Source organism: Pyxidicoccus sp. MSG2, assembly GCF_026626705.1.
Taxonomy (GTDB): Bacteria; Myxococcota; Myxococcia; order Myxococcales; family Myxococcaceae; genus Myxococcus.
On sequence record NZ_JAPNKC010000001.1, the window covers coordinates 2,467,270 to 2,524,940 of the forward strand.

Annotated in this window: 43 protein-coding genes, 1 other RNA gene and 1 pseudogene (2 of these 45 only partly in view); 24 read left to right on the forward strand and 21 right to left on the reverse strand. The window is 66.5% G+C overall.

Annotation, left to right across the window (positions count from 1 at the left end):
- Positions 1–394: the start of a Kelch repeat-containing protein gene (locus OV427_RS08780; protein WP_267855663.1), read on the reverse strand. The gene continues 1,766 nt to the left of window position 1, outside the view; only the first 394 of its 2,160 coding nucleotides appear in the window; it begins with the start codon at positions 392–394; the stop codon falls past the left edge of the window.
- A gap of 109 nt (positions 395–503) precedes the next feature.
- Between OV427_RS08780 and OV427_RS08785 the strand changes: the two genes are divergently transcribed.
- Positions 504–2,966 (forward strand): GH25 family lysozyme, encoded by a 2,463-nt coding sequence (locus tag OV427_RS08785; protein WP_267855664.1) that lies wholly within the window; start codon positions 504–506, stop codon positions 2,964–2,966.
- Positions 2,967–3,574: 608 nt separating this feature from the next.
- On the opposite strand, the gene OV427_RS08790 is transcribed toward OV427_RS08785, so the two are convergent.
- Positions 3,575–3,736: a hypothetical protein gene (locus OV427_RS08790; protein WP_267855665.1), complete on the reverse strand. Its 162-nt coding sequence runs from the start codon at positions 3,734–3,736 to the stop codon at positions 3,575–3,577.
- A gap of 337 nt (positions 3,737–4,073) precedes the next feature.
- Here OV427_RS08790 and OV427_RS08795 point away from each other — a divergent pair, with 337 nt between their 5' ends.
- On the forward strand, positions 4,074–4,490 hold the full coding sequence (locus OV427_RS08795) for a hypothetical protein (protein ID WP_267855666.1): 417 nt from the start codon (positions 4,074–4,076) through the stop codon (positions 4,488–4,490).
- An 84-nt stretch (positions 4,491–4,574) separates the two neighbouring features.
- On the opposite strand, the gene OV427_RS08800 is transcribed toward OV427_RS08795, so the two are convergent.
- Positions 4,575–5,123, reverse strand: coding sequence for a hypothetical protein (locus tag OV427_RS08800; RefSeq protein WP_267855667.1), 549 nt, complete (start codon positions 5,121–5,123; stop codon positions 4,575–4,577).
- Between the two features lie 366 nt (positions 5,124–5,489).
- On the opposite strand from OV427_RS08800, the gene OV427_RS08805 reads away from it, so the two are divergent.
- Positions 5,490–5,753, forward strand: coding sequence for a hypothetical protein (locus tag OV427_RS08805; protein ID WP_267855668.1), 264 nt, complete (start codon positions 5,490–5,492; stop codon positions 5,751–5,753).
- Positions 5,754–5,782: 29 nt separating this feature from the next.
- On the opposite strand, the gene OV427_RS08810 is transcribed toward OV427_RS08805, so the two are convergent.
- Positions 5,783–7,444, reverse strand: a complete 1,662-nt coding sequence (locus OV427_RS08810) for an LVIVD repeat-containing protein (RefSeq protein WP_267855669.1) — start codon at positions 7,442–7,444, stop codon at positions 5,783–5,785.
- 773 nt (positions 7,445–8,217) lie between these two features.
- Here OV427_RS08810 and OV427_RS08815 point away from each other — a divergent pair.
- From OV427_RS08815 to OV427_RS50755, 3 genes are all read left to right on the forward strand, one after another.
- A complete protein-coding gene (locus tag OV427_RS08815; RefSeq protein WP_267855670.1) occupies positions 8,218–9,411 on the forward strand; it encodes a helix-turn-helix transcriptional regulator in 1,194 nt (397 codons plus the stop codon).
- A 349-nt stretch (positions 9,412–9,760) separates the two neighbouring features.
- The gene (locus tag OV427_RS08820) at positions 9,761–10,519 is read left to right on the forward strand and encodes a hypothetical protein (protein ID WP_267855671.1); all 759 of its coding nucleotides are present in this window, start codon (positions 9,761–9,763) and stop codon (positions 10,517–10,519) included.
- Complete coding sequence (locus OV427_RS50755; protein ID WP_420718254.1) at positions 10,498–11,331, forward strand: matrixin family metalloprotease; 834 nt, start codon at positions 10,498–10,500, stop codon at positions 11,329–11,331. The genes OV427_RS08820 and OV427_RS50755 overlap by 22 nt, the downstream gene beginning before the upstream one ends.
- 872 nt (positions 11,332–12,203) lie before the next feature.
- Here OV427_RS50755 and OV427_RS08825 read toward each other — a convergent pair.
- Both OV427_RS08825 and OV427_RS08830 read right to left on the reverse strand, forming a co-directional pair.
- On the reverse strand, positions 12,204–12,428 hold the full coding sequence (locus OV427_RS08825) for a transposase domain-containing protein (protein WP_324290054.1): 225 nt from the start codon (positions 12,426–12,428) through the stop codon (positions 12,204–12,206).
- Positions 12,429–12,704: 276 nt separating this feature from the next.
- Positions 12,705–13,457, reverse strand: a complete 753-nt coding sequence (locus OV427_RS08830) for a hypothetical protein (protein WP_267855672.1) — start codon at positions 13,455–13,457, stop codon at positions 12,705–12,707.
- A gap of 160 nt (positions 13,458–13,617) precedes the next feature.
- On the opposite strand from OV427_RS08830, the gene OV427_RS50760 reads away from it, so the two are divergent.
- The 4 genes from OV427_RS50760 to OV427_RS08850 all read left to right on the forward strand — a co-directional run bounded on the left by OV427_RS50760 (position 13,618) and on the right by OV427_RS08850 (position 15,277).
- Positions 13,618–13,944 carry a transposase gene (locus OV427_RS50760; RefSeq protein ID WP_420718352.1) on the forward strand — a complete coding sequence of 109 codons (327 nt, stop codon included), beginning with the start codon at positions 13,618–13,620 and terminating at the stop codon, positions 13,942–13,944.
- 105 nt (positions 13,945–14,049) lie between these two features.
- Positions 14,050–14,193, forward strand: a complete 144-nt coding sequence (locus OV427_RS08840) for a helix-turn-helix domain-containing protein (protein WP_267855673.1) — start codon at positions 14,050–14,052, stop codon at positions 14,191–14,193.
- 118 nt (positions 14,194–14,311) lie between these two features.
- Complete coding sequence (locus OV427_RS08845) at positions 14,312–14,713, forward strand: hypothetical protein (RefSeq protein ID WP_267855674.1); 402 nt, start codon at positions 14,312–14,314, stop codon at positions 14,711–14,713.
- A gap of 24 nt (positions 14,714–14,737) precedes the next feature.
- The gene (locus OV427_RS08850) at positions 14,738–15,277 is read left to right on the forward strand and encodes a hypothetical protein (protein ID WP_267855675.1); all 540 of its coding nucleotides are present in this window, start codon (positions 14,738–14,740) and stop codon (positions 15,275–15,277) included.
- 10 nt (positions 15,278–15,287) lie between these two features.
- On the opposite strand, the gene OV427_RS08855 is transcribed toward OV427_RS08850, so the two are convergent.
- From OV427_RS08855 to OV427_RS08885, 7 genes are all read right to left on the reverse strand, one after another.
- The gene (locus tag OV427_RS08855) at positions 15,288–17,345 is read right to left on the reverse strand and encodes a membrane dipeptidase (RefSeq protein ID WP_267855676.1); all 2,058 of its coding nucleotides are present in this window, start codon (positions 17,343–17,345) and stop codon (positions 15,288–15,290) included.
- 23 nt (positions 17,346–17,368) lie between these two features.
- The gene (locus tag OV427_RS08860) at positions 17,369–19,606 is read right to left on the reverse strand and encodes an RCC1-like domain-containing protein (protein WP_267855677.1); all 2,238 of its coding nucleotides are present in this window, start codon (positions 19,604–19,606) and stop codon (positions 17,369–17,371) included.
- Positions 19,607–19,792: 186 nt separating this feature from the next.
- On the reverse strand, positions 19,793–21,232 hold the full coding sequence (locus OV427_RS08865; RefSeq protein ID WP_267855678.1) for a serine/threonine protein kinase: 1,440 nt from the start codon (positions 21,230–21,232) through the stop codon (positions 19,793–19,795).
- Positions 21,233–21,415: 183 nt separating this feature from the next.
- Positions 21,416–22,174: an ABC transporter ATP-binding protein gene (locus OV427_RS08870; RefSeq protein ID WP_267855679.1), complete on the reverse strand. Its 759-nt coding sequence runs from the start codon at positions 22,172–22,174 to the stop codon at positions 21,416–21,418.
- The gene (locus OV427_RS08875) at positions 22,171–23,145 is read right to left on the reverse strand and encodes an iron chelate uptake ABC transporter family permease subunit (protein ID WP_267855680.1); all 975 of its coding nucleotides are present in this window, start codon (positions 23,143–23,145) and stop codon (positions 22,171–22,173) included. Before OV427_RS08875 ends, OV427_RS08870 begins: the two co-directional genes overlap by 4 nt.
- On the reverse strand, positions 23,135–24,094 hold the full coding sequence (locus tag OV427_RS08880) for an ABC transporter permease (protein WP_267855681.1): 960 nt from the start codon (positions 24,092–24,094) through the stop codon (positions 23,135–23,137). Before OV427_RS08880 ends, OV427_RS08875 begins: the two co-directional genes overlap by 11 nt.
- 15 nt (positions 24,095–24,109) lie before the next feature.
- A complete protein-coding gene (locus tag OV427_RS08885) occupies positions 24,110–25,114 on the reverse strand; it encodes a siderophore ABC transporter substrate-binding protein (RefSeq protein ID WP_267855682.1) in 1,005 nt (334 codons plus the stop codon).
- Between the two features lie 230 nt (positions 25,115–25,344).
- Between OV427_RS08885 and OV427_RS08890 the strand changes: the two genes are divergently transcribed.
- Positions 25,345–26,832 carry a PDZ domain-containing protein gene (locus OV427_RS08890; RefSeq protein WP_267855683.1) on the forward strand — a complete coding sequence of 496 codons (1,488 nt, stop codon included), beginning with the start codon at positions 25,345–25,347 and terminating at the stop codon, positions 26,830–26,832.
- A 103-nt stretch (positions 26,833–26,935) separates the two neighbouring features.
- On the opposite strand, the gene OV427_RS08895 is transcribed toward OV427_RS08890, so the two are convergent.
- Positions 26,936–27,550 carry a glutathione S-transferase family protein gene (locus OV427_RS08895; protein ID WP_267855684.1) on the reverse strand — a complete coding sequence of 205 codons (615 nt, stop codon included), beginning with the start codon at positions 27,548–27,550 and terminating at the stop codon, positions 26,936–26,938.
- A 103-nt stretch (positions 27,551–27,653) separates the two neighbouring features.
- Between OV427_RS08895 and OV427_RS08900 the strand changes: the two genes are divergently transcribed.
- Both OV427_RS08900 and OV427_RS08905 read left to right on the forward strand, forming a co-directional pair.
- Positions 27,654–28,589, forward strand: a complete 936-nt coding sequence (locus OV427_RS08900; protein WP_267855685.1) for a LysR family transcriptional regulator — start codon at positions 27,654–27,656, stop codon at positions 28,587–28,589.
- Between the two features lie 239 nt (positions 28,590–28,828).
- On the forward strand, positions 28,829–31,981 hold the full coding sequence (locus OV427_RS08905; protein ID WP_267855686.1) for a CHAT domain-containing tetratricopeptide repeat protein: 3,153 nt from the start codon (positions 28,829–28,831) through the stop codon (positions 31,979–31,981).
- A gap of 46 nt (positions 31,982–32,027) precedes the next feature.
- On the opposite strand, the gene OV427_RS08910 is transcribed toward OV427_RS08905, so the two are convergent.
- On the reverse strand, positions 32,028–32,933 hold the full coding sequence (locus OV427_RS08910; RefSeq protein WP_267855687.1) for a sigma-70 family RNA polymerase sigma factor: 906 nt from the start codon (positions 32,931–32,933) through the stop codon (positions 32,028–32,030).
- 362 nt (positions 32,934–33,295) lie between these two features.
- On the opposite strand from OV427_RS08910, the gene OV427_RS08915 reads away from it, so the two are divergent.
- The 5 genes and pseudogenes from OV427_RS08915 to OV427_RS08935 all read left to right on the forward strand — a co-directional run bounded on the left by OV427_RS08915 (position 33,296) and on the right by OV427_RS08935 (position 44,982).
- On the forward strand, positions 33,296–37,141 hold the full coding sequence (locus OV427_RS08915) for a bifunctional serine/threonine-protein kinase/formylglycine-generating enzyme family protein (protein ID WP_267855688.1): 3,846 nt from the start codon (positions 33,296–33,298) through the stop codon (positions 37,139–37,141).
- A gap of 151 nt (positions 37,142–37,292) precedes the next feature.
- Entirely contained in the window at positions 37,293–38,330 is a 1,038-nt protein-coding gene (locus OV427_RS08920) for an ADYC domain-containing protein (protein WP_267855689.1), read from the forward strand.
- A 1,054-nt stretch (positions 38,331–39,384) separates the two neighbouring features.
- Positions 39,385–41,148 carry a hypothetical protein gene (locus tag OV427_RS08925; RefSeq protein WP_267855690.1) on the forward strand — a complete coding sequence of 588 codons (1,764 nt, stop codon included), beginning with the start codon at positions 39,385–39,387 and terminating at the stop codon, positions 41,146–41,148.
- A 249-nt stretch (positions 41,149–41,397) separates the two neighbouring features.
- Positions 41,398–41,874: pseudogene (locus tag OV427_RS08930) on the forward strand (integrase core domain-containing protein); the annotation flags it as partial.
- Positions 41,875–41,967: 93 nt separating this feature from the next.
- Positions 41,968–44,982 carry a CHAT domain-containing tetratricopeptide repeat protein gene (locus tag OV427_RS08935; RefSeq protein ID WP_267855691.1) on the forward strand — a complete coding sequence of 1,005 codons (3,015 nt, stop codon included), beginning with the start codon at positions 41,968–41,970 and terminating at the stop codon, positions 44,980–44,982.
- A gap of 128 nt (positions 44,983–45,110) precedes the next feature.
- Here OV427_RS08935 and OV427_RS08940 read toward each other — a convergent pair whose 3' ends face one another.
- Together OV427_RS08940 and ssrA are read right to left on the reverse strand one after the other, a co-directional pair.
- Positions 45,111–46,763, reverse strand: a complete 1,653-nt coding sequence (locus OV427_RS08940) for an ISL3 family transposase (protein ID WP_267855692.1) — start codon at positions 46,761–46,763, stop codon at positions 45,111–45,113.
- A 267-nt stretch (positions 46,764–47,030) separates the two neighbouring features.
- Positions 47,031–47,396: a transfer-messenger RNA gene (gene ssrA / locus OV427_RS08945) on the reverse strand.
- A 216-nt stretch (positions 47,397–47,612) separates the two neighbouring features.
- Between ssrA and OV427_RS08950 the strand changes: the two genes are divergently transcribed.
- The 3 genes from OV427_RS08950 to OV427_RS08960 all read left to right on the forward strand — a co-directional run bounded on the left by OV427_RS08950 (position 47,613) and on the right by OV427_RS08960 (position 52,489).
- Complete coding sequence (locus OV427_RS08950) at positions 47,613–48,965, forward strand: M16 family metallopeptidase (protein WP_267855693.1); 1,353 nt, start codon at positions 47,613–47,615, stop codon at positions 48,963–48,965.
- Complete coding sequence (locus OV427_RS08955; protein ID WP_267855694.1) at positions 48,965–50,590, forward strand: M16 family metallopeptidase; 1,626 nt, start codon at positions 48,965–48,967, stop codon at positions 50,588–50,590. Before OV427_RS08950 ends, OV427_RS08955 begins: the two co-directional genes overlap by 1 nt.
- Before the next feature lie 75 nt (positions 50,591–50,665).
- Positions 50,666–52,489 (forward strand): OmpA family protein, encoded by a 1,824-nt coding sequence (locus tag OV427_RS08960; RefSeq protein WP_267855695.1) that lies wholly within the window; start codon positions 50,666–50,668, stop codon positions 52,487–52,489.
- Positions 52,490–52,530: 41 nt separating this feature from the next.
- On the opposite strand, the gene OV427_RS08965 is transcribed toward OV427_RS08960, so the two are convergent.
- Genes OV427_RS08965 through OV427_RS08975 form a run of 3 tightly spaced genes read right to left on the reverse strand, consistent with a single transcriptional unit; the run spans position 52,531 to position 55,085 of the window.
- Complete coding sequence (locus OV427_RS08965) at positions 52,531–53,391, reverse strand: tetratricopeptide repeat protein (protein ID WP_267855696.1); 861 nt, start codon at positions 53,389–53,391, stop codon at positions 52,531–52,533.
- A gap of 57 nt (positions 53,392–53,448) precedes the next feature.
- Positions 53,449–54,024 carry a TlpA family protein disulfide reductase gene (locus OV427_RS08970; protein ID WP_267855697.1) on the reverse strand — a complete coding sequence of 192 codons (576 nt, stop codon included), beginning with the start codon at positions 54,022–54,024 and terminating at the stop codon, positions 53,449–53,451.
- Positions 54,021–55,085: a CFI-box-CTERM domain-containing protein gene (locus OV427_RS08975; protein ID WP_267855698.1), complete on the reverse strand. Its 1,065-nt coding sequence runs from the start codon at positions 55,083–55,085 to the stop codon at positions 54,021–54,023. Before OV427_RS08975 ends, OV427_RS08970 begins: the two co-directional genes overlap by 4 nt.
- Positions 55,086–55,198: 113 nt before the next feature.
- Here OV427_RS08975 and OV427_RS08980 point away from each other — a divergent pair, with 113 nt between their 5' ends.
- The 3 genes from OV427_RS08980 (at position 55,199) to OV427_RS08990 (ending at position 57,238) form a co-directional block, all read left to right on the forward strand.
- Positions 55,199–55,480, forward strand: a complete 282-nt coding sequence (locus OV427_RS08980) for a hypothetical protein (protein ID WP_267855699.1) — start codon at positions 55,199–55,201, stop codon at positions 55,478–55,480.
- Between the two features lie 80 nt (positions 55,481–55,560).
- Positions 55,561–56,817, forward strand: coding sequence for a S1C family serine protease (locus OV427_RS08985; RefSeq protein ID WP_267855700.1), 1,257 nt, complete (start codon positions 55,561–55,563; stop codon positions 56,815–56,817).
- Positions 56,818–56,971: 154 nt separating this feature from the next.
- Positions 56,972–57,238 carry a vegetative protein gene (locus tag OV427_RS08990; protein ID WP_267855701.1) on the forward strand — a complete coding sequence of 89 codons (267 nt, stop codon included), beginning with the start codon at positions 56,972–56,974 and terminating at the stop codon, positions 57,236–57,238.
- 45 nt (positions 57,239–57,283) lie between these two features.
- On the opposite strand, the gene OV427_RS08995 is transcribed toward OV427_RS08990, so the two are convergent.
- Positions 57,284–57,671 carry the 3' portion of an RNA methyltransferase gene (locus OV427_RS08995; protein ID WP_267855702.1) on the reverse strand. It continues 353 nt past the right edge of the window, so 388 of the gene's 741 nt are visible here — the last part of the coding sequence; its start codon lies beyond the right edge, outside the window — the gene reads right to left on this strand; its stop codon occupies positions 57,284–57,286.

Consider the following 57,671-nt stretch of genomic DNA (forward strand, 5'->3'; position numbering starts at 1 on the left):
CCGCCGTGGCCGAAACGGTGCCCGCGAGGCAGCACGGATGGCCATTGGCCACCAGCACCTTCCCGTTGTTGAGCAGGGTGGCGGTGTGCTCCGAGCGAGTCGCAGTCATCGCGCCGGTGGCCGTCCAGGTTTCCGTCACCGGGTCATACAGCTCCGCGGTCGCTGTCGGCGTCGACGCGCTGCTGCCCGCGACGAGCACCAGTCCGGAGGGCAACACCGTCGCAGTGGCGCCCGAACGGGCGGACAGCAAGCTGCCGGTGGCGCGCCACGCGGGCGTCGCCAGCGCCGCGCGCCAGGTGTCGAGGGTGCCGGCCCCCGTTTCGGGCGCCTCCACGCCACAGGCCGCGCAGGCCAGGAGCAGGAGCATGGAGGGAATCACTGCCAGTCGTTTCATGATGAGTCGCCTTGGATGGAGTTGCGTCGAGCACAAAAAACTGAATTCCAAGATTATAATGATTCTCTGGTTCTCGACGAGAGCGTTGTTTCCATCCCAGAGGAGCCGCATGAACAGCAGATTCCGTCCAAGGCGCATCATCTCGAACACCGTGAAGCTGCTGTTGGGGCTCGTGGTCCTGACTGCCTGCGGAGGCCCGGAGACGGAGGGCTCCGCAAGCCCTGACCCTGTCACCCAGGAAGACCAGGCTCTCGCGCCGGCCAACGTGCAGTCCTTCTACGCGGAGTCACGGTGGGGGACCCGCTTCGGAGTCACCGGCCCCTACTACGGCCCCCTGGGCCACCGGGGGCTCGACATCTACGCGAGCGCCGGCCAGGCGATTCCCGCGCTCCGCTCGGGCATCGTCCGCCGCGTCCAGTACTCCTCCATCGTGGGACACACCATCGCGGTGGAGTCCGCGCCCGGTGACTTCTCCGGGTACGACCACGTCATCCGGACGCGCTTCTCGGTGGGCGACTACGTCCAGCAGGGTGACACCATCGCCTACGTGGCGGGCGCCGGAGATGACCACGGCTCCGCGTGGACCGGGCCGCACCTCCACCTGACCCGAGGCGCCACGGACACCTGCGTGTTTGGCGAGTCTGTCAGCGACCCCGCGCCGCTCATCCGGAACGTGCTCGGCACCGGCACCGGCGGCGGCACCGGCACGGGCGGCGGCACCGGGGGAATCCAGGTCAGCATCGAGGAGGGGAAGACGCTCCAGCGCGTGGCCCAGCGGGGCGGCTACACGGGCCCGGTGGACGGCGTGCCCGGGGTCAACACGTGGAAGGGCGTCCAGACGGTCCTCACGGGCAAGGGCTTCTACTCCGGCCCCATCGACGGCGTTCCGGGTGAGAACACCTGGAAGGGCGTCCAACGGCTCGCCCAGCTCGGCGGGTACACGGGCCCAGTGGATGGCTTCCCGGGGCAGTACACGTACGCGGGCCTCAATAACTGGCTGGCCCAGGACCCCGGGACGCCTCCCCCGTCGGGGATGAGCGGTGTGTATGGGATTGATGTCGGCACGACGCAGCGGAACCTGGACTTCAGCGCCATCCGCAGCGCCGGCTACCAGTTCGCGATTGTCAAAGCCGGAGGCTCCAATGTCTCCCCCATCTACGTCGCGCCGTACTACGCACAGCAGGTCGCCAGGGCTCGCGCGGCCGGGCTCCTCGTGGGGCACTACTGGATGGCGGGCTCGTACAACCCCGCCGGTGACGCCCAGTACTTCATGGACCACCTGTATGACTATCGAGCGGGTGATTTGCTGGTGCTCGACAACGAAGCCATCGACGACGGCATCTTCTGGAACGACTCCCTGACCGCGAGCTTCATGCAGGCGGTCAAGACACGCCTGGGGAAGGCACCGTTCCTGTACACCTACTCGAGTCTGCTCAAGGCCAACTCCTGGCCGCAGACGCAGGCCGTGGGCTCGAAGCTCTGGATTGCGCACTACACGGGCACGCCGGGCAACCCGAGCATCGGGACGGCCTACCCGACGTGGGAAATCCACCAGTACACGTCGTCCGGCAACCAGAACGGGATTCCCCTCGACCTGAACGTCGCGAAGCTGTCCGCGTTCGCCGGACTGTCCCAGCCCCCGTCGGGTGCGACGGCGCCTCCGCCGACGGCCATCCCCGGAGGCAGCTCGGGCGGCGGAACCCCCGTCATCACCGTCCAGCAGGGAACCACCTTGCAGAACCTGGCGCGCCGGGGCGGCTATACCGGCCCCATCGACGGCATTCCGGGGGCCAATACCTGGATGGGAGCCCAGAAGGTCCTGCGCACGCTGGGGTACTACGACGGGCCCGCCGACGGCGTCCCGGGCATCAACACCTACAAGGGATTGCAGCTCCTGGCCCAGGACGGTGGCTACACGGGCCCCATCGATGGCATCCCCGGGCCCAATACGTACAACGGCATCCAGGCGTACCTGGACGGGTCCTCCGGCCCCGTGCCGCCCGTCACCAATGCCCAGGGGGTGACGCTGCAACGGATTGCCCGCGCGGGCGGGTATACCGGTGCGGTGGACGGCGTCCCCGGCGCGAACACGTGGAAGGGCATCCAGCAGGTCCTCGGCGGCTATGGCTACTCGGGGCCCGTGGATGGCGTCATGGGCACCAACTCGTACGCGGCACTCCAGCGCTTCGCCGCGAAGGGCGGCTACACGGGCCCCATCGACGGCGTCATGGGCACCAACTCCTGGAAGGGCGTGCAGACCGTGCTGCGTGGGTTTGGATATACGGGCCCCATTGATGGCGTCATGGGCACCAACTCGTACGCGGCGCTCCAGCGGGTGGCGCGCCTGGGCGGGTACATGGGCCCCTCCGATGGAGCCCTGGGGGTGAATTCGTGGCGGGGCCTCCAGACCTTCCTGAGCGGCGCCGGGTACACGGGCCCCGTGGACGGAGTCCCCGGAACGAACACCTACAAGGTGCTCCAATCCCTGGCGAGCCGCGGCGGCTACACGGGGCCGATTGACGGCATCCCCGGACCCAACACGTACGCGGGCCTGGCGAACCTCCTGGACTGAATTGCCTACACGGTCCCCTGACTTGCGGCCCGGAGCCACACCTCCGGGCCGTGCCAGTCGGGGCAACCGGCCCCTCTACACCAGCCCTCACCTTCAATAGGCCTCTCATCTACCCCATGCTCAAGAGGGGTTGCTGGAATTGACGGAAATGCGGCTTGTGGGGCAAGCTCTGCCCCTGCCAATAGTGGCAGGGTGCGAACAGGGCGGCTCCATGAACATTCAGCGTGTCGTGTGTGTGGTCGGCGTAATCATTGGCATCAGCGGATGCGGCGCTGTTGATTCCGAGCACCGAATCGCACGAGATGGGAACGAATGGTCCGTCACGTCGCCCGAGGGCAACATTGCCCGCGTGCCTTCTTACGAGTTCTCCCGCTCTGAAGTTCGGACGGAGGATGGAGTTTCGCTTTCTCCGCCCGAGGTCAGCAGCGCGGCTATCTGCTGCAAGAATTGCGTTTTCAACTCGGATGGCACGTTCTCCTGCACGGATTGTCATACTTGTGCGGACACTGTTCCCGAGGCTGGAGCGGTGGCTGCGGAGTAGAAAGGGGCAGGAGCCGCGCAAATAGTTTTTCAGGAAAGGGTTCAATCTCGAGAGGGACGATACCTTTTCAATCTCGAAAGCCTCTCTTGCACGGTTTCTTGGTTCCCCTCGCCGTCATCGACTTGAAGACGGGCCAGACCATGGCGTCCACGCGGACATCGCGCGCGTGGCCGCCCTCCTGGCCGGTGAAGCTGGAGAGCTGATCCTCCAGCTTCTCGTGCTTGCCCACCAAGGGCTCCCATGCGCAGTGTGGAGGCAGGCCGCGGTACCCCAAGGGCTGCGCGGCCTCTCCACCGGCCCGGCGCACACCGCCCACACCATGCGGTCGCGCACGACGCGCCATTCGGTCGGGCGCTCCTGCCGCGAAATCATTCCGCCCCTCTTCCGCGCACCTGTCGTGCGCGGCGGGCGAATCACGACCAGGGTCATATTCACCGCATCGAGGGGTGGAACGTCTTCTGTGCGTGGGGACGGTGAGCGTGGCCCTGGGGCCGGGTGGTCCGGCCCGATGCACCCGTGCGCCGTAAGGGCCGCCGCGCCGTCTCCCTCACGTCAGGAGACTCGTCATGCACTCGGTTCACCCGGCAGTTCCTCGCGGTTCGTCTCACGGTGTATGGCTTCGGCGCACGCTGCTCGCCGCGGGCCTGGTTGCCCTGGCGGTAGGTGTCAGCGGTTGTCCCTCGGAGTCCTCCACGTCGGGAAACAAGGCGGCGGAAGGGTCGGCGGCCGACAAGACCCAGGCGGAGGCGCTGGCGAAGAAGGACAAGTGGCAGGAGGGCGAGGCGTGCGTGGCGCACAACGCCCCGGATTGTCCCTCGGACTATCGCGGGGAGTGTCGCTCGGCGCGTGCCAACGGGTGCTCCCACGACAACTGCACCGAGGCGAAGAACCAGGCGCGCGCCAACCTGCGCGCGGTCGTTCCCCAGGAGTGTCACAAGTACATCCAGTCCACGGACCGCTGCATCAACGGGCCCGGCTGCTGAGCGTCACCCGGAACGACGGGGCGTCGCGCCGGGCCGTGCCGCCTCGTCGAGTACACGGGCCAACTGAAAGGCGGGCTCGATGATTCAGGACGGGAAGAGCAGCAGCAGCGTCGTGTAGAGCGAGTACAGCGCCCGGTGCGTCTTCACCGCCGGGTGCGCCGCGGCCTTCGCGTCGGACGGGGGCGGGTCGAGCACGAGGCCCTTCGGCCCGCGCGCGCGATCGCCGTCGAGGTACGCCTCGAGCTTCACCACGCGCGGCTTCCCGTCAGCGCCCTTCGCTGAGAGCGTCGCCAGTCGCACGCGGCCCGCATCCTGCCGGGTCTCTATCTTCACGTCGGTCAGGCCCTTCGTCCCGGCGAACGCCTCGCGGAGTTCCTTCGCCTGCACGGGCGTGAGCTTCACCGACGTCGGGCCCGGCTTCTCTCGTCCCGGCATCGGCGGGGTGTCGTCGCGGCCCCAACTGCGGCTCTCTCGCGTCACCTGGTCGCCCTTCACGGTGAACGTGTACCCACTGCCGCTCGCGTCACGGGAGAACTCGCCTTCTTCCCACGTCAGCGTGAACTCGAGCGGCGCTTCAGCGGCGAGTGCCAGCGAAGACGCGAACAGGGCTACCAGCAGAACAATATGGCGCATGGCCGGCGACGATACACCCGCGAGCCCGCTCTCGTGAGCGTCAGTGGGTGAGACGGCTCAGCGACAACGACTCAGGGGCTGCGCGGCCCGTCCACCCCGCTGGCCTGAGCGTTAACCTTTGAGCCTGGCGGGGGTTAGGCTCTGTATATGACTCCTTCTTCCTCGAAATCGTTCCGAGTCCTGCTTGTCTCCGTGGCGCTGCTGTCTTCGTTGGCCCGAGCCGAGAAGCCCGACGGTCGGGCGGATCGGGCTGAGCGTGCGGCGTGCATCAGCGAGGCCACCCCACTGTTCTCTTCGTCGTGGTCCGGTCGGGCGGACTACGTGGCACGCCTGTGCAAGAAACCTTCCCCCAGCACGATCAGCTGCGTGAAGGACGTGAAGCCCTCGCTCGTCGTCATGTCGGACTGGAGCCGGCACGTCGAGAACCTGTGCAGCCGTGCCACTCCCAGCACCTCCGAGTGTTTCCTCGAGGTGAGGAAGGTGTTGTCCATCCGGTCCGACTGGTTGGACATCGCCGTGACGATGTGCCGGAGAGCGACGCCCGAGACACTCGGCTGCTTCCGTGAGGCATGGAAGCAGCGGTCATTCGACAGTGACGCGACGATCCGCGACTGCGGCGGCGGGAGGTAGCCATTCGACGTCAGGCACGCCGTGCGGCGTCAGGGCTCGTTGAGGATGACGAGGCCCCGGGGGACATTCGCCGTGTACACGTACCCGTCTCCGGGCACGCGGATGCCGTAGGTGCCCTGGAAGATGATGTCCGAGGCTTCGGGGTGGCTCTCCTGGAACGTGTTGAAGTGGGCCACCTGGCGCGGGCGCGTGGGGTTGGAGACGTCCAGCACGCGCACCCCGTCCATGTACCAGGCGACGTACAGCCGCTTGCCCACCAGCAGCATGTTGTGGACGGAGGTGACGGGGCGCATGCGGAACTCGCCAATCTTCACGATGCGTTCGGGGCTGGAGACATCCAGCACGCGGACGTGGGAGGCGTTGAACTCGGTGCCCTCGAAGGCGATGGTGCAGCCCGCGAAGGTGCCCACCGCGCTGTGGTGCGCGTAGGCGCCGTGCACGTAGGTGCCCAGGGTGCGCACGTTGTCCAGGTCGGTGACGTCCAGCACCGCGTAGCCGCCATAGGAGTTGCTGACGTAGAGGCGCCCGCCGTAGGCGAAGGCGTCATGCGGGGAGCTGAGATCGCCGTCGGGCGGCGGCAGGATGCTCTGGCGCAGCACGGGCTCCAGGGGCCGCGAGACGTCGAAGACGAGCAGCATCTGGCCGCCGGACATGGCGTAGAGCCGGTCTCCGTCGACGAGCACGGTGTGCGCGCCGAAGTCACCGCCGCCCGGCAGGCTGCGCACGAACCGGGGAGACGCGGGGTCGGTGATGTCGAAGAGGACGACGCCCGTGGCGGCGCTGGCGACATAGAGGGCATCGCCCTTCGCCCAGACGCCGTTCCAGGAGTTGTCGCCGGGCAGGCTGATGGTCGTCTTGAGGACGGTGTGCGCCCGGTCCTTCACGTCGAAGACGGTGAGCCCGCCGAGCCGCCCGAACTTCGGCAGGGAGACGACGTAGGCGTGCTCCCTGGCCACGTAGACGTCCACGGACTCGCCCAGGGGCACGGGCGCCTCGGAGACGAGCCGCATGCCGCCCGAGGACTCCGCCTCGCCCGCGGGCCACGTCATCCGGTGCGCCTCGAAGGTGCCCGTCTGGGAGAAGCGGCCATCGCGGCAGCGGGCGTAGCAGCCGGTGACGAGGCCCGGCGAGGGCACCTTGCAACCCACCAGCGCGGTGACGGTGGTGACGTTGAGGAAGGTGCGCTCCGTGGAGAGGAAGAAGGCACCGCCGTCGGTGTTGCGCACCCGGAAGGGCGAGTTGTTGAGGGTGCCGCCGCCATCCACCTCCAGCTTGAAGCCGGCGGACAGGCCGCTGATGCGCGTGCCGCCATCCGACAGGCGCGTCTCCGCGCGCAGATCGGCCAGGTAGACGCCAGAGGCCCCCACGCTGGCGAGCGCGTCCGGGTCGCACTGGGACACATCGAAGCGGGCCAGGTCCTCGCACGAGAGGGAAGCGGGTGCGCTCTGCGAGTCGAAGGTGCACGGTGCGAAGCGGCCCCGGTCCAACCAGTCGCCCCGCTCCTCCAGCTCCGTGTAGGTGCCGTCCCAGTCCGGCAGGGAGCCGGCGTCGGTGCCGGAGTCCTCCGTGGGCACGGAGGTACCGGCGTCGGGAACGGGGTCGGGCGCCTTGTCACAGCCGGAGAGGACGGACAATGACAGGACACACGCGGACAGCAGTGGCCGGAGGAAGGGCGGGGCAAGTCTCGTCATGGTGCCTCGTGAGCAGGAGCCCCCTCGCAAGTGGGGGACTGTTCCTCCTACGGAGTGAGGCGCGAGAGTTCCCCCCAGGCGTCCCGATGGTTGCCGCGTGAAGGGGACTTCCGCCCCGGGGCGGGAAAGGCGCCACGGGAGCCTCCACTGGCGCCAGCGTTGCAAGGTGCCAGTGACGGCCTCAGCCGAAAACAAGACTCCGTGGCACCTTGGTGGTGCCACAGAGTTCTTTGCTGCTTGGAGGCGGCGGGAATCGAACCCACGGCAAGGCGATAGAAACCCCAAGCAGGTGCGGAGGAGGCGAGCGCGGGGCTTGAGGCAGCGGCCAGGAAGGGGCGGATGAAGCAGAGGACGCCGGGAATGGACTGGGCCGAGTTTCTGAGGAGGACGTTCGACTTCGACGTGTTCGCCTGCGTGAGGTGTGGAGGCAGGCTTGAGGGTGTTGGCGTACGTGAAGGGAGCACGAGGGGTGCGCGCGATTCTGGAGCACCTGGGCCTGGCCACTGCAGGTGCGAGGCTGGCCCCGGCGCGAGGGCCACCCCAGGCCGCGAGGTGTTGAGGCGCTCAAGACAACCCACAGGCCCAGCCCAGGCTCTTGCCGCGCCCTGATGTGCGGGCGGCCTGGGCTGCAGTGTGCCCTATGGGGGTGCTCGGCCCCCTACACCGGCCTGGCACACAGCTCGGGTAGCCCCGTCCGCGGCCCTCTTTGGCCCCTCCGCTCCAGCCCTCACCTTCAACCGGCCTCCCATTTTTCTTATGCTCCACCATGTGCGATGATGGCAATCCTGTCGTTTGCTTCGGGCCCCGGAGAGACGATGCCTCACCGAACTCTCGAACATCACGAACTGATCGGACTCATCTTCGATTGCGCGGAGTCAGAGACGGGATTGGAGCCTGCGCTTGCCGCCATAGCCGACCAGTTCGGTGCGGACAAGGCGCATACGCTCATCCTACGACGGGGGGAGCTGGTCGACTCACATTTCCACGGCTACGACCACAATGGATTTCGGGATTACGAACGCGACTGGCAAGACAAGGACCCCCGGCTCGCAACGGCAGTCAAATCCCCAGGTCAGATCTTCTCGGATGTCCAGATTATCGAGCCGAGCCTCTTTGAGGCATCAGCCATCTACAACGAACTCCTCAGCAAGGTTGGCGTCCGCTACACACTATTTACAACCACCGAGATCGCTCCAGATTTGCACCTTGGACAGGCCCTCATGAGGCAGAAGCGAGCTGGTGCGTTCGAGCCGGAAGACATCCGCAGGTTCACCATACTCGTGCCTCACCTCCTGCGGGCTGTTCGACTGCGTCGGCTGGTTGCAATCCTTCGAGCCGAGCGCGACGACCTGAACCGTGCACTTGATGCGGTGGCTGGCCCCGTCGCCCTGCTTGACAAATCTGGAAAACTCATCTGCTGCAATAGGGCTGCGGAGCAGTTGCTCACAGTAGGGGACGGCATTCGCCTTGAGCGACAGATAGTCACAGCCATGATCCCACGCGAGTCACAACAGTTGGCAGCGGCATTATTGCGGACGGCAGAGTTGGCAGAAGGCACATCGCAACGGCATCCGCTGAAACCTTCGCCAACGGCCCTTCAGTTGACCCGACACCAAGGCCGCCCCCTCGGAGTGGTGCTTATGCCGCTGCGGCCTTCCAGTAGATTTCGGGAATACGCGCGCCAGACGGCGAAAGTCCTGGCTGTATTTCATGACCCCGATGCAGTCCTACGGCTGGACCCCGAGTTGATTTCGCAGCTCCATGGCCTCACTGCCACTGAAGCGCTTCTGGCGTCAGCACTAGCACAGGGCCACTCACTAGCGCAATTCGCCGCGAGCCGCGGTTGCTCTGAGCAGACTGCCCGGACGCATCTAAAACGCGCGCTCGACAAGACCGACACGCGCCGACAGTCAGATCTGGTGCGCGTACTTCTGGGAAGCGCTGCTCTGCACCTCACCCGCAGTTGAATCTCCCCGGTGCCTACCCCATTTGGGGGATGCGGCAGTCATTGCGACTCTCATAGATTGAATTGCAGCACACGGCGTCCATGTCGTGATGCTCTCTCTGTCGAGAGCTGTTTCTCGTGGACACAGTGGCTGCCAAAGAGAATCGAGAAGTCCACGCCGTCATATCGCACCTTGGATAGGCTCGAATATCCCGACAGGCGCTGTCACTACAGCCTTGGCGCGTAGCACTGCGGCACATTGCTTTGGGGGAACACAAATGAAACACTCTCGGGTTTCGGACGCTGCAGTAGAGGCTATTGCTTGCTTCGCTGCCCGCATGTCTAGACGCAAACTTGCGCGATGGTCGGGCTTGGCGGTAGCCCTCAGCAGTTCTGTGGCGCTGGCAGAAATTGACTACTTCGGTCGTGGCCCATCAGATCCGGCTGATGACACCGCGCTTGAGTTCGTCGCGGATCCTGGCGCGCCTCTGGCCGCCAGAACGCCTAAGAATCTGGAAATAGAAGTCCGAGGCACCGGCGGATATGGGGTGGAATCCACTTCGGTTGGAGCTGATTTCGACGCTTCGGTGACATTCAAATACAAGGCAGTCGAGGCATGGACTCCCATGCTCAGCTTCTCCCTCCGAGGAACCGAACTCCTTGAAGAATCGCGCGGCGGTAGCGGCGACGTCAGCCTGCGGGTGACCCCAAAGCTGTGCGAAGTGAAGAGGGAGGCGTCAAATTTTAACTGCTATGCACAAGTCAAGGCGACAGGACTCGGTGACGATTTTGGCGGCAGTGCGGATTTGGGAGTGAAGTTCCGGCGAGCCACCGCACCTCGATTTGACGTCTCCCTGTCGGCTGGCCCTCGCACTGGAGAAGCTGGGTGGGGGTACGGCACTCGTATTGCCGCAGGCTATGGTTACTTGTTTCCGCGCGGCATGTTGTTGTCGTTGACGGCCTCCATGACTGCTAGCGCAAAAAACCTTATTGCTCCGACCACCAAAGCAGGAGCCGAACTCGTATTTAAGCCCAACACAAGGCTGAATCTTGGGCTGACGGCGCAACAGCCTGTTTTCGCCCCAGAGCGTCCGATCGAGGTGGGCGGATGGCTGGCATACGTTTTCTAGCTTCGCTCTGGGTTGAATTGCGCATTGTCGTATGGATCGCCTGGGTCGCCAGTTGTAGTTGCCGTCAAGAGACTCCTCAGGCGCCCCTGGCAGTGCCGCCTGCCACCTCACAACAAGACTACCTCCCTCCGTTCGGCTATTTTCAGGTGTACGGAGAGTCCACCTCCGTCGCGAAGATTGGGCGGCGCGACGTTCCGACGCAGAAGACGGTCGATCAGGTTCAGTCCTCGCAATACATTCGTCTTACCGAGGAGTTGAACGAGCAAGCCCTTCGCGAATCCGAGGAACCTCGCTGTGGAGTTTCCGACTTCGACCGGCCACATTTCTTGAAATCAAGGCCACGCCGCCCTTTGCGCTGGGCGCAAAACAGCCTGACGTTTTCAGTTGCCCCCGATACGCCAAGTTGGGTTCTGGAAGTAGCACGTCAGGCAATCCTGGACTGGCAATCGCATACGTCATTGTCTTTCGAGTGGGTGGACGCGTTCAATACAGCCGACATTCAGATTTCCTTCAAGCCTGACCACCATGACGATCAATGGGCGCTCCGTCCGCCAACGGTCGCACACGCGTTTCCTCCAGGGACAATACTTCCTGGGCAAGTGCATTTTAGAGCAGCAGCGAACTGGGGCATGGTAGCGACTACGAAATCGCTAGACTTGCGCACCTATATGATTCACGAAATTGGTCACGCAATGGGGCTAAGTCACTCGTCCGATCGACACTCGATCATGAATGAGCATCCACGAAATGGTCAGCGAGAGTTATCTCCGCGAGACGTTGCGACGATCAGGGCGCTGTACCCGAAACCTTGACGGTCCTCCACCCCATTGGTGCGTATTGCAGGTCTGTAAAGCTGAACGGGGCGCGCACGGAGAGAGGAATGGGTCCGCGCCGCCCTATTGCCTCAATGCCTGACATTTCTGACAGAATGCCGCTTCCGCCCAGGAGGCATCCGTGACTGCCCGATTGAAGCTGACTTCTGTCCGTATGGCGTTGAGTCTGTTCATGGTCGTGGGGTGCGCGGAGGCGCCGCCCGGCGCAGCGGAGGTGCCATCCCATCTGAGGCAGCCCCTAAATGATCAACTCGGCCGCATCGGCGGCCTCACGTTGCCCACTCCCGCTCGGATTCCGCAACTCACGGACGTCGTCTCCGTAGCTGTTGCCGCGCACCTTTGTTGATGGTCCGGTGAGCCGACTGGTTGATGGCATCGGGACTACGGTTCCCCAGTCGCGTCAAGGCCTTGGCCGCCTCTGGCGGTGCCCTTCGGGCAGCCTTGACCCGACCGGAGAACCGCAGGATGGGAGCAATCAGTTTCGCTTCTCGCGAAAACTGCTGTCGCGTCAAGGAGTTGGGTCCCATCACGAGCGTGACATCCGGAGGTCCGGCTCCGTGATGGCATTCTCCACGCCTCCAGTTGGGAGTCCATCAGCCAGGGCGCTCGAAACCAGGCGTCCATCCATCAAACAACGTGCGCGGCAACAGTAGCCGCCGGCTGTGACGGGCCGGGGTAATGGATCGCAGTCGGGTCACCCAAGCTGTTCGTAGCGGGGTCGGTCAAGCGGATCGCACCAGGGTCGGCCAAGCTGGTCGGAGTCCGGAGCAGTTGGGGCGTATCCGCTGCACGAGCCCCGTCTTCCGTGAGCCGGACGGTCGCCTCATGCTGACGGCGTGAATGGGACTCTCTCAGCGCGGCGACGACTGCTTTTCGGCCGGGGCCGTGAGCGGCTCCGGGACGGTGAGCTTGCCCACCTCGGCGTCGAGTTCCGCGGCCACCAGGCGAGCGCGCGTGGCAGCCCAGTACTTGGGGGCGAGCTCCAGGTAGCGCTCACGGGGCCAATGGGCCAGCACGCGCAGCAGATCCCGGAGGTACGCCTCGGGGTCGAGGCGGTGCAGCCGCGCGGTGGCGATGAGAGTGAAGAGGTGGCCGGCCCTCTCGGCATGGTCATCGCTGCCGACGAAGAGCCACGCCTTCCTTCCGACGGCAGGTCCCCATTCATTCTGCCCATGTCGGCGAGTCCGCCGTGCCCATGCCGGCCCCGCCGCATCATCCCCCGAGCACGGCATCAGCAGCGCCGCAGGACTCTCGTAACGCGTGGCCCGAAGAACGGGGGCAGATCACCGCTAAAACGGCGCAACTTCGGATAGAAAATGAGGGCGACTTACACTCAACGATGTTGATTTCGCTTACTCATCGTCATCCGCATCATCTTCTTGCTCGGCTACGCGCACACTTGCACTTGCGAATAACTCCTTTACATCGAAATAGTCCTGCCTGCCGTCTTGGTGCCACCATCTCTCGATTTTCCACCCATCGTCTACGTGGCTCAGCTTGTCAGGCCGTAAGCCAGCATGTGTAGCTGGATTGACTCGCAATACTTCCATTCGTGCCGTCATTGTAGCCTTGAGAGATTCCCATGAGATTCTTTCGTCACCACTCGGGTCTCGAAGTAGAAACCAGCGGAGTTGGCTGATTTTATATCCTCTTACGACGACGGTGTGATCCCCAAAGTCACCAGTGTTCCAGCCGATCAGAACAGGAAGTCCTTGGTCTATCGATTCGGCAATGACGTCGAATGTGTTGTCGTGTTTTGTTTCTTGAGCGTGCACGAACCGGGTCTTATGTCCGTCATGTCTCATGATGCGATTAAGTAGGCGTTTGGCGGTGAGTAGGTGAGAGCCTCCGTAGAACCAACTCGCAAGTGCCTTGTCCGAAGTCGTGTTTACCCCATCTCTTGGGAAGTGCTTGATGAGCGGGTCTTCTACGACGAGCCCTGCCTTTCTTCGGCGATCACCGACCCCAAACATTGATTGATATTCTGGGTGGAGTGTTGCGAGTAGCATTGCACACGAATAGTACGTGCATAGTCCGTCGTGCGTGCCCTGCCGATAGTCCGGGATATTGAGAAGCTCTACGCGATCCGCTCGGGATTTTGACATGGTTGCACCTGAGTAGAGGTGTCTCTTGATCGTAGTCTCGTGAGAGCGTACCTCACAGTGAAATGAGCTTTCGCGCCAACGCCACGCCGCTCAAGAGCGCCCCTCCACGCGAGGCCCTCCGCACCAGTCCCCGCAGGCCCCGACTCCCAGCAAGCACCGGCTGCCGGACGGCACCACGCACCTCCTCTTCACCGGGTTGGAGTTGCTGCGTCGTCTGGCGTCCCTGGTGCCTCCGCCTCGGGCAAACCTCACGAGGTTCCACGGCGTCTTCGCTCCAGGCGCCAAACTACGGCCATTTCTGGTCCCTCAAACTGGTGCGGAGGAGGCGCACGCGGGGATTGAGGCAGCGGCCAGGAAGCTGCGGATGCAGGAGAGGACACCGCGAGTAGACCGGGCAGAGTTGCTCAGCAGGTCGTTCGACTTCGACGTGTTCGCCTGCGTGAGGCGCGCGCGCTGCGCAACCTCGTCGAGCGCCTCAACCTGCTGAGAGGCGACGGTCCACTCACGCTCGGGCCGGAGACTGTCCACGGCCCCTCGGCGACGGCAACGCCCCTGCGCCCCACCGCTGGGAGACAAGAGCTACCGCGAGCACGTGGAGGACTTCGAGCGGGACCCCATCCGCGCGGCGCTGCAACAGGGCGAGAGCATCGCGGGGGCCGCGCGGCTGCTCCAGGTGGACCGGGGCAACCTCTACCGGCGAATCAAGGCGCTCGGGCTCTCGGGTCCTGAGTCGTGATGCTACAGCTGAAGGTCCGTGACATTTGACACCTGTCCGGACGCCTGTTCCCATCGAGGAGCTCGGAATGCCCGAGGAGAAGGCCAGCCATCCAGGCTGTCCAGGCGGAGGAAGCCACGTGAAGACGAAGAACCTGCTGGCGGGTTGCGTGCTGGTTGGGCTGATGGCGGGCACTGCGGCATGGGCAGGGCTGAAGGAAACCAACCTCGTCGCGGTCTACAATGACGGTCTCACTGGCACTGCCTATGGGTCCTATGGCTCGGCTCGCGCCAGCGCCGATTCGATGCAATACATCGGCTGCACCCTGAGGGCGTACAGCAATGGCACCAATCGCATCTCCTGCGAGGCACGGGACGCGAATGGCAACGCGGGGTATTGCACGTCCTCCTCGCCTGGGATGGTGAACGCGATCATGTCCCAGTCGGGTGACGCGTACCTCTACTTCCAATGGGACAAGACCGGTACCTGCACGCACCTCTTCGTGAGCACGCTGTCGTCGCAGACTCCGCTCCAGCCGTAGCAACGTCGCCGCCAGGAGCCTTCCTTGCCGCTGACCTCGTTGAAACAGGCGCTGCCGATACTGCTCGCGACGCTCATGCTGGGCGTCGCCCTGGGATGGTTCGCCGGGCGCGCCGCACCTCCTCCCGACCCGCGAACTGACGAGGTGCTGCGCCATCTCGAAGGACAGCAAGCGCTGCTGGAGGCGCTCCCGGCGCGGCTGGCGGCTCAGGCTGCCTCGCAACAGGTGAGGTGCGCGGTGGCCTCCTCCTCCGGTGCCGGAGTGGATGCCGCCGAGCTGCGGGCGGAGCTGGCACGGCTGCGGGAGGAGTCGGGGGGCACGGCTCGGAGCGAGCCACCCCGGAAGCCCGAGCCGTCACCCCAGGCAGTGGCCGCGCAACGGCAGGGTCACCAGCTCATCGAGGACGCCACACGCTCCGGCCAATGGAGGGCCGAGGACGCACAGGCCCTGCGACAGCTGCTCATCGACATGAACGATGCCCAGCGCGACGAAGTCACCCAGCGGCTCGTCGTGCAGCTCAACGAGGGCAAGCTGAAGACCCTGGTTCGGGGCCCCATCTTCTAGCCGCCTGGCACTACGGCACGGTGGCGCCCCTGGCCTCGGCGCGCTCCCAGACCTGGATGTAGCCCTCGGCCGAGTTCATCAGCGGATCCAGGTCCAGGCTCCGGAGGCCCTGGCGGTGCAGGTCCGCGATGAAGTCCGGGAGCATGCCGACGTGCGCCAGGCCATCCTCGTTGATGTCGAAGACCTTGTTGCCCACCACGCTGCGCTCCAGCTTCGTGGGGCTGTTCTCCACCGCGATGCTCAGCGGGTAGCGCGTGCGGGCCACCTGCTGGGCGGAGCTGCCGCCGTGGCACGCCTCGCCGCCGAAGCGCGGGCCCGGCAGGCCGGCCAGGCCGTTGAAGTCCGTGCCGAAGCCCACCGCCATCCCGCTCTGCTGCTGCGTGAGATAGAGGTACGCCTGCGCCCAGCTCTGTGAGGTGTTGCCGCACTGGTGCTCCACCACCGGCTGGCCCGAGCCGCGCCAGGTGGGTACCTCGTCTCGCGAGCCCTGCTCCACGATGAGCGACACCATGCCTCCCACGTTGCGGATGCGCTGGAGCTGCGCGGCCTTGAGGCTGCCCTCGTGACGCTTGCCGCCGCGGGCCGTGTCGAACAGCGTGGTGTGGCCGCTCACCACCGGGTAGCCGTAGGGCTCCACCATCGCCAGCGTGTCGTCGAAGGCCAGCTTCGACATGTGGTCGATGTCGATGAGCATCTTCCGGCGCATCATCCCGCGCACCAGCGTGCGGCCCAGGCTCGTGAGCCCCTGCGCGCCGCAGATGGGAGCCCGGGTGATGTCCCGCTTGTACTCGTAGCCCTCCTGGGAGCAGTCGCGCGAGTCGCCCTCGGTGATGAGGTTGGTGAGCGCCGGTCCGCCGAAGGCGTTCTGCTTGAAGTGGACGGGGAACAGGTGACGCAGGCCCAGCGCCTGGTAGGAGTCCAGCCGCGACTCCACGTACTCGGCCGTGCACGAGCCGCCGCGGCGACAGTCGAAGAGGTAGTCCACCTCCGCGCCCAGCACCACCGCCAGCTTGCCCTGGGCGATGACGGCGCGAGCCTCCGCCGGCGACTTCACGATGCGGTACCAGCCCTGCCCCGCGCCTCCGGCCTTCGAGTCGATGTAGCTCTGCATGGTGTAGGCCTCGGCGACCTGCAGATCCACCGCCTCCATGTCCTCGCCAGTGCGGCCCGGCGCCTTCTCCGCGTAGATGGGGGCGCCGAGCAGGTCCTGGTTGTTGACGGCCAGCATCACCATCAGCCGCAGCCCCCCCTGCACGGCGCGGTAGAGCCAGTCCTCGTACATGGACTGGTGGGTGTAGCTGTTCCAGCGCGGCCAGCCGTCGTACTGCGGGTAGCCGCCCACCAGGTGCCCCACGCCGCCGGTGCCATAGCCCAGGGTGGCCATGATGCTGCCGAAGGAGTCTCGCGTGCCCCCAGGCCCGTGGACGCTGTTGCACCAGGGCAGCGCGGTGGACAGGGGACCATGGGCCTTGCCGAAGAAGGCCTTGCCCCCGAAGGCCAGGTTGGCGAACTGGTGCGAGTGCAGATCCGCGAAGCCCTTCACGGGCGCCTTGCAGTAACAGGTGACGGCGGTGTCTCCCTGGTCGGCGGCCACATCATCGCAGGACAGACAGGAGCCCGCGTGCGGGCCGCTCGTGACCTGGCCCTTCACGCACGCGCCGCGCTGGCCCCAGTTGGCGTCGCGGTTGGCGCAGAAGGCATCGCAGCTCACCGCCCCGTTGTTGCCTGGCTTCGAAAAGGTGCCCGCGGGGGGAGTGGAGCTGCACTCCGTCACCGGGGAGCAGGCGGTATCGCCCACCTCGAACTCGCCCCACATGCCGGAAGTGCCCTTGTTCACGCAGCGGGTGGGGTGCAGGAAGGCATAACCAGACACGGTGGCGCCGGTGGCCTGGCACGCGCTCTCCCACGAGGTGTTGGGCGGCACGTTCAGCAACTGCGCCGAGTACTGGCGCCGGCCCGAGTCCGTGCACCGGTCCTTCTGGAACGTGCCCCAATAGGGAGCGGCGACTGCCGAGGAGGCGGTACACAGCATCCACCCCAACACGGTGAAGCGAAGCATGCTCGTCATGTGGTGACTCCAGGGGCCGCGCATCACCAGAGCTGGAGCGGCGTCGGGGAGAATCCCGACTTGCCGTTTCCAAACTGTCCGTAGAGGTTCAAGCCCCAGGCGTAGACGGTGCCATTCGCCCGCACCGCCAGCGAGTGATAGTGGCCCGCGGACAGGGCCACCACGCCGGGGAAGCCCGGCACCTTGACCGCCGTCACGCGGGTGGTCCGCGTCGCGTCCCCCAACTGGCCATAGGTATTGATGCCCCAGGCCGAGAGGGTGCCATCCGATATCAGGGCCAACGAGTAGCGCTCGCCCGCCGCCAGGGCCGTCGCCCCGGCGACGCCTGGCACCTGGACGGGCAGCAGTCGCCGGGTCACCGTCCCGTCCCCCAGCTGGCCATAGGCATTGTCGCCCCAGGCCCACACGGTGCCCCCCGTCTTCACCGCCAGCGAGTGGTCGGGGCCCGCCGCCAGGGCCACCGCGCCGGTGAGGCTCGTCACCCGGACCGGCGCCAGCCGCTGGGTGGTCGTCCCATTTCCCAGCTGGCCATAGCTGTTGGAGCCCCAGGCCCAGACGCTGCCGTCCGACCTCAGCGCCAGCGCGTGGGATGCGCCGGGGGCCGTCGCCACGGCCGTCACTCCGGTGAGGCCGGACACCTGGACGGGCGTCGACCGGGAGATGCCCGTTCCATCCCCCACCTGGCCCTGCGAGTTGGCGCCCCAGGCCCAGAGGGTGCCGTCCGTCTTCAGCGCCAGCGAGAAGCCGCTGCCCACGGCCACGGCCCTCACGCCGGTGAGCCCCGCCACCTGGATGGGAACCGGGCTCGCGGTGGTGCTCCCATCGCCCAGCTGCCCCTGGGCATTGTCGCCCCAGGCCCAGACGGTGCCGTCCGTCTTCACCGCCAGCGAGTGGGATCTCCCCGTCGACACGTCGGCGACACCCGTGAGCCCGGGGACCTGGGTGGGCGTCACCTGCCGCGTGACGGTTCCATCTCCCAGCTGCCCCGAGCTGTTGTTCCCGGAGCTCCAGACGGTGCCGTCCGTCTTCAACACCAGCGAGTGATACAGGCCTCCCACGGCCCGCTGGGCGCCGGTGAACTGGGTGGCGGAGGGGTACGCAGCCTCGGCGGCGCCCAGGTTCCCGTACTCCAACGTGTCGTGACGGCCCCAGGCCCAGGCGGTGCCGTCCTGCTTCAGCACCAGTGAGTGATAGCGGCCCACCCCCAGGGCCGTCACGTTGGTGAGGCCCGACACCTGCGTGGGCGTCAGCTTGATGCCGCCGGTCCCATCTCCCATCAGCCCATAGGAGTTGCTGCCCCAGGCCCAGACGGTGCCGTCCGTCTTCAACGCCACCGAATAGTGTTCGCCCGAGTCCATGAACGCGACGCCGGTGAGGCCGGGAATCTGCGTGGGCGTCAGCCGCCGGCTCATCGTCGCATCCCCGAGCCCGAGCACGCCGTACAGGTTGTCACCCCAGACCCAGGCGGTGCCATCCGACTTCACCGCCATGACGTGGGAGTGACCTGCATTCAAGACCACCACGCCGGTGAGACCCGGCACCTGCGCGGGCGTCAGCCGGCTCGTGGTCGTCCCATTCCCCAGCTGCCCGTACGTGTTGTCGCCCCAGGCCCAGACGGTGCCGTCCGCCCTCAGCGCCACCGAGAAGGCATAGCCTCCCGACACGGCCGTCGCCAGGGACAGGCCCGGCACCTGCGCGGGCGTCAGCCGCTGGGTGGTCGTCCCATCCCCGAGCTGCCCCTCGGTATTGCGCCCCCAGGCCCAGACGGTGCCGTCCGACTTCAGCGCCAGCGAGTGACTGAAGCTCCCCGCCAGGGCCGCCACGCCGGTGAGGCCCGGCACCTGCTTGGGCGAAAGCCGCCCGGTGGTCGTGCCATCACCCAACTGCCCGTAGGTGTTGTAGCCCCACACCCACGCGGTGCCATCCGCTCTCCGCGCGAGCGAGTAGCCGCTGCCCACCGCCACCGCCGTCACGCCGGTGAGGCCCGGCACCTGCGCGGGCGTCCCCCGGTGGGTGGTCGTCCCATCCCCGAGGTCTCCTCCATAGTTGATGCCCCAGGACCACACCGACCCGTCCGGCTTCAACACCAGGTTGTGGGACTCCACCGCGAGCGTGCCCTGCGCCGCCAGTCTCCACTGCTGCGTCCGTCCCTCCTCCGTGCCCGGGAGCGGCTCCCCGTCCCCACAGCTGAACCCCGCCACCACGCACACCAGCCAGACGGCCCTGACGACAGAGGACACGGCGTGATTCCTTGCGCTCATGGACACCCTCCTGGAGGTACGGCGGGCATTTCCGTACTCCAGTTGCACCTTCAACAGGAAGGGCCATCCCGATTTTTCTGTATGTGATTCCAGCCGCGCGCCGACTTCTTCCGTATCACTGTCGCGGATGAGGTCCGCGGCGACAGTGACCTCAGGGCACGGCCTTTCTCACCGCGGCCCTACCCGCTATGGAGCGTCGTCGCGATCCGTGGGTCCTGAGGTGGAAGGGCGTGGCAGTGCCATGATAGGGACGTAGCACGCGCCCCTGTACGCAAAGCCGTCCGCGGCTCCGCATGCCTTCAAATCCACAGACAACTTCACCCAGCAGCCGCCGTTGATTGCGACCAGTTCCTTACCAGGGCATCGGCCTTCACCATCGGGTCTGCGCTGAGCTGGGAAGGGCTTCGGCGGCAACTCAGCCCGGATGGACGACCACATGGAGGGTGCGCGCTCGGAAGCGACGGGTGCCGTCAGCGCGACGTCTCCGACGGCGACCGCGCCTCCATCCTTCGCCTCTTCCCTCTCCGCGACGTGTGTCTTCTCGAACGGCTCGATGGACCACGTGCTCAACAACACTCCCGCGCCAAGGGCCAGGGATGCACCGAAGCTGGCCGCCACGAACCGTGGCCGCCTCGCCACGCGATGAGGTGGCTGCACCGTGACGCGCTGGAGCGGAGGAAAGAGGCCCGCGGGCCTCGCCTCCTCCCCGGTGAAGAGAGGCACGTCCGCTTCAGGCCCCGCCTTCCGTGCGGCCTGATCCAGCGCTTCGGCCACCTCCTTCGCACTGCCCCGCGCCTCCAGTTGAGGCGAGAGCATCCGGGACACCAGGGCGCTCAGCTCCGGAACACAGCGGGCGTTGCTCGTGCTGGCAGTCCAGAGCGCCAGCTTCTCCGGGTGCCAGAGCCAGGCGTCTTCGGCACGCGGATACGTCGCGGGAGGGTACTTGCCGGTGACGAGCCGGTAGGCCGTGACACCCAGGGCGAAGACGTCATCGGCGGGGCCGGGCGCATAGGCGGCGGGGGGAGGCTTGCCGGAGCGCAGCAGCACGAAGCGCCAGGCCTCGGGAGCGCGGTAGACGGGAGTGTCGGGAGGAAACAGCTGATACGTCAGCGTGGAAGCGCCCAGGTGGTGCCCCGAGCCGAAGTCCATGAGGAAGGGCTGTCCGTCCGCACGTCGCACCCGGACGTTTTCACCCTTCACATCCCGGTGGAGGCCTCCGGCCGAATGAGTGGCGTCCAGTGCCCGCGCCAACCGGGCAAGGAGGAGGAGCACCTGCCGTGACGACGGGCGCTGCGCCACGGCCCAGTCATAGAGCGGCACGCCCTCGACCCATTCCATGACGAGCCAGGCGTGGGACGCGCCGTCGCGTTGCTGCCACTGTCCGTGGTCGAAGAGACGCGGAACAGCGGGATGGTGGACGCGGGAGAGCAGCTCGGCCTCACGTACGAAGCGGGCATTGCCGGGGTGCAGGGCCAGCTTGAAGGCCACGACGCCCGGAGTTTCCTCCAGGCTCTCGGCCCGGTAGACAACGCCATAGGTGCCCAGGCCGCACTGCTCCAGCAGTCGCCAGCGGCCGATGACCGTCCCCGGGGGCCGGCTTGTCGGATTGAGGTATTCGGACTCCATGAATTGCCTCGCAGGCGGTCCACTCCGCGCACGGTCAGACTACTCGCAAGGTCCTCGACACCCAAGGCAATCCGTCAGGTGGACCGTGGCATGAGCCGGCTCGTCGACCCCGTCGCCTGCTGGGCAGCATGGGTCGGAGTCGTGTGAGCGAAGCCGGGGCCAGCTCCCGTCGTCCGGGCGACGTCAGCGATAGTGCGTGGCAATCCAGTCGCCGTCGATGCGCTGGATGGAGATGTCCAGGTCATACACGGCCCGCAGAACCTCCGGCCGCATGATTTGCTCGGGGCGTCCCTGGAAGGTGACCTTGCCATCGCGCATCGCGATGAGGTGGTCCGAGTAGCAGGACGCGAAGTTCAGGTCGTGCAGCACCATGACGATGCTCTTCTCGAGCGTGTCGACCGCGGTGCGCAGCTGCTTCATCATCGCCACCGAGTGCTTCAGGTCCAGGCCATTGAGCGGCTCGTCCAGCAGGACGTAATCCGTGTCCTGGCAGAGCACCATGGCCACGAAGGCGCGCTGGCGCTGGCCGCCGGACAGCTCGTCCAGGAAGCGCTCGGCGAGCGCATCCAGGCCCATGTGGTGGATGGCCCGCTCCACGTGCTCGCGGTCCTGCACCGTGGGCCGCCCCTTGGAGTGCGGGTAGCGGCCGAACGTCACCAGCTCCCGCACGGTGAGCCGCGACGTCAGGTGGTTGTCCTGCCGCAGGATGGCCAGCCTGCGGGCGAGCACGTCCCCCGGCGTGGTGCGGACATCCAGCCCATCCACCAACACGGTGCCCGACGACATCGGCAGCACCCGGCTGACCATCGACAGCAGCGTCGACTTGCCCGCGCCGTTCGGCCCGATGATGGAAGTGATTCCCCCGACGGGCAGCCGCAGGGTGACGTCGTCGACGACGAGCGTATCGCCGTAGCGCTTGGTGACGTTCCTCGCCTCGATCATACCGGCGCCTTCCTCATGAGCATCGAGATGAACACCAGCCCGCCCACGAACTCGATGATGACGCGGGGGTTGGTGTTGAAAGCGAAGACCTGCTCCAGGATGAACTGCCCGGCGACCAGGCACACCCCGGCGACGAGCGCGGCGGCGGGCAGGACGAGCGCGTGCCGGTACGTGCGCACCAGCGCATGAGCCAGGTTGGAGACCAGGAGGCCGAAGAAGGTCACCGGCCCCACCAGCGCGCTGGACACCGAGACGAGGATGGCCACCAGCACCAGGATGATGGCCGCCGTGCGCTGGTGGTCCACACCCAGGTTGACGGACATCTCCCGGCCCAGCACCAGGACATCGAAGGTCTCGAGCATCCGGAACCCCACGATGGACACGCCCAGCGTCAGCAGGAACGAGACGAGCAACAGCTCCTGGTCCGGGTTGTTGAAGCTCGCGAAGAACCGGTCCTGGAGGAAGATGAACTCGTTGGGGTCGATGAGGCGCTGGAGGAAGGACGCGAGGCTGCGGAAGAGCACGCCCAGCACCACGCCCGTCAGCAGCACCAGGTGCAGGCTGCGCCCTCCCCCACCGAAGAGCCCCCAGTACAGGACTGCCGAGAAGGCCACCATGATGAGGATTTCGGCGCCGAACAGCAGCCGGGGGTCCAGGCTCGCCACCGTGCCGGAGCCCAGGAAGTAGAGCAGGCACGTCTGGATGAAGACGTAGAGGTTGTCGAACCCCAGGATGGCGGGCGTCAGCACGCGGTTGCCCGACACCGTCTGGAACAGCACCGTGGAGACGGCGATGGCGTAGCCCACCAACAGCGCCGTCGCCAGCTTCCGCCCACGGAAGGGCAGGACGAAGTCCCACTGGCCGCTCGCGTCGAACAGCAGGAACAGCAGGGCGCAGGCCATCGTCGTGCAGCCGAGGATGAACAGCGTGCGCTCGGGGCGCCGCGCCACCGCGACGCTCTCAGCCGACACGGGCGTCCCTCCGCAAGAGGAAATAGAGGAAGAGCACACTGCCGACGACGCCGGCGATGGTCGCCCCCGGAATTTCGTAGGGGAAGCGCACCACGCGGCCGAGGATGTCACACAGCAGCACGAAGCCCGCGCCGCCGACCGCCACCCACGGAATGGACCGGCGCGCGTTGTCGCCCGTGAACAGGCTGACGAGGTTGGGGACCAGCAGCCCGAGGAAGGGGACCATGCCCACGGTGACGACCACCATGGCGGTGACCAGGGAGACGATGACCAGCCCGAGCGCCATGATGCGCGAGTAGTTCATGCCCAGGTTGGTGGTGAAGGCCTCCCCCATGCCCGCCACGGTGAAGCGGTCCGCCGCGACATAGGCGCAGCACGTCAGCCCCAGCGTCACCCAGAGCAGCTCGTAGCGCCCTCGCAGGACGTTGGAGAAGTCGCCCGTCTTCCAGGCGTTGACGGACTGAAGCAGGTCCATCCGGTAGGCGTAGAAGGTCGTGATGGAGTCGAAGACGCTGCCCAGCACCAGTCCCACCAGGGGAACGATGAGGACCGAGCGCAGCGGGATGCGGCGCAGGATGAGCAGGAACAGGGCGGTGCCCGCCAGGGCGAAGACGGCCGCCACGAGCATCTTCCCGAGCACGGGAAGCTGAGGGGCCAGGAGGGTGGCGGCCAGGAGGCCCAGGCTCGCGGACTCCGCGGACCCCGCCGTCGCCGGGTCCACGAAGCGGTTGCGCACGAGCATCTGCAGGATGAGCCCCGCCACGCCCAGGGACGTGCCCACCAGCATGACGGCCAGCATCCGGGGAATCCGGCTGATGACCAGGACCTGGAGGGCCTGCTCGTCAGCGCTCGGAGAGAAGAGCGAGTGCCACGACACGTTGCTGACGCCGATGAGCAGACTGCCCAGCGCCAGCAGCACGATGACGATGACGGCGACGAGGAGGCGCATCGATGCCCGGGCCGATCAGGGGGCCCGTGCGGAATAGGCTTCCGCCACCTGGTCTCGCAGGCGGCTCACCGCCTGGATGCCACCGCCGATGAGGTAGGCGTTCAGCGGGTCCAGGTAGACGACCTGTCCCTTGGTCCAGGCCGTCGTCTGGCGCACCAGCTCGTTGTCGAGCACCTGCTTCGCCCCACCCTGCTGGCCCATGCTCGCGTCGCGGTCAATCACGAACAGCCAGTCCGGGTTCTTCTCCCGGATGAACTCCGAGCCGATGGCCTCGCCGTGCAGCGACGCGTTGAGCCCCTCGGCGGCCACGGGCACGCCGAAGTCCTCGTGCAGGACGCCGAAGCGCGAGCCCGGGCCATAGGCGCTGACGCGGCCGCCCGTGACGAGGACCACCAGGCCCTTGCCGCGGCTGGCCGTCGTCTCCTTCAGCTTCGCGAGGGACTGGCGCAGCCCGTCCACGAGCTCGCGAGCCTTCTCTTCCTTGCCGAAGATGTGCGCCAGCATCTGCGTGTTGGCGACCACGGTGTCGATGTAGTGCACCCCGCCCATGGGCACGTCCACCGTGGGGGCGATGCGCGCGAGGCTCGCGTACTTCGCGCTGGAGCGGCCGCCGGTGATGATGAGGTCCGGGCGCGCGGCGTGGATGGCCTCGTAGTCGGGCTCGAAGAGCGTGCCCATGCGCGGGTACTTCGCGTCGGCGAACGGGGCCAGGTGCAGGGGGAACTGGTCCCCCGCGACGCCGACCACCTCCACGCCCAGCGCCTGGAGGATGTCCAGGGCCGCCAGGTCGAAGACGATGACGCGCTGGGGATTGAGTGGAACGACGGACGTCCCCTGCGCGTGCTGGACGGTGACGGTCGCCTTCTTCGCCGCGGCTTCGGGCGAGAGGGCTTCCGCCACCGGCGCGGACTCCCTGGAGGAGGGCTGCTGAAGCTTCACGGCCACGCCGATGACGGCCACCACGGCGACGACACCGAGAATCGCGAAGAGGGGAAACGGACGCCTGCCTGATGTGCTCACGGTTTCTTCCAGCCAGTGCTCGCGGAACGGACGCGAGAGGTTGCTCGACAGCGCGGCCCACATAGCAGCCCGTGGGCGGACTCGCACTACTTGATTTTGCAAATCAATATCGCAAGATGGGTACGGTCGCCACTTCAGCTCGTATGGCGACGAGAAGGCGTCCCCCTGTCCCGCATTGAGCGTGTGGCGACCTGCACGCTACGCTGCGCGGACCCTGGGGGAACGGCTCGATGGATCCGCTGCTCGCAACACTGCTCTGCGCTTCACTGGCGCTCGCCTTCGCCTCCGTGTGGCAATCGGGGCCGCCAGCCATCGGAGGCGCGGGGTTCGGACTGAAACAGGCGCCTGACGGACGCGTCCTCATCGACGCACTCGCGCCAGGGGGCCCTGCCGACCTCGCGGGCCTCCGCCCCGGTGACTGGCTCATCGCCGTCAATGGCATCCCCGTCGCCAGCTTGAGTGGCACCCAGCTCGTGGATGCCATCCGCGGCCCCGTGGGCTCACAACTCCTGCTGGTCTACGCACGCGGGAATGCCCAGCCTGGCCAGGTCGTGGTGACTCGCGCGGCACTCGGCGCACCGCCCGGCGCTCAGCCCCTCCCGTTCCATCCGGCTCCGCCCCACGCGCCACCCCCGCCTGGAGCCGCGCCCCGACCCCTGCCCTTCCATCCCCCCGCGCCAGACGCGCCGATGCGGCCTTCGGCTCCGCCCCCTCCCGGCGCGCTGCGGCTCCTGCCCAGGACTCTCGAGGACCCCGCCGCTGGTGGCCGCACCGCCCTGCACTTCCTCGTCCCCGAGGGGTGGCAGGCCCAGGGCCACATCGCGTGGCTGCACGAGCTCAGCGTCCTGGCCAACCTGCGCCTGCGCCTGTCGGACCCTCGCACCGGCATCACCGTCGAGTGGCTGCCGACCATGCACTTCGCCTACACGAACCAGCTCCCGGGGCTCGCGTACCCCGGTCAGAACTGGATGGGCGCCCTCTTCGCTCCGCCCGAGTCGGACCCCGCGCGCTTCGTCGAGGGCTTCTGGGCGCCCCAGGCTCTGTCACACCTGCGAGGCCGCCCGCCCGTCGCGCGTCAGGACTTCCCGCGCCTGGCGCAGCTCGCCATCGCGAAGGACCCGGGTTGGCAGGCCCAGACGGTGCGCCTGCGCTACACCTTCGACATGCAAGGACAGCCGTGGGAGGAGGACGTCGCCTTCACGCTCGCATATGCGCCCATGGCGGGAGGCATGGCGATGTGGAACGTGCAGTCCGCCACCACCTGCCGCGCGCCCCGCGGCGAGCTGGACCGCAACGCCGCCCTCCTCGAGGCCGTGCGCCAGAACGCGCACTTCACGCCGGAGTGGCTCGCCACCTACTCCGTCGTCCGCCAGCTCTTCCGCCAGGGCCTCGCCCAGCAGATGGCGGACACCGCCGCCTTCGGCCGGGCCCTCCAGCAATACAACGCCCACATCCAGCAGCTCGGCCAGCAACTGCACGAGGAGCGCATGCACTCCTTCGACCGCATCGCCGAGAGCCAGCGCGAGTACCTCGCGGGCGTGGAGACCTTCACCAATCCCTACACCCAGCAAGGCATGTACCTGCCCGCCGGATACACCGAGCAGTGGATGAACGCCCGGGGCGAGGTCGTCCTCTCCCCCTCCCCGGGCTTCAATCCCAACGCGGGCGATACCACCCACTGGCTCAAGCTGGAGCGCCGGGACCCGATGCGCTCCTGATGCACCCCACCGCGCGCGTGTCATGGAAGAAGCCCAGGACCACGAACCGGCCGTCCTTCCAGGTTCGAGCATCCGGAGAGCCCGCGACCTGAGTGGACGGGGCTCACCCCGAGACGGCCTTCCGCACCGCCGGGCGTTGCGAGTGGCGCTTGACGTACTCCACCAGCCTCGGGTGTCCATCGAGCAGCCTGAGCGTGTTCGCCAGGTGGAGGATGGACGCCATCACCACATCGGCGGCGGTGAATGCGCCTCCCACGAGGAACTCCCGGCCGTCGAGGCCCACGTGGATGACTTCGAGCACGGCCCCGAGGCGAGCCCTGTGTTTCGCCAGCGCTTCATCCGAGTGCGCGGAGGCCTGCTTCTCCTCTGCCGCCCGCGCATGCCAGTAGAACTCCATCACCACGGAATCGAGGCTCATCTCCGCGAAGACCATCCACCGGTAATAGGGACCTCGCTCCGCGGAGCCCACCGGCGGCGCCAGGTGCTTCTCCGGGAACCGGTCGGCCAGATGGAGGCAGATGGACAGTGACTCGAGCAACGTGACGTCCCCATCCACCAGGGCGGGGACTTCACCCAGCGGGTGCACCGCCAGGTATTCGGGGGTGCTGTTCTCCTGTCGTGCGAGGTCGAGCCTGACCAGCTCGTAGTGCACGCCAAGCTCCTCCAGCAGCCAGCGGGCACGGACCGCGCGGGTCCGGGGGGCAAAGTAGAGCTTCATGGGTGCGCTCCTGAGGTTCGCGGGAGGCGGCAACATGACGCGGGAGGGGGGCTCCGACAATGTGGCCCCGGGCGAACTCATTGTCAGGCTAGGCTTGACGGTCATGATTCCACCCGCCGACATGATGTTGTTCGCCGCGGTCGTTCGTGAGGAGAGCTTCACCCGGGCCGCGCGCAAGCTCGGCATCACCAAGCAGACCATCAGCGAGCGCATCAGCAAGTTGGAGGAGCGGCTCGGGGTGCGGCTCCTGGAGCGAACCACGCGGCGCCTGCGGGTCACCGGGCCCGGAGCGACGTACTACGAGCGCTGCGCCGCCATCGCCGAGCAGATCGACGAGGCCAACAGTGAAGTGCAACAGCGGCAGGCGGAGCCCGTCGGCCTGCTGCGAGTCTCCTCGCCGGTGCTCTACGGGCGGCGCTACCTGATGCCGGTGATTTCGAAGTACCTCGCCCGCCATCCCCAGGCGCGCGTGGAGCTGGTGCTGGCGGACCGCCGTATCCACCTCATTGAAGAGGGGCTGGATGTCGCGATTCACATCGGCCCGCTCGACGACTCGTCGCTCGTGGCGCGAAAGCTCGGCGAGGGTGCGATCCATTTCGTGGCGAGCCCCCGCTTCCTGGCGAAGTACGGCACACCGAGCGCCCGGGAGCTCCGCTCCGCGCGCTGCATTGGCTTCAATGCGTTCGAGACGTGGAAGGCGGAGGGGGTGGAGTCTCGAATCGATCCGGTCCTGACGGTGAATGACCTCGAGCTCGCATGCGAGGCGGCCATCGCCGGGGTCGGCATTGCGCGCGTCCCGGCCATCCTCTGTCGGGATGCAGTCCGTGACGGCCGGCTGAAGGTCCTCTTCGGTCCGAAGCCCGCGGCGATGCGGGCCATTCACGTCGTCTACCCGAGCCGGATGAATCTTCCGGCAAAGGTCCGGCTCTTCGTGGATGCATTGGCAACGCTGGCCGAGCCGGCGCTGCCGCTGCGCGGCGGGTCGCGGCTGACGGCCTCCGCACCGCGCTCCGTAGGACTCGCGAAACCCCGCAGGTGAACTGACGTGAGCGGAAGCGGCCCACGCCGCGACGCAGCCACCGAAGCTACCCACGTGCGGTAGAATCACGATGAGCAGCTACCCACGAAAGCGTCCTCGGCCTCTGCGTCGAGTCCGCTCCCGCAGACCCATACGCCGCGTCCGCTCCTAAAGTGAACAGCATTGGGTTTAGACTGGGACTGCAGCCCGTAAGGAGCTACGCAACGGACACGCCACTCCTCGCGAGCCATGAGGTGAACATGCAGCGAGCAATACCGGCGATAGCGCTCATCATCCTGGGGTGTGCAGCCTGCGCATCGGTCAAGCCACCAACCGACTTACGCCTAGTAGAGGCACAGAAGCTCTATGCAGAGGGGAAGAAACTGAGGGAGGAGGGGAGGTATGCGGAAGCGGCGCCAGTCGTCGAGCGCGCGTTGGAGCTTCGGGAGTCCCTCCTCGGGAGGACGCATCTGGAAGTTGCCCGTTGCCTCAACCTTCTCGGTGACGTTCACCGATCGCTAGGAAACTATACGCGTGCCGAACCGTTCCATCAGCGCGCACTAGCGATTCGGGAAGCCTCCCTCGGCAATAATCATCTCGACGTTGCCCACTCGCTCAACAACCTGGCCATCGTCTACATTGAACAGGGGCTCTATGCTCGGGCTGAGCCACTGTATGAGCGTGCGCTGGCGATTCGGGAAGCTGCCCTCGGCAAGCACCATCCCGACGTCGCTACCTCGCTCAACAATCTGGCCATCCTCTACAGCGACCAGGGCCTCTATGCACGGGCCGAGCCGCTGTATGAGCGTGCGCTCGCGATTCGGGAAGCCGCCCTCGGCAAGCACCATCCCGACGTCGCTGCCTCGCTCAACAACCTGGCCATCCTCTACAGGGAACAGGGGTTCTACGCACGGGCCGAGCCGCTGTATGAACGTGCGCTCGCGATTCGGGAAGCCGCCCTCGGCAAGCACCATCCAAATGTCGCTGCCTCGCTCAACAATCTGGCTGTCCTCTACGATTACCAGGGGCTCTACGCACGGGCCGAGCCGCTGTATGAGCGTGCGCTCGCGATTCGGGAAGCCTCTTTCGGCAAGCACCATCCCGACGTCGCTACCTCGCTCAACAATCTGGCCATCCTCTACAGCGACCAGGGCCTCTATGCACGGGCCGAGCCGCTGTATGAGCGTGCGCTCGCGATTCGGGAAGCCGCCCTCGGCAAGCACCATCCCGACGTCGCTGCCTCGCTCAACAACCTGGCCATCCTCTACAGGGAACAGGGGTTCTACGCACGGGCCGAGCCGCTGTATGAACGTGCGCTCGCGATTCGGGAAGCCGCCCTCGGCAAGCACCATCCCGACGTCGCTGCCTCGCTCGACAACCTAGGTACCCTTTACGTTGTCCGGGGGCACTACGCACGGGCCGAGCCGCTGTATGCGCGTGCGCTCGCGATTCAGGAAGCTGCCCTCGGCAAGCACCATCCAAATGTCGCTACCTCGCTCGACAACCTCGCCAACCTCTATAGGGCTCAGGGGCTCTACGCACAGGCCGAGCCGCTGTATGCGCGTGCGCTGGCGATTCGAGAAACAGCCCTCGGCAAGAAACATCCCCTCGTTGCTCAAACTCTGACCGACCTTGCCCGGCTCCACCTGGCTCAAAAGAACCTCGTCGGAGCTCTACCGCTCTTCAGGCGTGCTCTCGTTGCCTCCGAGGAGCACCTGCGCCAGCAGATCTTCGGCTTCTCCGATGCGCGCCTGACCAGTTTCCTGCGTCTGCTGCACGAAGATGAGCAACGCCTCTATTCTCTTGCGCGCGCGCACCCGGAGGATGCCCGCGTTCGCCACCTGGCCTTCTCAGCCGCCCTCCTTCGCAAGGGCCGCTCCGTCGAAGAACTCGCAGACACCTCTCGCATCATCTTTCGTAACCTGGGAGAAGCCGACCGCGAGACATTTGCTCGCCTACGCGCCTTGCGCACCCAGTTCTCCGCCCTGTCGCTCGCCGGCCTCGGTTCACTCTCGCCCGTAGACTACCAGCAGCGCCTCAAGGACCTCACCGACAAGGCCAATGCCATCGAGGAGGAGCTCTCCAGGCGCGCGGCGCCTCTGCGTGCTCTCTCCTCGCTGCCTCCTCCTGAACGAGTCATCGACCGTGTCGCCAATGCACTTCCCAAGAATGGCGCGCTTATAGAGCTCATCGTCTGCAACGACACCCCACTCGTCCCCACGCCTGGCACGCCTTCCTCGCAGAGCCCGGGTCCAATGCGCTATCTGGCGCTCCTGCTCTTCGCCGATGGGCACACCGAGGCCATCGACCTCGGTCCTGCTGAGCCCATCGACACCGCCGCCCTGCACCTGCATGACGCGCTCGCACGCGACTCCGCCGCCTATCAATCCGCCGCCCGAGCACTCTACAAGCTCGCCTTCCGTCCTCTGCTGCCGCACCTGGGCAAGGTCCAGCGCCTGTTTGTCTCGCCCGACGGCCAGCTCAATCTCGTCCCCTTCGCCGCACTCCACGATGGCCGCCGCTTCCTGGTAGATGCCCTGGACATCACCTATCTCACCTCGGGCAAAGACTTGTTGCCCCGTCCCGAGAACAGCTCCCCTGCTACGTCCGTCGTGGTCCTGGCCAACCCTGATTTCAGTTCGCGCCCTGCCGCTTCCCCCGTCACCACTCAAGCCACCGTCACCGCTCAGGCCGCCCTCGTTCCCGCCGAGCGCTCGGCCGCACTGGAGCACTTCTTCTCGCGCTTCGCGCCAGAGGTTGGCTCTCCTTATCCACCGCTGCCCGGCACACAGAAGGAAGCCGAAACCATCCACCGTTTGCTCCCTCGAGCTCAGTTGCTCCTGGGGCCCGCCGCCACGAAGCACGCCCTGTTGACGCTGGACACGCCTGGCATCCTCCACATCGCCACCCACGGATTCTTTCGCGAGGATGCTGCCGGCGCGCTCCTCCCCGACCCACTGCTGCGCTCGGGTCTGGTCCTGGCGGGCGCAAGCTACCATCAGGAACAACCCGGTCCCCTCCACCGCGAGAACTCGCTCGTCACGGCCCTGGAACTCGCGGGGCTCGACCTGTGGGGCACTCAATTGGTGGTTCTGTCGGCCTGCGACACCGGCCGTGGCGACATCAAGCTCGGCCAGGGCGTGTACGGACTGCGCCATGCGTTGGTGAGCGCTGGAGCCGAGTCCCTGGTCACCAGCCTGTGGAAGGTCAACGATGAGACCTCCCGGGAGCTGATGGAGAGCTATTACCGCAATCTCCTGGCCGGGCAGGGGAGCGGTGAGGCCCTCCGTACGGCGATGAAGGCACTGCGCCAGAAGCACCCGAAGCCCTACTCCTGGGCGCCTTTCATCTTCATCGGAAAGGATTCGCCCCTCCAACTGGACTCGCCCCAGCTCCGTGGCTCCCCCATGTGAGGTGTAGCTGAGCATCTGGCAGTGCGGAGAGGACCTCGCGCACCCATTAGCGGATTGCCTCTGCCTCTCCCTCTTTCAGAATCTCACCAAGGCTCATGTCGAGCCGGCTGTTGATGTCGATCAGGAGGCTCTCGAACTCGTGCGACGACAGGCGGAGACGCTCCTTGATGCGGCGCTTCGTCTCCTCATAGACCGCCTGCCGTGCGCTCTTGAGCCAGCGGGAGGCTGTCGACTGGTCCACACCGTAGAGCTTGCCCAATTCGATCGTCGACAGCCCATCGATGAAGTGAATCCGGAGCAGATAGCGCGGCCTGTCCGGCAATGTGGAGAAGGCCTCGCGCGCCGCCGCGCGGAACTCCTGGAGACAACGGCGCTTGAGGAGCTCGATCTCCGCGTCGTTCCCTAGAGTGGGCATGGCTTCGATGGCCGCGAGGACGCCGTCCTCAACCATTTCGCGGACCGGAGCAACTCGCTTGAGGCCCATGCGGGCGGCGATGACGCGAATCCAGCTCAGGAGCGAGCTCTGGCCCTTGTACAATGCGAACTGCGGCCCTGTTCCGGTACCAACGAGGAGGTGGATGCGGACCTCCTGGCAGACCTCGTCGACGACCGTGGGAGGCAACTTCGAGTCGAGCAGCGCCGGCAGTCTCGCCAGGATGTCACGCTCCAATGTCTCGCTGGCTGCGGGAACGTTGTGGATGCAGGCGCATGCCAGGTAGAGCCCAGCGAGATTCGAACTCTCGAATAGCTGCCTGAGCGCCTGTGGGAGAGAACGTTCCGTGTCGAGTTCGGACAGTACCTGAGCCAGGTGCCGCACAAAGACTTCGTCGGACAGGGCGACCCGCGGCCACGCTGCAGGTCCGGTTTCATAGGCGTGCTGGAGCAGTTCCTCTATTTCGTCGAGCTCGTCCGGCGTGACAGCACGTTCCCGCCGATGGGCGAGGAAGCTCAAGGCAAGCCTGGGCGGCCTCTTCTTTGTATTCACAGTGTCCACGTTAAACCAACTTGCCGCCCTTCTTGCCAAAGGGGAGCATGGGGCGGCTGTTGCGCTTCTCACTAATCGCGGTATTCCTTATTTCCACAGAAACTGCCGACCGAACACCATCCGGGCCCCTCTGCGGAAGATGCATGCCGAACAACGATGTGCCGACTGAGTCGCAGTGTCTGACCGATGAACTCCTTGCCGGGCTGCTCGATGGCCGGCCCCCTCCGGAGGAGCTCTCGCGCTTGCATGGCCACACCGAGAAGTGCCCGGACTGTCATGCGCTCCTCATGGCAGTCATCCGCGGTGGCCTTCCGCAGGAAGACGGCGGCATGCCGCCCCAGAGCGTCACGGGGAGCCTCCCGCCGGCCGATTCTCGGAGCGGGGCGCCCACCTCCGGATGGACCCCGCCCAACGAGTTCGACGAGTTCCGGCTCGTGCGTCCCCTCGGCCGGGGGGCCATGGGCGTCGTCTATCTCGCGCATGACCGCTCCCTGGATCGGCAGGTGGCGGTGAAGTTCATCGCGGCGCACCAGCCCAATGCCCGGGCCCGCGCGCGATTCCAGACCGAAGCGCAAGCCATCGCGCGACTGAAGCAGCCCAATGTCGTCACCGTCTTCCGCGTCGGAGAAGTGGAAGACCATCCGTACATCGTCTCCGAGTACCTCGTAGGGCAAAGCCTGGCCGAGTTGCTCCTGCCGCTCCCCTGGCGGCGAGCCCTCAATCTGGGCATCGGCATGGCCCGCGGGCTCGCGGAGGCCCATGGCCATGGCGTGCTGCACCGGGACATCAAGCCGGCCAACGTCCTTCTCACCGCCCAGAACGAGGTGAAGCTGCTCGACTTCGGCCTGGCCGAGCTCGTCGAGGCGGGGACCCTGCCGAGAACAGACACCCTCCGTACCTTCGCGGGCACGCCACGCTACATGGCGCCCGAGCTCTTTGACGGCACCTCGGCGACGCCGCGCAGCGACCTCTATGCCCTCGGGTTGGTGCTCCATGAGCTGTGCACGGGAGCGCTGCCACGACTTCGTCGCGGCCAGCACCTCTCGGAGGGAGAGCAGCCCGTCTCCGGGCTCGCGTCACAGCCAGCACACGACGAGCCGCCCCTCACCACGCGGGTTCCGGGCATCGACCCCGACTTCGCCTCCATCATCGAGCGCTGCCTGCGCATCGACCCGGAGGAGCGCTTCGCTTCGGCCCGAGCGCTCTGTGCCGCGCTCGAGCGACTGGAGCGTCCTAACGAGGCGGACGTGCTCGCCACCGGCAACCCCTACCGGGGCCTGGAACCCTTTGAAGCCGAGCATCGCGCGCTCTTCTTCGGGCGCGACACCGACATCCGCTCGGGCATCGAACGCCTGCGCCGCCAGCCCCTGGTCCTGGTTGCCGGAGACTCGGGCGTTGGCAAGTCCTCGCTGTGCCGCGCCGGCATCCTGCCCCGGGTCACCCAGGGCGCGCTCGACGAGTACCGCGACTTCGAGGTCCTCACGCTGACACCCGGGCGCCGTCCGCTCGCGGCGCTTGCGGCCGCGCTCGCCCCCATCCTCCGCCAGACGGAGGCCGGGCTCCTTGCCAGGTTGGCCGAGGCCCCCGAGACGCTGGGGCCGGAGCTGCGGGCGGTCTATCAGCAGCAGGGGGGACTGCTCCTGTTCGTGGATCAGCTCGAGGAGCTCGTCACCCTCGGTGAGCCCGACCAGGCGGCAGGCTTCGCCAGATTCCTGGGCGAGCTTGCGCTGCCGGCGGCGAAGGTGCGCGTGCTCCTCTCTGTCCGCGGCGACTTCCTCACGCGTGTCGGTACGCTGCCTGGCCTGGGCGGTGTGGTTGAGCGGGCGCTCTACCTGCTCCAGCCCCTCACCCCCGAGGGGGTTCGGGAGGCCATCATCGGCCCCGCCCGGAGCCGTGGCGTCGTCTTCGAGCTCGAAACGCTCCGCCGGACGCTCGCCGAGGCCACAGCAAAAGGCGCCGGCAGCCTTCCCCTGCTCCAATTCGCATTGGCCGAGTTGTGGGAGCGCCGAGACACCGTCAGAGGATGCATCACCCAATCAGCGCTCGACGCCATGGGCGGCGTGGCCGGCGCCCTGTCGAGGCATGCCGATGGCGTGCTCGCGCCTCTCGACCGGGCTCAGCAGCAGGCTGCGCGCAGGCTGCTCGGCCGGCTCATCACCGCGGAGGGTACCCGCAGCGAGCGGAGTGAGGACGAGCTCACCGCGGCTTCGGAGGAAGCCCACACCGTCCTGCGAGCACTCGTCGATGGGCGCCTCCTGCATACGCGCAGCGTCGGGGGGCGGGTGGTCTACGAACTCGCCCACGAGGCGCTCATCGCGAGCTGGGGCACGCTGCGGCGCTGGCTGGATGAGGATGTCAGCCAGCGCGCACTCCGGCAGCGCATCGAAACAGCCAGCAGGGAGTGGGAGCGCCTGGGGCAAGCCGACGAGCTGCTCTGGCGGAAGCGGCAGCTCAGAGAAGCGCGCGAGCTTGCCGCGAGCAACCTGGGCGGGCGGGAGCAGGCCTTTCTCGCGGCCTCCCTGCGCGCCGTGCGCCGCCAGCGCCTGCGCCTGGGGTTCGCCGCGCTATTCCTGGTGCTCGGGGCGGTCAGCCTCACCTTCTGGCCGCGCCTGCGGGAGCACCAGGAGACACAGCGCTTCGTCCGTGCCCGAATGGATGCCGCGCGAAACGCGCTCTCCCTGGGGCGCGGGCTGGGGCAGCGCGCCACCGGGCGCCGTGAGACGGCGCTCGGGCTGTTCAATGGGCAGGCGCCTGCCGGCTCCAACACGCGGCCGTCCTCCGCAGACCTCTGGCAGCGCGCTGAAGAGGTCTGGGACGAGGCGCTCGAGGAGCTCGTGTCGGCGGACGCCGCGTTCGCGGAGGCCGAGCAGTCCCTCGGCGACGCATTGGAACGCGTCCATGAGGCCCCGGACGCGCGACAGCTCCTCATCGAGGTCACCCATGAGCGAATCCTGCTCGCCGAGCGCTTCCATCGGATGAACGAGCGTGACCGGCTCATGCATCACTTCGAGCGACTCACGGCCAGGGAACCCGCGTGGCGTGAGCGGCTCCACACTCCTGCCGAGATCGAGCTCACGACCGAGCCATCGGGCGCGAGTGTCGAGCTCATGCGCTACGTGGATGACAAGGGACTCCGGCGAACAGAACCCGTGGCGGAGCTGGCCGCCCCCGGCCCGACGCCCATCACCCGGTGGACCCTCCCGGCGGGCTCCTATCACCTCCGCATCACACATGAGGGCCGCGTTCCGGTGGAGCTCCCGCTCCTGCTGGAACGAGGCGGACAGGAGCGAATCCGCCTCGCGCTCCCAGCCACCGTGCCTGAAGGCTACGCATACGTTCCACCGGGCTGCGTCCTCTCGGGCAGCGATGATCCCGAAGCGGTGCGCAAGTTCCTGCGCAGCGCGCCGCTGAACCGGACCTGTCTCCAGGAGGGTTTCTTCATTGGACGGACTGAGGTCACCCTGGGCAACTGGCTGGAATATCTCCAGACCCTGCCGCCGGAGGCGCCGGAGAAGCGCATCCTCGAGACAGGACGCGCTGGCAGCGTCGATGAGCTCTCGCTGAGGCAGCTGCCCGACCGCACCTGGAGCTTTTCTCTCAAGCTGGTGAGCGAAGACGTCCTCACGGCACGCACCGGCGAGCCCATTCGCTACCCCGGCCGGAGCCATCACCAAGAACAGGACTGGAGGCGATTTCCACTCGCTGGCGTCTCTGCCGAGGACATGACGGGCTACCTCTCCTGGCTCGACCGCACGGGGCGTCTGCCGGGAGCACGCCTGTGCAATGAGCTCGAATGGACGCGCGCCGCCCGAGGCGCCGATGGTCGCAGGTACCCGCATGGCGACCGGCTCCCGAAGGATGCGGCCAACATCGAAGGGACGTACAACCGCCGACCTGATGGCTTCGGGCCGGACGAGGTCGGCTCCCATCCGGCCTCGGTGAGCCCCTTCGGCGTCCAAGACCTGGCCGGCAATGCCTTTGAAATCACCCGGCCCATGACGCCGGACCTGAGCGACATCGTCCTCCGAGGAGGCGCCTGGTACTACGACGAGTCGGGTGCATTGGTCGCCAATCGGCAGGCCGGCACGGTCAAGAACCGCGACGCCAGGGTGGGTGTGCGCGTGTGCGCTTCCGCGCCATCCGCCAGATGGGAAGCGTCCACGCAGGCCCGATGAGCCCCCACGGTGAAAAAACTCATGCATAGCCCGACAGCTCGGCGCCTCTTTCTAGGACAGCGCGTGCCGTGAGAAGCCGCAGCCAGGAAGAACAGCGGCTCGGGGGCGACAGGCCCCGGCGACGGAACGCATCCCAGAGGCGAGGAGCTACATGAACAAGCACATCCTGGCACTTGTATATCTGCTGAGCAGTGCGCCGGCGCTCGCCACGGACATGCTCATCAAGAAGACGGAGGGGGCCCGGCGTCGGGCATCCGCCTGCCAGACCCAGGCTCCCCAGCGCAACACGTGGCCAAACGGCACACGGCTGTGGGGCACGACTCGCAAGGTGGCCGACCAGGAGACGAGCAGCGTGCTGGCCTCGCTTGACCTCAGCCGCGTGTCGCTCGGCAGCGCCGCGCTAAAGGGAGTGCGCATCGAGGACGGGCGCCTGGTGGCCCCGGCATTGGTGAATGAGAGGTTCGCCGGCGCCATGCTCCAGGGCACGGCGAGTGACGGCCAGCCCGTAGAGGTGGCCCTGTGTGCGGTCGAGACCGATGCCGACGACCCCTCGCTGGTCTGGTATCGAATCCAGGTGTGGAACGCGGAGAGCGCCACGTGGGCCAACCCGTGCACCGCCACCAACCGCGTGCCCGCTCCTCGGGCGCTCGCGGTGCCCGGTATCTGGGATGAGACAGGTGCACGCCGCGACCTGCCGGGCAAGTTCACCTTCGCCTGCGAGAACGGCGCCATCGCCAAGTGTATCGACTGGGGTTACAAGCCGTGGGCAACGAAGGAAGGCCGCTCGCTCCAGGATTTGCATCAGGCGTGCACGCGCATGGTGCGCGCCGACTACTGCGGCGACGGACGCAGCCACACCCAGGAGGAGAATCCCATCGACATGTACGATGAATTCAAGCTCCTCACCCGGACGACGCAGGCCTCAAGGTCCTGGGACCCGACGAAGGCCTCCTTCGAGGCGGCGTGGACACCCGAGGGAGCTTCGTGCCTGGCGCGAACGCGTGACGGACAGGCGATAGAGACCATTCTGGCGCAGTGCCCGGAGCGCTTCGAGCCGGGCACGAAGGACCTGGACGGGGGAGATCGCTGCACAGTGCTCCGCAAGGGAGGAAGCGATGAGCCAGCACTGCTACGCAACCACACGTATGGAAAGGCCCCTCAGGTCGGCTCTTCGACATGGGGCCGATGATCCAAGCAAGCACGGCTAGCACCACGAAGCACTCTCAGGCCATTACCTGCGGAGAAGAGACCTGCTGATTGACACACTCGTTTCAACTGCTCCCCGCTCCGCCCTACTCCCAGACCCGAAGGCCCTGATCCCTGGGGCGCGCCTCTCGTAAAGTTGCGCCGACCTCAGTGTTCTGCCGCACTTCGTGTGGAGCGTAAGCTCCGACGGTGAGCAGCATGCGACGACGTAGCAGGTCGAAGCTTGCGCTCTGGGCTCTGTCCCTCAGCATAGGCATCGTGCCAAGTCCTTGGCAGTGCAGCACGGACGGCGTCGTTGTTCTGCGTCCGCCCTTCGACAAATGTTTCCACGCTTGGAGAGAGCCTCAGGGCGCGACTGCTTTTCCGCGGCGGCTCGACAACAGGGGACTCATGGCCCTTCATCTCCCACTAGGTTCCGAGCATCCCTCATTTCCGCAGGCGTCCATAAACCGTGGCAGCCGCTCGACTCACTTGAATTGAGATCCATCAAAAACTGCTGAGTTTTCGAAACGAGAAAGTGTGCAACCCAAGCAAGAGGAGGAGCGAACATGAAACCAGCGGCCTAAATCTCTCCAAGGTCTCACACCAAATCCGAATTCTCCACTTTGAACCCCAAAGAAGATCACCCGCCTACGCAAGCCCCAACTCGGAAACCAACCATGCAGACAACTAGAAAACTCAAGATAGCAGCGCCACTCACACTCCTCTTGGGTTGTGCTCTCGCAGCATGCAGTGTTGAAGACTCTCCGACGAAAGCAAAGGAAGAGCCCGCCCGTGCGGCATCACCTGGGACTTCGAGCCTGCGACTCCCTTATGAGGAGTGTGGTGAAGGCCTCTGTAACGGCCCCGAGTGTGGCGATGGGCTTTGTGACATCTCCGAGGTGGACTGGTGCAGTATGGACTGCAGTTATGAGCCTCCTCCTTGTGGAGATGGGTACTGCAGCGACTCGGAAACCTGCTCCAGTTGTAATCAAGACTGCGGCACCTGCAATAACTCTGGCGTCATCAACGTTCCGGGTATTCCCGAAGTGGCCTCCGTGAACGAGATGTATGCACGCGCTGAGGCGTTGGGTATTCCCCCGTCAGTTGCGGGTGTGCCGAACATCGAGCAGTTCTTGCAAAGTGGCTATCCTGGAGGAACTATCACCCAGTACGGCTATCCGACAGCCACCAGCCTGCAGGATTTTACCAACAAACTGTTCCAAGGCGGTGTGTGGCAGAACAATCCCGCCTTTCAGTCACCGGGGGCATGGTCAACGGACGCATTCGGATGTCAAGCTCGTCAAGTCAATGAACGATACAATGTAAGAGAACTCGTGAGCTTCAACAGGGCCGCGGACCTGTTGTTTCCTTCCGCACTCAACCAAGGAATCTACATTAACACCGGCTTCGGAGCGCTTACACCGCTCCACGTGCCTTACCTCCAGCGCAAGCCTGTCAAGCTTGTGGGCACCTTCTTCGAAATGGCCTCTGCGCCCACTACCACTGTCGGCGACATCTACGCCTCAACAGGCCAGATGGTCACCGCAGCCAATAACAATGGCAAGATTTCCCTGGGCAAGGTCTATCCCGAAATCCATAGCGCGTCATCCCTGGAGGAAGTCGCCGCGAAGTTCAAGCTGGATCCTGGAATTCTCGGCGTCAGCGGCACTCCCAATAACAACAATGGCCGCAACACAGTCTTTATCCTGGCCAGACAGCCCTTGTTCGCCATCTTTCAAGACCTCAACGGCTTTACTCCGACACTTGCCCAATTCGACCCCGCCAAGTTTACCGTCCAGGACTTCTACAGACTGGGTGACATGAACGAACTGGGTTACGATAACCTCCCCACCTACGCTCGGTACGTGACTTACGGCAGGATGGTTTTGTTTTCGGTCTCAGGGTCCAGTACTCTGATGGAACTGGAGACTGCCGCCAATGCTTTCTACACGGGCAACGCGACGACTCAGCAACAAAACATCATCCAGAGTAGTGCGATTCAAATCGTCGCGCGTGCTGGCGCAAGTCCGCTCCAGGAGGCCGAACTCAAGCTGTACGGGCAGTGGCAGAATTCCTTCAACCTCATGAATGTCCCCGTCACCAGCATTCAGCCAATCGCATACGAAGTGCGTCGTCTTGACGACCAATTGGCTACCATGTCGCGGACCACGGCATATACCGAGCGCACTTGCCCGCGCGCTCACATTCCCGCGAACTACGTGGGCGTCATCTCCGGAACTGGCACCTGTCCGGGCAACGTCGAAACCATTCGCATCAACATGGATAACGAGGATCGGGCTGAGGCAAGCAACGTCTCGGGGTGGGTCGGCGCCACAAACGTTGATGGCAACGGAAACATCAACTATGTGTTCTGCCGGGTGGATGGCACACAGTTCCACTCTTTGGCTGCCGCCAACAGCGCGAACTACAACTACGCGGTTCTCAAGCTGGACCAGTCCTGCCCAGAGGGAGCGGTCGAATTTTCCCGCTACTTTGATAACGAGGACAACAACAACAAGAATAGCTATTCGGGCAACATCTTCCCCAATGTTGTGAACAACAACTCGACGCTGCGCTTCTGCCTGTTCAAGGGTGATGGAAGCATCGCTTCGGCCTTCCCAAGCCTCGGGTTTGAGTACGGCGTATTCGCCGCATCGCAGTTCGTTTTCACTTCTGCCCGAGGGTACATCTACAGCGATGATGAAGACGGGAACAACGCCAATTCTTACAATGTTGACCCTGCATGGAAGTCGGCGGCGACGGCGATCATCAGCGAGGGCTGGGACACCAGGTTGAACACGGCCCGCGCAGTCCCCTAAAAGGGTCGTCCCCACTGCGCATCGACCAATATATTCGGTGCGCAGTGGCTATGAAGCTTCCCCGGTTCCGGCCTCTCCCGCATTTTGGGTGATGCGCAGGTTCAGACGGTGAGCAGCACGCGACGACGAAGCAGGTCGAAGCTGGCGCGGCCATACATCTAACGCTTGAGAAGCTTGAGCTTCGTGATTTGGCCCTCGGCCTGCGCGTTACTCCAGAGAGGTCAGTGCAGTCCGGACGGCATCGGCGGCGAGCGCCAGGGCGTGGCGCCCGGCCAGCTGACGATTCACGCTGACCGAGGCTCCTCGATGACCTCCAAGCCGGTGGCCCTGCTGATGACCGACCTGGGCGTGACGAAGACGCACTCTAGGCCGCATGTCTCCAACGACAACCCCTTCAGCGAGGCGCACTTCAAGACGCTGAAGTACCGGCCTGACTTCCCCCTGCGCTTCGGCTGTCTCCAGGACGCCCGCGGCTTCGGTGGCGACTTCTTCGGCTGGTACAACCAGGAGCACCACCACGCCGGACTCGGCCTGCTCACGCCCCACGACGTGCACCACGGCCTGGCCGCCGAGCGCATCGCGGCCCGGGCCGCCGTGCTCTCCGCCGCCTACGTCGCTCACCCCGAACGCTTCCCGCGCGGCGCACCCAAGCCGCAGGCGCTGCCGAACGCCGTCTGGATCAACGACCCTGCGCGCCTCTCCACCTCTCAGTCGACCGCGCAGTAATCTCACGAACTCACTGTCTCATCCGCGTTGACAGGTTCCGCAGCTCGGCCCGTCAGCCGAGGCGACAACATCCCTGACACAGGGGAGATGACCATGCATCGAGCAGCAACGGCCTTAGCGCTCATCATCCTTGGGTGTGTGGCATGCGCAACAGTGGAACATGCGTCAACAGACTCACGTTTGGTGGAAGCACAGAAGCTTTTTGAGGAGGGTCAGGAGCTGAACGAGGCGGCGAAGTATGCGGAAGCGGTCCCGTTGATCGAGCGCGCGCTGGAACTTCGTGAGTCCATCCTTGGAAGGACGCACCTGGAAGTTGCCAGTTGCCTCAACCTTCTCGGTGAGGTTCATCAAGAGCAGGGGAGCTACGCGCGCGCCGAACCGCTCCTTCAGCACGCATTGGCAATTCGGGAAGCCACCCTCGGCAACAGCCATCCTGACGTTGCCTTCTCTCTCCACGACCTCGCCAGCATCTACAAAGACCAGGGGCTCTACGCTCGGGCCGAGCCGCTGTTTCAGCGTGCGCTGGTGATTCTGGAAGCTACCCTCGGCAAGAGCCACCCCCACGTCGCCACCGCGCTCACAAGCGTCGCCTTCCTCTACAGGGACCAGGGGCTCTACGCACGGGCCGAGCCGCTGTTTCAACGTGCGCTGGCGATTACTGAAGCCGCCTACGGCAGCAGCCATCCCCACGTTGCCATCTCGCTCCACAACCTCGCTCTCCTCTACAAAGTCCAGGGGCTCTACGCACAGGCCGAGCCGCTGTCGCAACGTGCTCTGCCGATCCTGGAAGCCGCCTACGGCAAGAGCCATCCCTTCGTCGCCAACGCACTTAACAACCTCGCCAGCCTCTACTGGTACCAGGGGCTCTACACACGGGCCGAGCCGCTGTTTCAACGTGCGCTGGCGATTAGTGAAGCCGCCTACGGCAGCAGCCATCCCGAAATTGCCACCTCGTTAAATAACCTCGCCACCATCTACAGGGACCAGGGGCTCTACGCACGGGCCGAGCCGCTGTTTCAACGTGCGCTGGTAATTCGGGAAACCATCCTCGGCAAGAACCATCCCTTCGTTGCCCACTCGCTCCACAACCTCGCTCTCCTCTACAAAGACCAGGGGCTCTACGCCCAAGCCGAGCCGCTGTTTCAACGTGCGCTGGCGATTAGTGAAGCCGCCTACGGCAGCAGCCATCCCGAAATTGCCACCTCGTTGAATAACCTCGCCACCATCTACAGGGACCAGGGGCTCTACGCACGGGCCGAGCCGCTGTTTCAACGTGCGCTGGCAATTCGGGAAGCCATCCTCGGCAAGAATCATCCCCTCGTTGCTCTCTCTCTTAATGACCTTGCTCGACTCCACTTGGCTCAAAGGGACCTCGTTGGGGCCCTACTGCTCTTCAAGCGTGCGTTCGTTGCATCCGAACTGCACCTACGCCAGCAGGTCTTCGGCTTCTCCGAGGCGCGCTTGGCCAGTTCCCTGCGTCTGCTGCACGAAGATGAGGAACGCCTCTACTCTGTCGTCCGCGAACACCCGGAGGATGCCTACGTTCGCTACCTCGCATTCTCTGCCGCTTTGCTTCGCAAGGGCCGCTCCATCGAAGAACTCGCAGACACCTCTCGCATCATCTTTCGAAACCTGGAAGAAGCCGATCACGAATCATTTGAGCGCCTAAGAGCCTTGCGCACCCAGTTCTCCGCGCTGACGCTGGCAGGCCCCGGTTCGCTTTCGCCTACGGACTACCAGCAGCGCCTCAAGGAACTCACCGACCAAGCCACTGTTATTGAGGAGCACCTCTCCAGACGATCGGCACCGCTGCGTGCTCTCTCCGCGTTGCCTCTTCCCGATGAAGTCATCGGCCACGTCGCCCAAACGCTTCCTAAGAATGGCGCGCTCATCGAGTTCATCGCCTATCGCGACCGCCCACTTGTCCCCACGCCTGGAACTCACGCCACGAAGCACCCAGGCCAACTCCGTTATCTCGCGTTCCTGCTCTTCGCCGATGGCAGAACTGAGGCCATCGACCTGGGTCCTGGTGAGCCCATCGACGCCGCCGCACTGCACTTGCATGGCGCGCTTGCCCGCAACTCCGCCTCCTATCATCTCGCCGCCCGAGCATTCTATAAGCTCGCCTTCCGTCCTCTTCTGCCGCACCTGGGCAAGGTCCAGCGCCTATTTTTGTCGCCCGACGGCCAGCTCAATCTCGTCCCCTTCGCTGCACTCCACGATGGCCGCCGCTTTCTGGTGGATGCCTTGGACATTACCTATCTCACCTCGGGCAAAGACCTTTTGCCCCATCCCGAGGTCAGCGCCGCTGTGACTTCCGTGGTGATCATCGGCAACCCGGATTTCATCTCGCGCCCTGCCGCGTCCACCGTCGCTACTCTGTCCACTCTCGTTCCCGCTGAGCGCTCGGCCTCACTGGAAGCCTTTTTTTCGCGCGAAGTGGTGGAGGTTGATTCTCCCTACACACCGCTTCCCGGCACTCAGAAGGAGGCTGAAACCATTCACCAACTGCTCCCTCAAGCCCAATTGCTCCTGGGTTCCAAGGCCACGAAGCACGCCCTATTGACGCTGGACACGCCTGGCCTCCTCCACATCGCAACCCACGGCTTCTTTCGCGAGGATGCTGAAGGCGCTCTCCTTCCCGACCCCCTGCTGCGCTCGGGCCTCGTACTGGCGGGTGCCAGTTCACCGCAGGAGCAATCCGGCCCAAGATATCGTGAGGACTCGATCGTCACGGCGCTGGAACTTGCGGGACTCGACTTGTGGGGCACTCAGTTGGTCGTGCTGTCGGCCTGCGACACCGGCCGTGGCGACATCAAACCCGGCCAGGGAGTGTACGGACTGCGCCGTGCGCTGGTGAGCGCGGGTACCGAGTCCCTGGTGACCAGCCTGTGGAAGGTCAATGATGAGACCTCGCGCGAGCTAATGGAGAGCTATTACCGCAATCTCCTGGCCGGACAGAGGCGCGCCGAGGCTCTCCGTACGGCGATGAAGGCATTGCGCCAGAAGCACCCGAAGCCCTACTCTTGGGCGCCTTTCATCTTTATCGGAAAGGATACGCCCCTCCAGGGGCTGGCTCCGACCCCCTCAGCGCGGCCAATTCCCTGATCGGTGAGGTTCACTTCGAGCCATGCAAGCCAAAGTCTTATGCGTTCGCGCTCCCTCAAACGAGGGCAAAGCCGTAGTGAAGTTGCCCCGGTTCCGCGGCTCTCCCGCACTTTGTGTGATGCATAGGCTCAGACGGTGAGGAGCACGCGACGGCGCAGCAGGTCGAAGCTGGCTCGGCCGTACATCTGACGCTTGAGGAACTTGAGCTTCGTGATCTGCCCCTCCGCCTGGGCGTTGCTCCAGGGCGTGGTCAGCGCCGCCCGGACTGCATCCCCGTCCTGCTGCAACCCCTCGGCGAAGGTCTCCACCGCACGCACGCCGCAGTGGCGTGCCGCGCCCAGCCACGCCTCGAAGGGCCTACAGGAACTGCGTCGCCTGGCCCCGTGCGTAACGCTCCGCGCGCGGACCACTTCGCAGAAGCGTCGGGTCGACTCCATGACGCGCGCGGCCTCCTTGTCCTGTCGGATGCGAGCCAGCGTGGCTGCATCCTCGGGTGTGAGTTCGGACGGTTCCTTCACGCACAGCCAGGCCAATTGCTTCGGGGAGGCGAGCGGGTCGGGGCTCTTGCCATTGGACCACCAGTCGCCGCCGGACTCCGCGCGCGGCCTCGTGCGCGCCGGAGCTGTGCGGCGCGTCTGGAGCCAGCGGTGGACCTGCCGTGACGTGCCACGAAACCCTCGTGCGCGAATCTCCCTCCAGAGCGAGCAGGCGTTTTCGCAGCCCGCCGAATGACGCTCCTCGAGGTACTCCAGAAATGGGGCAAGGATGCTCGGACCGGGCGCGCGCACCGAGCGCTCCGGAAAGGCTTCCGCGGTGGCGTACTTTCGCACCGTGCTCGGTGCCAGTCTCAAGGTGCGGTGGATTCTCGCCAGCGGCTCCCTGGCGAGGACTCGGCGCCGCACTGCCTCGTACGCGGCCACGCGCTGGGCTCGGCTCGCCTCACGGGAGCGGACTTCAGCATGAGTGCGTGGAAATGAGGTGAGCCGACGCGCTGGGGAAACGCCCTCTCGCGAGACGACCGGCAGGGAGCGCAGGCGCGCGTGCGCCCCCGTCAGCCAGCGCTCCGCCATCTGCCTCCCATTGAGGAGCAGATGCCAGCGGTCCGCTACTTGTTGAGCGTCGGGAGCACCGAGTGCGGCTGCATGTGCGTACTCCGTCGAGCGGTCTCTGGTGAGGACCTTGATAGCAGGGTGGCGACGCAGCCACGCCGTCAGCGTCGGCGTTGAGCGGTCAGGCAGCAGCTCGACGACACGGTGCGCTTCGATGTCGACGAGAATGGAGCCGTAGGTGCGCCCCTTTCGCAGGGCCCAGTCATCCACGCCCACCACCCGGGAGTCTCGTGGCGCCGGCAGCGGAGTACGGCGAATCAGGCGCAGGAGCGTGTCGGGGCTGGTTGGCATGGCCAGCGGCTCGAGCAGTCTGGCTCCAGCCTCGGCACCCGCTGTCATGGCGACGGCGCACTGGGCGGTGGCAAGCCGCCGCGTTCGCCGGGCCCGAGGAGCCAGCAAGCGGGGCAGCCGCTCCGCGAACGTGCGGCGAGGGCATTGCGCGTTTCGACAGAAGAAGCGACGCACATGCATTTCCAGTTTCACGGCACGCCCGGCGGAGGGCAGGTCAGCGGGGCGGCGGACGTAGCTGCTGTGCACGGAGTTGCTGGGCGTCCGGCAGGAGGGACACCGGGCACCAGTGCTCTCCTGGTGCACCACGAGGACGATTTTCGGCGAGCCACCGCGCGCCACTTGCTCCACTCGACAACCGGGAAGGGAGTACAGCGTTTCCATTCCCAGGTTGTAGTCGCCCCACTGGTAGCCTGCCGCAGCTGCCTACTTCTCCGAGGGGCATCACACAAAGTGCGGGAGAGCCGCGAAAACGGGGCAACTTCACCTCGCGCCGGAGGCCCGGGAGAGCGCGGTGCAGCAACTCGACCGGCCCGTGCCCCAGCTCCACGCCGCACCGGGCAGAGACGCCGGAGGGGCACACTGAGGGCACATGAGACTACGAGGCCAAAGAAAAAGCCCAGCAACCCGGTGAGATTGCTGGGCTCTTGAATGTGGAGGCGGCGGGAATCGAACCCGCGTCCGAAAGCCTTCTGCTCTTCGACCCTACGTGCGTAGTCCGCGATTTGCTACGTCCCGGAGGCTCCCACGGACGGGATACTCCGAGCCGGTCCTGGAAAGATCTCGCCACCTCGGGCCCAGGCACCCTTGGCAGCCAGCCTGCATTATGACGGTCTGACCCAACCCCACAGGCCGAGGGCGGGGGGACCGCGCACTAGAAGCTGTTTTTAGGCAGCCAGCGCGAGCTCAACGTTGTCGTTGGCTTTTGTGATTCTGCCGGGTTGGATTTACGAGCTACCAGACAAGCTCGGCACGCGTCTCGAACTTCAATGCCCCCGTCGAAACCAGGTCGCCCCCGGTTGGGTTGACTGCCACTGCGACTGCCACGCGGTCTGCTTCAACCGCGCCTCCTCACATTAACCGCTGACGGGGGTCCGTCAATCCTCCTGACCGTGCCGGCACTCACTTCAGCGCACGCCGCCGGACACTCGCGTCACAACCTGCACCCCCAACGTTCGAGCCGTCGTAGGGTCGCCTCCCCGCCGGGTTGGTTCCCGGCCACGAGGACGCCGAATGAGACGACTGCTCCCCCTCCTGCTGCTCCTGCTGGGCACTGCCCTGCCGGCCGCCGCCCAGTCCGGGCCGACCGCCTCCTTCCCCTACACCCTCAACACGGAGAAGCTGCCCAACGGCCTCACCGTGGTGCGCGTGCCCTACCCGTCCCAGGGCATCATCGCCTACGTCACCGTGGTGCGCGTGGGCTCGCGCAACGAGGTGGAGCCCGGCAAGACGGGCTTCGCCCACTTCTTCGAGCACATGATGTTCAAGGGCACCAAGACGCACCCCGAGGGCTCGCGCGAGAAGGTCATGGGCACCTTCGGCTACGACGACAACGCCTTCACCATGGACGACATCACCGTCTACTACTCGTACGGCCCCACGGCCGGCCTGCCGCAGCTCATCGAGCTGGAGGCGGACCGCTTCCGCAACCTCGAGTACGCCGAGCCCGCCTTCCAGACGGAGGCGCTCGCGGTGCTCGGCGAGTACCACAAGAACGCCGCCGCGCCGTACCTCAAGATGGAGGAGGAGCTCAACGCCGCCGCCTTCCAACGCCACACCTACCGGCACACCACCCTGGGCTTCTACGACGACATCAAGGCCATGCCCCAGGCCTACCAGTACAGCCGTGACTTCTTCCAGCGCTGGTACACCCCCGACAACACCCTGCTCTTCATCGTCGGTGACTTCGACGACGCGAAGGTGATGCAGCAGGTCCGCGAGCACTACGGCCCGTGGAACCGCAAGGTCGCCAACGTGCAGGTCCCCGCCGAGCCTCCGCAGGGCGGCCCGCGCTCCGCGCACATCGACTGGCCACAGCCCACGCAGCCCCGCCAGATTCTGGCCTGGCGCACCCCGGCCGCGTCCGCCACCACCATGGACGCCGCGCTGCAGACGGTGCTCGTGGACTACCTCACCGGCCCCACCAGCCCCGCGTACAAGTCGCTGGTGCTGGACAAGCAGCTCGTGGAGGACATCGGCAGTGACTACAACGAGCACAGAGACCCGCACCTCTTCACGCTCACCGCCACGCTCAAGGACGAGCGCCAGCGCGAGCAGGTGCGGCTGGCCCTCCTCAAGGAGGTGAGCAACCTCGCCGCCGGCCGCGTGGACGCCGCGCGCGTGAAGGCCATCCAGGACCATGCGCGCTACGGCCTGCTGATGTCGCTGCAGACGCCGCGCGACGTGGGCATCCGCCTGGCGCTGTACGCCGGCGTCCTCGGCATGCCCGACGGGCTCCAGCGCCACCTGCAGAACCTGGCCAGGGTGACGCCCGCGCAGCTCCAGGACTTCACCAAGAAGTACCTCACCGCCAACAGACTCATCGAGCTCAGCCTCACCCCCAAGGCGGCCGGAGGGACGAAGTGATGAAGACCCGTGCTCTCGTTTCGCTCGCCGCCCTGCTGGGACTCGCCAGCTGCGCCACCACCCAGACGCCTCCCGTGGACACGAATGCGCCGCCCCCCGCGGTGCCGTCCTCCGCCGCGCTGGAGCAGGCAAAGCCCGCCGAGCCGCAGCCGCCCGCGCGCCCGGAGGCCGTGCCCGCCGTGCCGCTGCGGCAGCCCAAGCCCATGGAGCTGGTGGTGCTGGCCCGCCCGGACACGCCCATCGTCGCCTTCCGACTCGTCTTCCACGCGGGCTCGGTGGATGACCCGAAGGGCAAGGAGGGACTCACCGACCTCACCTCCACGTTGATGGCGCAGGGTGGCACGCAGAAGCTCACGTCAGCGCAGCTGCTGGACGCGCTCTACCCCATGGCCGCGCAGCTGGGCGCGTACACGGACAAGGAGTTCACCACCTTCTCCGGCCGCGTCCACAAGGACTTCCTGCCGCGCTTCCTGGACATCCTCACCGACGTCGTCCTCAACCCGCGCCTGGACGCCGCCGAGCTGGAGCGCCTGCGCGCCAACGCCATCAGCGACGTGGAGAACGGCCTGCGCAGCGCCAATGACGAGGCGCTCGGCAAGGTGGCGCTCGACGCGCTCCTCTACCAGGGCCACCCGTACGCGCACTACGTGGGCGGCACCGTGCAGGGGCTGAAGGCGATTACGCTGGACGACGTGAAGGCCCACGCCAGGCGCGTCTTCACGCAGGACCGGCTCGTCATCGGACTGGCCGGCTCGGTGGACGACGCGCTGAAGCAGGCCCTCACCTCGCGCCTGTCCGCGCTGCCCGCCCAGGGCGCCCCGCTCGTGCAACTGCCGCCCGTGCCCACGACGAGCGGCCGCACCGTCATCGTCCAGAAGTCCACCCTCTCCACCGCCGTCAGCATGGGCTACGTCACGCCCGTGCGCCGCGGGGACCCGGACTTCTTCCCGCTCGCGCTGGCCTTCTCCCACCTGGGTGAGCACCGGCAGTTCCTCGGCGTGCTCTTCAACGAGCTGCGCGAGAAGCGCGGCCTCAACTACGGCAACTACGCCTACGCCGAGAACTTCATCGAGGACCCCGGCTCCACGTACAACCGGACCAACATCGCCCGAACCCAGCAGCTCCACTCCATCTGGATTCGGCCGGTAGTGCCCGCCAACGCCGTGTTCGCCACTCGCGGCGCCGTGTACTTCCTGGACCAGATGGTGAAGGAGGGCATCCCCCAGGAGCGCCTCGAGCTGATGAAGGGCTACCTCCAGGGCTACACCCGCCTCTGGGAGCAGACGGACCAGCGGCGCCTGGGCTACGCCATCGACTCGCTCTACTACGGCACGCCGAACTTCCTGGAGCAGTACCGGCAGGCGCTCACGAAGATGACGCCGCAGACGGTGCAGGAGGCGCTGCGCCGCCACGTCCACCCGGACGCGCTCAACTTCGCCTTCGTCACCCAGGACGCGGACGGGCTCGCGCAGGCGCTGCGCTCCGGCCAGCCCTCGCCCATCACCTACGCCTCGCCCAAGGAGGACGCGCTGCTGAAGCAGGACGAGGCCCTCTCCACCTTCAAGCTGCCCCTGCGCCCGGACACGATTGAAGTCGTCCCCGCGCAGTCGGTGATGGAGAAATAACACCAGACTGTATCAATACCGGAGGGTGGGTCATTTCCTTCCGCCCTCCGGTATCGAGTGCTAAGAGCCTGAGCCATGCGAGGCATCCTGAGCGGCTCAGTCATCCGACTCGCGACCCTGGGCCTGCTGCTATTCACTGTGGCGGCCCGCGCGGAGCACGACCCCTTCTCCCGAGGCTTCGACGCGGTTCCGGTCAAGCCCACCGCCGCGCAGCACAGCGGCATCGCGCTGGAGGGCGCCGCTTCGGGCGAGCCCGTTGGCAGCTTCCGCGGGGCGCTCCTCTTCGACTTCAACTGGCGCATCCTCGCGCTGAAGCTGGGCGACGAGAAGCTGGGGGATTTGCTCCCCTACCGGCTCGACGCGCACCTGCTCTTCGCCTACCAACTGCACGAGCGGCTGGAGCTGGCGGTGGACCTGCCCTTCACGCTCCTGCAGGGGGACAACTTCAACCTGCTGAGCGACGCGCTCGACGCGCCGGACTTCCCGGGCGCCGCGGGCGTCAGCAGCACCACGCTGGGCGACATCCGCCTGTTGCCGCGCGTGCACCTGCTGGACCGCGAGAAGTTCCCCGTGGGCCTGGCCCTCGTGGCCGAGGTGCGGCTGCCCACCGGCAGCGCGTCCAGCTTCACCGGCGAGCGCGGCGTGCTCTGGGCCCCGCGACTGGCGGCGGAGCAGCGCTTCACCTTCCTCCCCATTCCCTTCCGCGTGCTGGGCAACCTGGGCGTGCGTCTGCGGCCCCATGCGCAGTACCTCAACCTGCTCGTGGACGACGAGCTGACGATGGGCGCGGGTGCCATCGCGGAGCTGCCCAACCTGGGCCGCTTCACGGACGTGGAGGGTGTGGCGGAGATGCACCTGGGCACGCCGCTGGTGCGCCCCTTCAACTTCGACCAGGCGGACTCGCTGAAGTCGCCGTGGGAGGTGCTGGTCGGCGCCCGCGCGAAGGTGTGGGGCAACTGGGGTCTGGAGCTGAACGTGGGCCGCGGCATCAACCTCTCCAGCGGCTACGGGCGCGAGGCCCTGCGCGTCATGTTCGCGATTCGCTACGACGAGACGTTCCTCGACTCGGACGGCGACGGCGTGCCCGACATCCGAGACCGCTGCCCGACCGAGCCCGAGGACAAGGACGGGTTCCAGGACAACGACGGCTGCATGGACCCGGACAACGACGGCGACGGCATCGTCGACGGCGAAGACGGCTGTGTCATGGAGAAGGGCCCCAAGGAGCGCAAGGGCTGCCCGGAGAAGGACACCGACGGCGACGGCATCACCGACGAGTTCGACAAGTGCCCGGACAAGCCCGGCCCCAAGGACTACGACGGCTGCCCGGACACCGACGGTGACGAGGTGCCCGACAACGAGGACGACTGCCCCGACCAGTTCGGCCCGCCGGAGAACAACGGCTGCCCGTTCGACTCGCCGCCCTACGTGTTCGTGGAGTCGGACCGCATCCGCATCAAGGGCAACGTCCTCTTCGAGACGGGCTCCGCCGTCATCCAGAAGCGCTCGTACCCGCTGCTGGACGAGGTGGCCACGGTGCTGCGGAAGAACCCCACGCTGGGCCCGGTGCGCATCGAAGGCCACACCGACAACCGCGGCTCGCGCCCGCTCAACATGGGCCTGTCCGACAAGCGCGCGCGCTCCGTGCTGGAGTACCTCGTGAGCAAGGGCATCGACCGCAAGCGCCTCAGCTCCGAGGGCTTCGGCTTCGACCGGCCCATCGCCACCAACGACACCGCGCTGGGCCGCGCGAAGAATCGCCGCGTCGACTTCCGCCTCATCCGCTCCGAGGTGGAGACCGCGCCGAAGGAGACCGTCGTCCCCGCCGGGCAGCAGCCGCCCCCGGGGAAGACTCCCGCCCCCGGGACGACTCCGGCGCCGGAGAAGGACAAGAAGTAACAGCGTGGGAGTGGCGGAGGCGCCGGCCCTGGCGCCCCGCCCTACTTCGCGGGCACCACCATCACCTCGCCCACCCAGCGCTTCTTCACCTTGAAGCGGGCGCCCTCGCAGGCGACGGCCACTCGGCCCTTGCACGGGTCGACGTAGACGAGCTTGCAGCTCCCGTCGTCCTTCGCGAGGACGTCGAGCTCCGCCATGCAGGGCGCGTCGTCCGTCTGGCAGCTCTGGCCATCATCGTTGCTCGACCAGTAGATGCAGGTCTGCGAGGGCGGCTGCGCGACGCTGCCCACGGCCGGTGCGTTGTCGCAGAACCCCACGCCCTGCTTCACGGAGCCGTCCGGCTTGCCCCCGCCGTAGATGCGCAGGTTGAAGCCACTCGCCGTCAGGTGCCGGAAGTCCGCGTAGGGGCCCGGGTCCTTCGCGGAGGACCACTCCTCGACGCAGGCCTTCAGCTCCTTCTTGCAGCTCAGCTCCGAGGACGGCAGGGGCGCGCAGGGGACACGGGATGACGTCGAGAGCGTGTGGCCTCGGGGCGTCGGGGTCGACTCCAGCCGGACCTGGGGCGGTGTCACATCCTCGAACGCGGCGAGGTTGAAGTAGACGTTGGTGCGGGTGGCGGGGTCCGCGTCGCTCAGCCTGAGCGCCCGGTGGTACGCGGCGCGAGCCTGGTCCTTCTTCTCCTGCTTCTGCAGGCACAGCCCGAGGTCCGCGAACGCGGTGCCCTGCTCCGGCGCGAGCTTCACGACGTGCGCGAACAGCGCGCAGGCCTCGTCGTACTTCTTCGCACGGTAGAGCTTCGTCGCCTTCGCGCGGAGCGCTTCGACTTCCGGGCCCGTCTTCGCGGCCGGAGCGCCCTGCGCCGGTGCCGCGGCCAGCAGCGACAGCGTGAGGACCCAGGACATGTGATGTGCTCCTCTTGCTCAACTGGAATCAGTGCGGGCGCCGTGTGCCCCGGCGGCTCACTGCTGCTTCAGGGCGCGCTCGATGCGGCGGCGCAGGGCGTCCTCGGACATGGAGCCGCGCTGGGCGTCCATCACCTTGCCCTCGCGGTCCAGGAAGTAGAGCGTGGGCAGCGCCGTCACCTGGAAGGCCTGCGCCACCTCGTCGCTCGCGTAGACGACATACGGTTGCAGGTCCGGCAGGTGGCGCTTCATGAAGGCCTCCACCAGCTTGGGGGCCCGGGGCCCGTCGTCGCGGCTGGCCGCCACGAAGACCAGCCCCTGCGGCTCGTACTCCTTGGCCAGCTTCACCAGCGAGGGCATCTCCTCGCGGCACGGCGGGCACCAGGTGGCCCAGAAGTCCAGCATCACCACCTGGCCCTTGAGCTCCTCCAGCTTCAGCGTCCCACCGCCATGGCGCTCCAGCACCATGGAAGGCGCGGACGTCCCGTCCGGCACCAGCTTCGCGCGCTGCGCCTCCATCACCCCGAGGTACACCACGCCCGCCAAGCCCAGCGCCGCCAGCAGGCCCAGCGCCACCTTCGTGCCGAGGCCCTTCCGCGGTGGCGGTGGAGCTCCAATTCCTTCCTGCGTCACGCGAGTCCACTCCTCGTCAGGCGGCCGTGCACCCGCCGCAACACCCACCGCACGCCGCCTCGGGCCATGGGACGGCGCGACACCCACGCCGCCACCCCGGGGCCCCAGCGATAGTAGCCCCGGATGAACACGCGCCCGAGCGCCCTCTTCCGCAGCACGTCGTCCCGGTACGCACGGAACGCGACGAGCTCCGGCGCGCCCTCACCGAAGGCCACCGTCGCCACGAAGCACGTGGACGCCGGGCTCACCCACATGAGCTTCTGGTTGGTGAGGTTCACCACCGCCTTCAGCTCGCGCGCCTCCGTGTAGAGGAAGGCCAGCAGGTCTCGCCGGGCGGCGGGGAACTCCTGGCCGCTCGCCTCCTCGAACTCGATGCGCGTGGTGCCCGCGGGGCCCACCTCGTCCACCGTGAAGAAGTAGCGCTTGGAGCTGCGGCGGACCTCCACCTCCAGCCCGCGCAGCTCGCCGAAGTAGCCCAGGAAGGGCGTGTGGCACACCGGGCAGACGAAGCGGTTGTAGGGGTGGCTCGTGAGGAAGGCGAAGTCGTTCACCCGCTTGCAGCCGGTGTTGGGACACACCAGCTTCACCGTCGCCTGGGGCGCGGACCGCGGGTCATACCGGGACACCCTGGAGCCCTTGTCGAACACCGGCGGCGGGCGCGGTGGCGCCGTCACCAGGTGCCGCGTCGGGTGCGCCGCCCGCTCCAACTCCTGCGCGCGCCGCCACGCCGTCTCGGCCGCCTCCAGCCGTCCGTCCGCCGTGTGGCAGAGCGCCTCGCCGTGGGCCAGCAGCGCCTTCACCAGCTTCTCCAGCGCGGCCGTGGCCGCCGGGTCCCTCCCGGCCGCCAGGGCCTCGGCCAGCACGCGCTCCAGCTCCGGCAGCAGCGCCTGCGCCGCCTTGCGCGAGGGGTCCTCCGCGCGGCGGTACACCGGGGGTTCGGGGATGCGCGCGAACAGCGCGGACGCCGCCGCCCGGACGCGCTCCACCGCCGCGTCACCACGTCCCACGTCCAGCTGCGCCGCCCGCTCACGGGCCGATTGGAAGAGCTCTTCGGGTTGCAAGCCCGCGGACCATAAGGGCCCCACCCCGCCCTGTCAGCGACTTGCGCCCACCCGCGGTCGGAAACTGGCCAGCCACCTCCGGCCGATGTACGAACAGGTAGGAGGTTGTGAGAATGGGCGCGTTGAAGTTCATCGTCTGGACGGCCTGCGCGGTGGGACTCGGCATCTTCCTGGCGACGGGCGAGGTGGATGGCCGCTCGCCGCTGGAGCACATGCAGCGGGCGTGGAAGCGCAGCGTGAAGCCGAACGCCGTGGACCGGGTGAAGGACGGGCTGGAGGACGCGTACGAGGATGCGAAGGACGCTGTCTCCCAACCAACGAATACGCCGCCTCGCGAGCGCATCAGCGCCGAGGACCGTGCTGCGGTGAACCGCATCATCGCTCAGAAGAAGTAGCTCGCACCCCAGGCCCGCTTCCGCTGGAAATCCCCACTCCCTAGCTTGCGCCCAGGCGGTGTTGGGGCGGAGGCGGGGCCATGGGCAGGGCCGGAGTCAGGAGCGTCGTATTCTTTGCCGCGCTGGTGAGCGCGCTGGTGCTACCAGCGCAGGCCGCCGGACGCGGACGTGAGCGGCTGTGGCTCGAGGCCAGGAACCGCACGCTGCACCAGCAGCGCGCCACCTTGAGCGAGGTGGCGCGGCGGGCCATGCCAGCGGTGGTGTCCATCACCACGAAGCAGATGACGGCGGAGACGGCCGTGTCCGGCGAGGAGCCGCAGAAGGGCATCGGCTCCGGCTTCCTCATCCACCCGGACGGCTACATCCTCACCAGCGCACACGTGGTGGAGGGCGCGACGGAGGTGAGCATCTCCGTGCTGCACCCGCGCGGCGGCGTGGAGGAGTACCCCGCGCGCGTGGTGGGCCAGGACGACCGCACCGACTGCGCCCTGCTGAAGATTGAGGCCCCGCGCCGGCTGCCGGTGCTGAAGCTGGCCTCCGCGACGCACGTGCGCTCGGCGGACTGGATTGTCGTCATCGGCAACCCGTTCGGCCTGACGCACTCGGTGACGGTGGGCGTGGTCAGCTACATGGGCCGCACCGACGTGACGCCCAACGGCCGCGACGGCGACTTCGACTACATCCAGATGGACGCGTCCATCAACCCGGGCAACTCGGGCGGGCCCGTGCTGGACTTGCACGGCGACGTGGTGGCGGTGGCCAACGCCGTCAACGTGGCGGGCCAGGGCATCGGCTTCGCCATCCCCATCGACATCGCCAAGACGGTGATTCCGCAACTGAAGGCCCACGGCCGCGTGCGCCGCGGGTGGATGGGCATCAGCGTGCAGGACTTCTCGCCCGAGGTGGCGGACGCCTACAACCTGCCGCGCGGCCGGGGCGTGGTGGTGACGGAAGTGGCGGAGGGCGGACCGGGCGAGCGAGCGGGCCTGCAGGCCGGGGACGTCATCGTCGGCCTGGACGCGCGAAGCGTGTCGCGGGCCCACACCCTGCGCTGGCAGGTGGCCGCCCGGGGCGTGGGCCGCCCCGTGCGCCTCAAGGTCCACCGCCTGGGCCGGCCCATGAAGGTGACGGTGAAGCTGGAGGAGATGCCGGCCGAGGAAGCGCCGGCTCCCACCCTGGCCGCCAGCACGCCGCAGCGCCAGCCCACCCGGGGACAGTCGGTGCTGGAGGACCTGCTGTCGCCCGTGCCCCGCACCAAGGCCTTCCTGGGGCCCCCTGCCTCGCAGGAAGGGGACGAGGACGCCGACGGTTCAGGGGACGGCGCACCCATGCCCTGACGGGGGGCGGGCCCCTCGGGGGCTCCCGGCATTCTCCGGCCTCCTTGCGTTCGGGTTGCATGGGCGCTAGACAGTGCGCCTTTTTCCGTACCCGGCGGCGGGTTCCACCTCGGTGTGGCGCCGCGATTCCGCATCGTTCGCAGGAGAGTTCCAGATGGCCGAGGCTCAGACGACGAAGCTCACCCATTGGCCGCGCACCGCCAAGGGCAGTGGCAAGAAGGCGTGCACGGTTGAGGGCTGCAAGCGCCCCTACCGCGCCAAGAGCTACTGCTTCTTCCACTTCAAGAAGTGGCGGCAGGGCGAGCTGCCCCACTCCCGTTACCGCACCTGCTCCAAGGCCGACTGCCGCGTGAAGACGATGAAGGCGGGCCTGTGCGAGAAGCACTACGGCGAGACGTACAAGAAGGAAGCGGCGGCCTAGGCCGTCGTCCCTTCGCAGTCCCGCGGCGCCGGGGCATCCCCACTCTCAGGGTGAGGTGCCCCGCGCCACCGCGCGTCCCAGGTGCTTGAAGGCCGTGAGCCACAGCTCCGCCTCGCGCTGGGTGAGCCGCGAACGCATCAACGTCAGCTCCAGCTCGTTCAGCACGTGCTCCGGCGCCTGGGGGTTGAGGAACTCCGCCTTGAGCAGCACCTCGTTCATGCGCGCCGCCAGCGCGTTGAGCGTGCCGATGCGCGCGCCTTCCACCGACGCCTGCGCGACGGGGAGCGCGGCCGGCTCCAGCCCCTGACGGTGGCAGAGGTAGAGCAGCACCGCCGCGGACTGCGCCAGGTTCATGGACGGCTGCACGTCGGACGTGGGGATGACGAGCACGTCGGTGCAGCGCGCCAGCTCCTCGTCGGACATGCCCCGCTGC

What these genes read in the sequence shown, in the direction of transcription:
- OV427_RS08950 (WP_267855693.1), top strand. Translation starts at nt 47,613, where the DNA reads ATGAGACGACTGCTCCCCCTCCTGCTGCTCCTGCTGGGCACTGCCCTG.
- OV427_RS08985 (WP_267855700.1), top strand. Translation starts at nt 55,561, where the DNA reads ATGGGCAGGGCCGGAGTCAGGAGCGTCGTATTCTTTGCCGCGCTGGTG.
- OV427_RS08905 (WP_267855686.1), top strand. Translation starts at nt 28,829, where the DNA reads ATGCAGCGAGCAATACCGGCGATAGCGCTCATCATCCTGGGGTGTGCA.
- OV427_RS08870 (WP_267855679.1), bottom strand. Translation starts at nt 22,174, where the DNA reads ATGATCGAGGCGAGGAACGTCACCAAGCGCTACGGCGATACGCTCGTC.
- OV427_RS08920 (WP_267855689.1), top strand. Translation starts at nt 37,293, where the DNA reads ATGAACAAGCACATCCTGGCACTTGTATATCTGCTGAGCAGTGCGCCG.
- OV427_RS08810 (WP_267855669.1), bottom strand. Translation starts at nt 7,444, where the DNA reads ATGACGAGACTTGCCCCGCCCTTCCTCCGGCCACTGCTGTCCGCGTGT.
- OV427_RS08980 (WP_267855699.1), top strand. Translation starts at nt 55,199, where the DNA reads ATGGGCGCGTTGAAGTTCATCGTCTGGACGGCCTGCGCGGTGGGACTC.
- OV427_RS08800 (WP_267855667.1), bottom strand. Translation starts at nt 5,123, where the DNA reads ATGCGCCATATTGTTCTGCTGGTAGCCCTGTTCGCGTCTTCGCTGGCA.
- OV427_RS08960 (WP_267855695.1), top strand. Translation starts at nt 50,666, where the DNA reads ATGCGAGGCATCCTGAGCGGCTCAGTCATCCGACTCGCGACCCTGGGC.
- OV427_RS08865 (WP_267855678.1), bottom strand. Translation starts at nt 21,232, where the DNA reads ATGGAGTCCGAATACCTCAATCCGACAAGCCGGCCCCCGGGGACGGTC.
- OV427_RS08815 (WP_267855670.1), top strand. Translation starts at nt 8,218, where the DNA reads ATGATGGCAATCCTGTCGTTTGCTTCGGGCCCCGGAGAGACGATGCCT.
- OV427_RS08830 (WP_267855672.1), bottom strand. Translation starts at nt 13,457, where the DNA reads ATGTCAAAATCCCGAGCGGATCGCGTAGAGCTTCTCAATATCCCGGAC.
- OV427_RS08785 (WP_267855664.1), top strand. Translation starts at nt 504, where the DNA reads ATGAACAGCAGATTCCGTCCAAGGCGCATCATCTCGAACACCGTGAAG.
- OV427_RS08895 (WP_267855684.1), bottom strand. Translation starts at nt 27,550, where the DNA reads ATGAAGCTCTACTTTGCCCCCCGGACCCGCGCGGTCCGTGCCCGCTGG.
- OV427_RS08915 (WP_267855688.1), top strand. Translation starts at nt 33,296, where the DNA reads ATGCCGCCCCAGAGCGTCACGGGGAGCCTCCCGCCGGCCGATTCTCGG.
- OV427_RS08890 (WP_267855683.1), top strand. Translation starts at nt 25,345, where the DNA reads ATGGATCCGCTGCTCGCAACACTGCTCTGCGCTTCACTGGCGCTCGCC.
- OV427_RS08935 (WP_267855691.1), top strand. Translation starts at nt 41,968, where the DNA reads ATGCATCGAGCAGCAACGGCCTTAGCGCTCATCATCCTTGGGTGTGTG.
- OV427_RS08860 (WP_267855677.1), bottom strand. Translation starts at nt 19,606, where the DNA reads ATGAGCGCAAGGAATCACGCCGTGTCCTCTGTCGTCAGGGCCGTCTGG.
- OV427_RS08940 (WP_267855692.1), bottom strand. Translation starts at nt 46,763, where the DNA reads ATGGAAACGCTGTACTCCCTTCCCGGTTGTCGAGTGGAGCAAGTGGCG.
- OV427_RS08900 (WP_267855685.1), top strand. Translation starts at nt 27,654, where the DNA reads ATGATTCCACCCGCCGACATGATGTTGTTCGCCGCGGTCGTTCGTGAG.
- OV427_RS50755 (WP_420718254.1), top strand. Translation starts at nt 10,498, where the DNA reads ATGGCTGGCATACGTTTTCTAGCTTCGCTCTGGGTTGAATTGCGCATT.
- OV427_RS08990 (WP_267855701.1), top strand. Translation starts at nt 56,972, where the DNA reads ATGGCCGAGGCTCAGACGACGAAGCTCACCCATTGGCCGCGCACCGCC.
- OV427_RS08965 (WP_267855696.1), bottom strand. Translation starts at nt 53,391, where the DNA reads ATGTCCTGGGTCCTCACGCTGTCGCTGCTGGCCGCGGCACCGGCGCAG.
- OV427_RS08795 (WP_267855666.1), top strand. Translation starts at nt 4,074, where the DNA reads ATGCACTCGGTTCACCCGGCAGTTCCTCGCGGTTCGTCTCACGGTGTA.
- OV427_RS08880 (WP_267855681.1), bottom strand. Translation starts at nt 24,094, where the DNA reads ATGCGCCTCCTCGTCGCCGTCATCGTCATCGTGCTGCTGGCGCTGGGC.
- OV427_RS08855 (WP_267855676.1), bottom strand. Translation starts at nt 17,345, where the DNA reads ATGACGAGCATGCTTCGCTTCACCGTGTTGGGGTGGATGCTGTGTACC.
- OV427_RS08955 (WP_267855694.1), top strand. Translation starts at nt 48,965, where the DNA reads ATGAAGACCCGTGCTCTCGTTTCGCTCGCCGCCCTGCTGGGACTCGCC.